Raw genomic sequence first — 55,227 nt, 5'->3', positions numbered from 1 at the left:
TTACGATGGTTTCTGCCAGCTCTGAGGGCTTTCCGGCATCGGGGTGTCGATAGTCTTTGACTTCAACCAAGAAGGCTACTTTTTCAGGTGACAACACCAGAATGTCGACTGCTTGCAGGTTGTTGCGCAATGTCATGAAGTGACGCCTGTAAAAGGACCACTCATCAAATTTGCTGGCTTGCCACGTGTCTGGGAAGGTGAATATCAGGCCATCGACATCGAGCGCCGCCATGCTCAATCCTCCAGCGCTAAATAACGATCTGACTGCTGAAGACTTTCCTCAAGAGCGGTGATGTCACCAATGTCGTACAGACTGGGCCCTTGTTGAACGGTGATGCCGTTGTCGGTGGCTTGAAGACCAAAGAAGGCGGTGTCGAGTTTTTTCTGTGCCAGCAAGATTTCCAGTTCGCGCAGCAGAAACAGGCTGTGAGTGGCGATGAATACCTGGATGCCGCTGTTGCTCAGTTCAACGATGGTCTTGGCCACTTGTTTGATCAGGTGAGGATTAAGGTTGGCCTCGGGCTCATCCCAGAATAAGTAGCCTTGATCCAACAAAGCGCCGGTGCTGATCAGGCGTGCGAGCATGCCCAGTTTGCGCAAGCCTTCTGCAACCAATGGCATTTCCATCAAGCCGTTGGCGTTGCGCAGGTAAAAGCGCCCGCTTTTATCGAGTTCGATGCTGCCTTGCATAGCGTCTTCGAGTGGAGCCAGTAGCTCACGAATACGCTGTAATTTTGGCCCTTTACGCATCAGCCCGCCGAGCAGGCGGCAGGTGTCGCGCCATGTCTCTTCAAATTCCAGGTAGTGGTTTTCATACACGGCCAAGAAGTTTGGATAGATGGTAAGCAGTTCGCGTGTAGGCAAATAGGCTGGGGCTGTTTTCAGCCATTGCTCGGGCAACTGCTCGATGCCAACTTCGGTTTTGCTGTTGGTTGCAAAGCCAAATGCCAAGTCGTAAGCCGAGTCAGTAAAGGTGAGTTTGATATCGCAGCGCCCGCGGCCAGGTCTGCGCCTAACCAATCGACCCAGGGTCTCAGGGCGAAAAACGCCTATTAATTTATCAGCGAGACTTTTCTGCAGGATGGTTTTTGTCGGTTGGGAAGATGCCAAGTGGGGCTTACTGCCTTCTTCCCAGCATGTCGCGAGGCCCGAGTAAGCCAGCTTCAGCAGATGCGTTTTGCCTGCACCGTTTTCACCAACAATCACGTTGAGTTGTTTGCCGAAGCGTAGGTTCGCTTCTTCAAATACCGTGAATTCTTTGATGTCTAGCTGCTTAAGCATAATTTCCCCGAGATAAAAACCCGCGCTACATCGTGATGTTGCTTAGATACAGGCCGTACCGACAACATAACCGCCGCCAACCAAGACTTAAACCCCAGAAACAAAAAAGGCCCACCTTGCGGTGAGCCTTTTTCGGTATTGCGTATGGTGCCGGCACCAAGAGTCGAACTCGGGACCTACTGATTACAAGTCCAAGGCTGGGGGCACTATACATTGGGAAAACCCTTAAAAACCATAGATTTGGAAGATATTTAGGAAATATTACCGGCATATTTGTGGCCGGTGTGGACGTGATGTGGACGTTCTCTGTGCAAGGTTTTAGCATTCCTTCGCACAAGCTTGCACAGTGTGAAAAGGGCGCTCCTTCCTTGAACCCACCGGCCTGCATGATCTGCGGTACTGTTCGCACCCGCTTGCGGATTGCACAAAAAAAACACGCGAACTCCGTCGGCGGGAGGGGGATAAGTGCTTTTTCGGCAAGTTTTTTTCCCCGGCGATTTTTTTTCACGATTGGCCCCATTTGGTCAAATCCATCTCAGTGAACCCGTGTGCCTAGCTGATCTACCATTTCCGAGGGGCAAAAAAAAACCGCCTTATTAGGGGCAGTTTTTCCGCAAGCTCAGTTAGTGGCTTGCTTTTCTCACCGGGTGCTTCAATGTTTTGTGAGCTTATGCCCGATAGCTGCTGCCTGCAAACCGAAGCGGATCAACAGTAAACAGGTGGGCTTGCAGGTTAGGCTCGATAAAAGTAACCAAGCCCTTCCAGGGCACCACCTGATCCATTTCGATCAAGAAGCGCTCTCGGCGGGTCTTCTTACGTTTGCCGGCATATTCGGCGTCGGCGAAGGACATCTGTTTCATCGGGGCTCAACCGTTCAGTTTGTGCGAGGTGGGTATTTCACCAAATCTTGAAGTCTTTTTCAGAGTTCCCCTAACACAGCACTGACTGTAAGTCCTACAAAGTAAAAGGGGTGCACACATGCCCCCTTTTTAAAACTATCGGCAAAAGCAGCGTGACTACTGCTTAAGCGTCGCAGATACACTTTCCGATCTAAACCTTACTGCATTAAGACGCTCAGCCAAGCCATTTGTTTTTTGCATAAAATATTTCTCAATATACTTATAGGTGATGCCGCAGATAACAATCAAAACTGGCGTTACCAATAGTATAGTCAACCAATGCTGAATAGGCGTGAATTTGCTTGCAGTAGAGAATCCAATTACAAACTTGAAAACTATAAACAAAATAATACCATGGAGCAAATATATGCTATACGCCATTTCACCCATTGCTCTAGAAATCTTATTTGAGAGCAACCCAAAGATTGTATTTCCACCTGCAATCAAGCAAAAAACCACCACCAGCATCCAAGTTGGTTTTGTCTTGGTATATAGATAAGGATACCTAACAACTATATACACTACCAAAACCAAGATAAGCCAAGATGCGAGCTTGCCACGTGCGAACGCCGAGAACCTGTCCATCCGAACCAAAACAGACGCTAGCATTCCACCTAAAAATAACCAGTAATACTGTTCTTGCAAGTAATACTCTCCAAAAGCAGTAACCGCAAGAACACTTAAAATTATCAAGATTTTTGATACCTTGCTACCAACAAAAAAGGCTAGCAATGGAAGTGAAACATAAAAAAACCATTCATAAGGCAATGACCATGAGACACCAGCATTTACTATAATTGTCCTGACTAAACCATTTATATCAGGCGAACCAAATATAGTGAACCCAAGCCATTTAGCGACATTGGCGACTGTATCCCACAAAGGTTCAGAAGCATGGTCGCGAGTCACGATATAAATCACAGACAAAAATAGCGCCATTGAAAACAAATACATTGGCACGAGTCTTAGCACCCTCGAGGCGTAAAGACGTACCCAATCAATTCGCTGATGCCTTGAATCAAGTATTTTTGAAAAAAATAAAAACCCTGTAATCATAAAGAAAAGAGCGACTCCTCCTTGACCAAAGTGAACAAAGAGCCGAGACTCCGGAACCGACCATACTTCAGTCCTCAGATATTGATACCAAATAAATGAGTGGTGTAAAAATACAATTACTGCCAAGTACCCTCTTAGTCCATCAATTGCAATGAATCGGCCTATCTCAGCTGGAGGCACTAAGCTTTTGGAGATAAGACGAGTTGAAGCGAGCGCGACCAGGACAACGGCCAACGCCGCCAATGGGCTGATTATTTCCACCGACGTTCTAACCTATTAAGTAGAAAAGGGGCTAAATGATATCTATTTAATAGCTATCATGGCAGCTTTGTATTACACATTCCTTATGAGGGATTAATTATCATAAGGTAATCGGTTGCAGTTTCTCGCCCAAACGGCGGGCTGTATCGGCTTTTTCCGTGAACCCTACGGCATCTGCTGGACTGGGCGCGGGTTCTGGCAAGTGCGAATGCGCAGCCATCTGGATGTTCATCTGCTGCACCAGGTCGAGCAAATCACACACCACCTGAAACAGATTCACACTCTCCGACCCGATCCAGTTTTTCGGGGCAACCAGCCGCTGACTAACCCCCGCCACGCTCTTGCGCAGCCCTTCAATCCGTTCCTGCATGTCGCCGCCCACGGTGGCGTTGTGCTTCTGCCCCACGACCAGGTTCAAGTCCCGCCCGGTCGCTTGGTGCAGATCATCCACAGCCGCCAGACTCGCAGACCCGCCCGACAGCAGCTTGAGCGCGCCCAGGGCTTCTATTTTCTTGATCCCGCCCACGGACTCAGTTGAGTGGTCATCCACTGTCCTGGTGTGGTTCTGGAAGGCCTCAGTGTTATCCAGCGCCTCCACCTCGCGCTCGATCGCCTTGTCCTTAATCTTGCCATCGGTTTGGCGCAGCCAGTTGCCATCGGCATCGATCCGTTGCTGGCACGCTTCGCTGTGTTGCCAGACTTGATCCCCTTTCGGGACTTTGGGCATGCTCAGGCCGTGCGGGAGGATGCTTTGGATGTAGGGCTTGTGTGGCAGGCCGTAGGCGAAGCACACGACGACTTGGGTGCCTTCTTCAGGAAAGGCATAAATCCCCATTTCTTCGCCGCCTGTGGGCAACGGCAGCGGCACTCCGGCCAGCATGGGCAGGTCTGGATCCGGCTCGCCATCGGGCAACAGCACTTGAATATCCACGGCGTAGCGCGGGCGGAAGTCGTCGCAGATTCCGGCGCCGCTGGGGGCATCGGCCACGGCCACAACCCGGGCAAAGCGCGGCAGGTGGTAACCGCCTGAGAGTTCGGGGAATTGTCGTTTTACGCTACGGCGGATTGCGTCGTCCATCGGATGGCCATTTGGTTGTCGACGAGGGCCACACTGGTGATGCGCTCGCCTTGGTTGATTGTTGCACCTGGTCTTAACCCAGGAAGGGCCGCGATCAGTGCGCTTTGATTGCCCCGGTAGCCGTCGAACAGCTCGGCAGGCAGTTGTAGCGGCGCTCGCACGCCAAAGAAGCTGTCGGCCCAACTGCCCACAAACACTTCGCCGTCGCCTTGCTGCTGCCAGATGAAGTCGGGGATGTTGAACACGTGGGCCATGCTGTCCAGCGCTTGATAACCCGCCGCGAGGCTGTAGAAAAACGGGGCTTTTACACTGGCGTACGCTTGTGCCGGCACACGAAAGCGCAGGCCGGTGTGTTGGCTGATTTCGGTCAGTACGGCGCGCAGATCCACGTGACGCAGGTTCAGCGGCAGCGGTTTGGCCAGAATGGCGGCCATCTCGCGGCAGAACAGCACCTGCTGCACGCTGTTGGCGGCGGTGCAGCGCTCGACGTAGCCAATGAAGTGGCGTTGCAGCGTGCTCTCGTTGTAGCCGATGTCGAGTGTGACAAGCCCCCTCACGGGGGCAGCGGCTTGAATGGTGAACGTGGCCCGGCCCGGGCTTTTCAAGTCCAGCCGCACCTCGTCTTTGACCAGGGCAACAGGCTCGCCGTTGATGCTGAGGATCTTGTGCAGTTTCATGTGCCACTCACCCCGCCCAACCAGCCATCGACCTTTTTCAACGTGGCTTCAAAGCCTGTCAGTGGTTGCTCGCCTTCGGCCGAATCGGCGCCGGTATTGCCGCCACCTCCCACCGTAGCGCCCGGGCCGGATTGCGCCTTGACCCCATTGGCCGCGCGCCGCCCTTCGACTTTCTGCGGGTTGGAGACTTTTTCGCTGAGGGTGAACTGAATCCGCCAGGCACTGAGGGTGTCGTCTTCCCGGGCGCTGACGCCTTCGGAAAATTCCACCTGACGGATGCCGAATGCGCTCGCGGTGTCATTCACGACCCGATAGGTTTTGAGTTGGCCACCGCCTTCGGTGGCCTCGGCCATGCGCATCAGGTCACGCAGTTGCACCTGGTCAACGTAGGGAATCATCATCGAAGCGGTCAGGGTCTTGGGTTTAAAACCCTTGTGCGCGGTTTCGGTGTTGCTGGTCTGGCCCGACATGTCAGCGGCTTCAATGCGCATATTCGCGGTGATCTTCAGGTTTTTGCCGCGTACCTGTTCGCCATCGAGTAGCAGCGTCATAGGCCCACCAGTTCGCGCACAAAGCTCAAGCCCTGTTCCGACCCCACCAGCAACACACCGGCACACAGCACCCACTCATGCCCCGGGGCTTCTACCTTCAACAGATCCCGGCGCAAGTCGCTGGCTGTGCCCGGGCCGATCATCCGCGCGCGCAGGCTGCTGTCGGCATGGCCACCGGCGAGCAAGGCTTTAAGGTCGTTCAGTTGTTGGTCGCGTCCTTGCTGCTGCGCCACCTTGCGTTTGGCCAATGCCACCAGATCGCTCATCGGTGAGCTGTCAGCCGCGTAGCTCTCCAACACCGCCAGTTGGCCGGACATGGATTGTTTGGCGGCCTTGAGCAACGTGCAGCGCTCCAGCGGCAAACCCTGCCAGCGCGGCAATGTCCCGGCGCTGGGCAATTCCCACTTTTCGGTTTCCAGTTTCGACAGGTGCCGCGCCCGGCGTTCGGCGCGCACCAGATCAGGCATCGGCAGCAACGCATTGAACCGGGACAAGCTTTCGGCCAACTGATCGAGACGAGTCGCCAGAAACATCAAGCACAACGCGTACTGCGGCCCATCCGGGCGGCTGGCATCACTGACATCCACCAGTTTGTTGGCCAACTGCTGCACCAGGTTCGGCGCTGACAGAAAGCGCTGGTAGCCCGTGCCTTGGCCCACGCCACTTTGAAACGGCGTCACTACCAGACAGGCCGGGGCTTCCCCCATCTGTTGGCTCAGCGCCGATCGGCCCGCCTCGATCGCGCCTTGGGCCGCAGCACCCACCGGCCCCGGGTTGGTACTGGTCATGCCATCCAGCCCACTCAAGCGCAGCGCGGTGCTGACCAACTCGCCGCTGGCCAGATCCTTGGCCGTGCTCAGTTGACCCATCCATTGGGTGGCTTGCTCGGGCCAGCGCAGGGTTACGGGTGCCCACGTCATGCTGTTGCCGCCTTGACCTGACCGTTTTCAAGCCAGTCCGGTTCGACAGGTCGCTTGCTTGAATCCGGGAAGTTCGAGGCTTCTGTCCAGTCGCGCAGGGCCAGACGAAAACCCTGCAACTCGCGGTACTGATCAGCGGACAGTGAGGTGGGACGCTCTGCCTCCAGTTCGTCACGATGGCGAACCACCAGCGCGTCCGTGGTCAGCAGTACACTGTCACGCCATTGGCGTTCACGCGAAATCAACACCTCTTGGCTCAAGGGGGCCCGGGCTTTGCTGACAGGAAAGCCTTTGGCGTCGGGTTGAATGATTTCCCCCGCCGATTGCGCTTCAAGCAGTGAGGCATAGCGCTCCTTGCTGATCACCACCAATTCGGACACGGCGGGCAACGAACATGAAGGATTAGGTACTTCGATCATGGGCGCGTAAGCCGTTGGATCAATCACCTCAATCATCGGCGCCTTGTTTTTAGGGCCAGTCCATTGCGGGTCTGCTATCCGTTGAACAGGTGCAATCCAGTCAGGATCGCTGACGATAATCGTGCGCGGGCCATGTACCTCATCCAGATAAAACCCACCACTTTGAGGATGGTAATAAGTCGTCATCTTCAATACCCCGTCGCTTCAATAATCACGGTCAGCGCACCACTTTGTGTGATGTTGCCCCACTCATCCACGCGCAAGCTGCACCCGGCTCGGCCCTCGTTAAAGTAAGCAGCCGACACGCAGGTTGGGGATGCAGCGGTCTGGCGGAAGGTCAAAGAAACCGAATCACACCCCCAAGGGAATGCAATTGGCCACGCCACGGAGCCAACCCATGAGCCTTGCAGATCTCCGATCGCCACACTCACCCGTTGCCGGATTTGCCCGGTATCACCACATCGCCACCAGCCTGGCACCCCTTGTACCGTGGTATTTCGGGGTAACTGCGCGCTGGATACCAACGGCACCAATTCGCCAGTCGAGCTCTGCCTCATATAGGGCAAGTCCGGGTTGTTACTGACCAGACCGGCATCATCAATCCAGTCTCGGTTGATCTTGTTGGCCAAGCGCTGATCGGTCTGAGCAATGGTGTAGGCATCGGTGATGCCGTGCTGAGCAAGGGTTGGCGGCAAATCCGTTAATTCACCAAACGCATGCTTGTGGCTGGCCAACGCCATGATGATTACGGCGTTGGTTTTGGCATCGCGAAAGTAAGGCGCGCTCGGGTTCCCGTTCGCAAGCCCAGCGTCCAGAATCCCGTCACTGGCTACTCTTTGGGCCAACAGCGCATCGGTTCGCACCATGGTGTAAGCATCCGTGATGCCGAATCCGCCCAGCGTTGTAGGTTTTCCGCCAAGGTCTGCGAAGGTGTGCCCATGGTCTGCACGTGCCAGTTTGATAAGGCCATTGCTCACCTCTGAGCGCATATAGGGATAGCGCTCATCACCCGAAACAAGACCGACATAGCTAATGCCGTCGCGAAACACCCGCAAATTCAGCAACTCGTCAGTCTTTGTTTTGGTGTAGGCATCGGTGATGCCGTAGCCGCCAAGGGTGGTCGGTTTATCGCCCAGATCCGAATACTTGTGGCCATGATCGCCACGGGCCAGGTGCAACAGTTCGCCGCTTGCCTCGACCCGTACATACGGATAACGCGTGTCACCCGCGACCAACCCCACTGCCGTGATGAAGTCGCGGTCAGGTTTGCCATTGATATTCTTTTGCAGCTGTTCGCCCAGGGCTGACAGGGCTTTGGTAAAGACATTGCGCACCACATTCACAGCTTTGGTGGTCGCCAGAATCAAGCTGCTGTTGCTGTTGTCGTCGTCACTGATGGCATTGGGGATCTGGTCTAGACCGACATCCCCTTTCGTGGTCGCCCGTGCCCGCAAGCCTGAATAGTCACCCGTACGTGCCGCAAAGTGCTTCACCAGCTCAGTATTGATCGGCTCAACAGCGCGCAGATCCTGAGTGACACTTGAACTCACCAGATCCGCCAACGGCACCAGGTAATGCCGCGCACCGCTGCTGTCGCTGTAATCCGCCTTGTCAGCGCCGAACACCACCGTAAACGTGCTCACCACATCACTCAGTTCGCGTTGCAGCACCACATCCAGCCAGACTTTATTCGGTACCGAGGGCACCGCCACCGGCTTGGCGGCAGGTAAATGCAGGCGAACACCTTCGACATAGGCCAGCCCCGGCTTGAGTTGATAACCCGCCCCGACCTTTTCCAGTTGCAGGCCCGTACCGAAGAAGCACGCACGCCCGAACATATCGCGATTGCTCAAACGCTCACGCTCATCGATGCCGTTCAGGCGCACCGTAAAATCGTGCTGCCAGGTACTGGCGTCAATGGTGATGCCGGTCAGCGCTTGGGCACCGTCAAACACCACCAGAAAGTTGCGGGTCACGTTGTTGCCCAATTGCAGCGGCGGAATGTTGCGGCGCTTTTGCTGCACCGGCACGTACGCCACGGCCAGCAACACATTCTCCGCCGTTTCAAGGCCGATCCAGTTCCAGTCGAAGTCCCCGATATCGCTGCCCATCATCAAGCTGTAAACCACCTGATTGGGGTTCACAAAGCCTTTCTGGGTCACGTCGTAGGTGGCCACAATCTGACCCGCCGGTGGCTTGGGCGCGGCACGGTTAACCGCGCTATTGGGATCCAGCCCGGGCACGTTGGCCAACACAAAGCGGCTGACGATCAGGGATTGTTGTGCGCCGACTTTCTGCGCGATCAGGCTTTCGCCTGCAAGGGTAATGCTGGCACCCACGGGAGGCTCCTACAGGCTGGCAACCAGCGTTTGCTGGTCGTCGTTAAAGTCCACCGCGACGATGCGCAGCGATACAGGGGTAATGGTCACGAAGTCATAACGGCGGCAGGTGCGCCCGTACTGCTGGATCAGCACCCGCATCAGTTCCGGGTTTTGCGACAGTTGCGAGTCAGAGAGGCGCAGCAGCACCACGTCCCAGTCCCGATCGGGCAAGCGCTCGTCGATCTCGACGTAACCCACGCCCAAGCGTTGCAGGATGCGTTTGAGGCCCGCCGTGCTGCCCGCGTCCACGGCATTGATAAAGGCGAACTTGACCCGAAGCCGGTACAGGCTTTCGGGTTCGTCCTTGAAGCGGCTAATGTCGCGCTGCCAGGCCAGCAGATCGAGCACGGTCAGGTGGCAGGTCTCGGCGTCCATTTGCAGCAATGGCCACTGCAACCAACCCTCCACGGTGTCCCACCAGGACTGGCCTGCGGCCTTGAGTTTGGTCAGCTGTGGACCATCGAGCCAGAACGGCAAATTGAGCTTGATCACGAGATGGCCACCTCCAGACTGCTGATCCGGGGGATGCTCAATTGCGAGACAATGTCGGCGTTATCAAAGTGCAGCGACTCGATACCGGGAAACTGTTGGTGCAGTTCTTCACCCAGTCGGCTGAATGAAAAACGTGACTGCGGGTAGGTCAGGGTCGGCTGAAAATCGGTGGTCGTGCTTTCACGGAAGGCGGCGCGGATAAACAACGTCACGTCGGCGCGCAAACTGTCGCGCCGCTCACTGCCGATCAGCGCCCGGGGCCACAAGGTCAGGCGCAGGGCGTGCTGGGTTTCAGGCATAACCATCACCACCAGGTCATCGCCGTGACCATGGTTGCCCTGGTCACGGATATGCGCGTTGATTTGCTCCAGATAAGTGTCGGCCGGCACGTCGGCATCGAACAGCACATAAGCATTGGCACTGCCCGGGCCACGCGGCGCGCCGTGCAAGAAATACACGCCGTCCGGACGCACGCCCGGGAACGCTGAAATCATCGCCCGATACACCGCGTCGGTGTGCCACTGGTTGACCGCCGAGAACTGATTGCGCACGCGCAAACGCAACTGATCGTCGGGTTCCGGATCCGCCCCGGGAGCCATCAACCAGCCGTCGGCATTCACCACCTGGGCAATCCCGGCCAGCGGCACCGGCAGGATCGCGTAGTAACCCGGTGCCAGGTTGTACCCACTGCCCTCTTCCAGTGCTTCCACCGGTATTTCCAGCTGCAGCAGGCCGTCGGCAAAGGTGGCCGGGGTGGTAGTGACCATCTGATAGATATGGCCGTTGATCGCCGCCGACTGCACCACGATGCCTGCAGGCAACTCCAGCGTGCCACCGGCGGCAATGCGGGTGAACAGGATCACGCCACGGGCTTTGGTCGCGCCCTTGCGCTCGACGTTGACCGCCCAGGCCAACGAGTCCAGCCACGCTTTGCCTGCGGTTTTCACAAAGAAATTGGGCAGCACGGTGTCACTGATAAAACTGATCAGCCACAGCACCGGCTGGGTCACCAGTGCCGTAATCAACCGCCAGAACGGCGAATAAGCACTGGTGTTGCTCAGCTTGCTGCCTTGCGCCGCCACCTCACGTTCCCATGCCTTGCGCAGCCCGGCCTCGGTGGTCGGGATCCCGGCGTCAGTCAGGGCCTGCTTAAAATCTACCTCGCTCACACATACACCTCGATCGCGCCGAATTTCAGGGTTTTAGCGGTGACCAGGTACTTCCCGCTGTCATAGGTTTGGATCAGGGCCGTACCGGGTACCAGGCGCACGTCGGCCTCCACCAGCAGCTCCAGTTGTTGAATGCAGTCGCGCTGACGCAGGCGGCTGCGTTCGGCCACCAACGTCACCAGCAAGCCGCTTTCGCGGATCATGTGCGCAATGTCCTGGGCAATACTGGCGCGGTCATCAATGAGCAACGGCTGACGCGACGGATCCAGCGACAGGTCGTTGTCCACAATCAGCAGATCGATGTAGTCACTCATCCGCCCACCGCCATGCTCATCATGTTTTCAAGCTCCAGCGGGTTCATGGGTTTGGTGTTGGTGATGTTCAGGTTCTCCACATGGGTGCCCTTGTTCTGGGTCTGGTTGTTGTTCTGGATGCTGCTCAACAGCCCGCCCTTGGGCACGGCGTTGGGCCGCGACGGCGACAGGCTGCCCAGTGAACTGTTGAGGCGTTCCTGACTTTGTTCAGACTTGGCCTGCGGCGGTGCCGCCATCACCAGCGCCGGGGCTTGGCGTGGCGGTTGCAGAACCTCAATTTGGGGGATCTTGGGTGCCGAGATGCTGGGCACGTCTATTTGCGGCATCTTGGGTGTCGGAATCTGTATCGCTGGCAGTGAGGGCGGAACCCGCGTTGGCGCAGCTGGAATGGCACGAGGGCCGGGTAACGCCGGTTGACTGGCGGCCATGACCAGCGGCGCCGGTTGCTGCACCCGGTTCAAGGGGGTCTGCATCTGCTTCAACATGCTGGGGGCGGCTGGAGGCTGTTGCGCCATCACCAACGGCGGCGCGGGCTGTGCCTGCATCTTCTGCATGGCCAAGTCCGGCACTTTCGGCGCCGCTGGCAGCTCGCCAAACGCGGCATCGATCTGCACGCCCGGGATCTTGTTCAGCATCTCGATCAGGCCATTAATGGCGTTCTTGAAAATGTTGATAATCCCGTCCCACGCGGCCTTGGCCATGCCCGACCAGCCATCCATGGAACTGAACCAGTCACTCAAGCCCTGGAGCTGGTCACTGACCCACTGGAACGCCTCGCTGTTGAGGAGCGCGCTGGTCCACTCATCCCAGTAGTAAACAGCCGCCGCCACCGCCGCGATCAGCGCAACCACGCCGACCACGATCCACACGATCGGGTTGGCCAGCAGTGCCGCGTTGACCAGCCAGATCGCCCCTTGCCACAGCAGCATGGCGCCGCGTACCAGGCCCATCCACGCAACCATGGCCATCATGCTCAACACGAAAGTGGTGGCTATGACCCCGTGCATCAGGAACATGGCAATGCTGCGAAAGCCCGTCCAGGTGAGGATCTTCCAGACCGTCACCAAGCCCAGCCACACCATCTTGCTGATACCCACCACCAACGTCAGTGCCGACATCACTGCCGTAATACCAAGGACGGTCAGCGCGGTAATGCTCACCACGCGGGTGATGTTGGGGAACAGTTGCGACCAGCGCGTCAGGGTCTGGGCCACGCCGGTCAGCTTGGCCATCAACGGTGCAAGGATCGGCAGCAATGCCTGACCAAAAGCAATGCGCAACGCCTGCACAGCGGCGCCGAACTGCTGCCACGGATCGACCATGGCCCGGGCCATCTTGTCCGCGCTTTCCAAGCCGCGCACATTGCCCAACTGCTCCATGCCGTTGCGCAAACGCCCGGTGTCCTTGGCCAGCGCACCAATCACCCGTGCCCCTTCACCGCCAAACGCCTCGGTCAATTTCGTACCCGCAGCGGCGGTGGTCAGGTCGCCCAACTTGCCCTGCAGCTTGTCCAGGATGTCGAGCATCGGCAGCAACTTGCCGTTCTGGTCGGTGAACTTCATCCCCAGTTTTTCCGAGCCAGCGCCGATGTTTTCAAACAGCGCCTTGTACATGCCCCCGGCGTCGCCGCCTTCCATGGTGCTGCTCAGCGTACCGATCACCGCGAACTGCTCGGCCAGGTCGACACCCGCCGTGGTCGCGATCGCGCCGACTTCCTTGAACGCATCCTTGAGCTGGGCGCCGTCGGTGCGGAACAACTGCACCGCCAACGCGGTTTGCCCGCCCATCTTCTCGACCCACTGGCTTTTACCCATGGCGTCGGCCTGATCTTTGAACAAGTTGTACATCGTGCCGACGTAAGCGCCCATGGTGTCGGCGTCGGTCTTGGTGGCCTTGGCCAACAGGTTGCTGGTGTTGGTAAAGGTGGCCAGCTGGCTGCCACTCAGGCCCTTGATCGCGCCTTCAATGCTGTACGCCGAGGCCACAAAATCACGGGCGTTTTCACCGTAGGCCACCGAAAATTCCAGCGACTTGCGGTTCAGCGCATCCAGCGCGTCTTCGGCCACGCCCAGCGAACGGACTTCGCCCAGGGCGCGGTTCATTTCCAGCGCCGGTTCCAGTGACTGACTGATCGCAACGCCCGCACCCACCATGCCCGCAAGCCCAAGGCCCATGGTCTTGATGTTGTTTTGCCCCTGCTCGGCCAAGTCCGAAAAGCTGGTCTTGACCCGGCCCAAGGGCGCGGTGATCTTGTCGGTCAGGCTCAAGATAAAAGCCAACCGGGCGCTGCGATCTGCCATCTGAATTTATCCGTTCAATGCGTAGGCAATGCCATTGGCCACGGCGATTTCCATCCTTCGCCAGTGCTCATCCTCCAGCCACTTGGCCGTCCCCATCACCTCGGCAGTGGGTTCGGCACCGGGCAGCCAGCGGTTGGCCAAGGCCACCAACTGGCCCAAGCCGTTTTCGCTTAGTCGTTCGGCGTGCTCGAGGGCTTTTTTACGGCGATCTCAACGTCCGGGCTGTATTCCTCCAGCAACGTGCCGGCCAGTTGCATGACCAACACCGGGTTGGCCAGCAGCGGTTTCAAGGTGGCGCGCTGTTCCTGTTTAACCGTGCTAACCAGCAGGTTGTTGGCCGGGGCCACCTTGTTGGTTTGGGTCAAGGCATTGAAGTACTTGGTCACGTCCTGCGGGGTCAGGTCGAAAGTGAATTCGGCTTCGCCTACTTCCAGGGTGATTTCGCGACGTTCAGACATAGGTGTTTTCCGTTCAGGTTTAAAAGTGGGTGATTGGGGTTAGCGCAGGCAGATCCGGCGCACGTGGTCTTGCAGCCCCAGGATCATTTCTTTACTCAGGGCGAGCTGATCGCGGAGGGCGAAATAATCCGGTCGAGCGTCTGTTGCGAGTTCGGCGGTGCCTGCATCAGCCACGCGGCCGGTGCGGGCTTGTTCGGGGTCGGCGACACGGCACACGGCGTTGACACGCAGCCGCTGACGGCCAGTGCCAACAGCACGCTGCAACTCGCTGTTTTCAAAAAGTGCATGGTTCAATGCCTCTGTTCGGGTGCGGTCAATGTCGTCACGGTCAGCCAGCATTTCGCCGCTGATCCGGGCCGCTTCGCGCAGGCCGGTGACTTCGGTTTGAGCGGTGGCCAACGCCTGTCGGGCGTCGTTGCGCTCATCCATGAGGCGGTCAAACAGCAAACACATCGCCGCGCCCGCCAACAGCCAGAGCAAGGTCGAACTGATGCCGTTCACAGGCTCGCCTCGCACAGCTTCACTTCCGCCAAACGGCGCGCATGCAAGCCCGGGACAAACACCTTGCGGCCCTGGGTGTCAGTCACATAGGCCCACACGGGTGTTTTGCCGTCCGCCGCCCAAGCCAAGGCTTCACAGCCCTCGGCCATGCGCCCGGCGTTGATCAAGCCCACCGCTCGACTGGCGCAGGTGCTGGGCATACCGACGTTATGGCCATGGCTGCTCAGCGCATCGAAAGTGTCCTGGGCAACCCGCTGGTTGGTCAGGCAGTCGGCAAGGGCGAGCTGGCCCTTTTCAATCACCAGTTGCTCAACCTCGGCGCATCGGGCCGCTGACCAGTAATCACCCACCACAACGGGGTAAGGGCTGGTATGGCGGGTAATCCCCTTGCACACCGTGGGCAGGCCACGGGCCAACTTGTCGGCATACACCAGGTGCTGACCCTCACCTTCCCACTTGCCCAGAAAGGCAATCAAAGCAGCGCTGGTCAAGGCAATCGCGCCGGTGGCGATCTTGTGGCGCAGGGTCATAACTTATCCTTCCAGTCACGCAGCATCTGGCGGTACTTGGGGGCCAGCAGTACGATTTGCAGCACCATATAAAGGGCGGTCAGCATGTAGGCCACCGCCGACCAGTCGACAGCGCCGGTCGCGCCGGTTGCTGCCACACCGATGGCCGGTGACGCCTTTACAATGGCCATCGCGGTGTCCTGAGCGGCCTGATTAGTGCTCATCGGCGGCCCTCTTTCTCAAACAGTGACTGGCATGGCACACAACGCAGCATCCCGCCCAGCGCCTGTCGAGCGGCGGGAATCGCGTTGTCACAGTCCAGACACTCAGTGCGGCTTGGCCCGGTCGGGCGCGCAGTGGCCAGCTGGGCGGCAATCGCCTGATCGCGCTGACGTTGCTCCAGCGCCTGGGCGCGATCGAACGGGCAGACCATCAGCTCAGCCCCTCAGTCTCAGCAGCGGCCAGATACGGCACGCCGTTGATGCGGATAAAGTCCGGGCTGGTGACGTCAAACGGCACCTTGTGTTTGGATTTCTCCCCGCCTTTGGGGTCGATGCTCAACAGGCTGGACACCTTCAACTTGCAGCCAAAGGCCTCAATGCGCAGCTCTTCATCGCCGGTCTTGGCGAAGAACACCGTGTCGAAGGGTTCCAACTGACGAAAGCTGCCCGCCGTGCGGGCCGCATCCATCAACAGGCCGAAGTTGTAGCTGTCCAGCTCAAACTCACCGCTGGCCGACACATCGCCATCCACGTGGCCATTGGGCACGCCACGGGTCTGCGCCACAGCGCTGTTGTCGGTGACATCGAGGGTGCAGCTCTCCACGTGAACCAGCAGGTCGCCTAGGTTCACGTCAAAATTCTTGCCGCCAATACGTGACATAAAGGGTTACTCCGTGGCGTCGTTGGAAAGATCCAGGGCGATGTTGGCCGTGATGTCTTTCGGGCAGTTGTGGGGTTTGAGCTTGATGTAGGCCTCAACGGCGGTTTTGCTCTTCCAGACCAGCACGATGTCGCCGTCTTTCGGGGTCTCGATTTCGCCCGGGAACACCTGACCGGCAAACGTCACGGACTTGGCCATGGCACGCAGCGGCGCCATCAGCGAATTGATGTTCACCGCCATGCTGTTGGGCGTGCTGTTCAGGCGGCGATCACCCACGCGGCGGATCAACAACGGGCGCACCTGACGTGCCGCCTTGTCAGCCAGACGCAAATGCTCGATCACCTGAAAGTCACTCGCCGGGGTGTCCAGCAGATTGCCGTCACCCCAGTACACGCCGGGATAATCCGGGTACGTCTGCGAGACCGAGAACCGCGCCTTGTCAAGCTCGGCGCGGATCGCGGACGGAAGCGGCACGCCTTCGGCATCCACCGGCACCGGCCCAAGGCCCAGCACCGCACCGCTGGCCACCCGCATCGGGGTATCCGCAATGCTCACCGCCGCATTGGCCAAACGACCGGCCAACACGCCCAAATCGTTACCGTGCAACTGCGGTACCACCAACACACGGGGCGCGGCCACGTCCGCTGTAATGGCTTTCTGTTCGGTCAAATACTGCGACCACGGCTGCAATGCGCTAATGCCCGCACTGCACGCCATCACAAACGAGCGACGGCCATACACGTTGTTCAACGCCACCGCGGCATCGTTCATTTGCGACAGCTCGACACCATCCATCACCGGCGTGGTGATCACCACTGCCTCGACTGAAAAGCCCTGTTGCTGGGCCTTCTCCAGCGCAGTCGTCCACTCACCGTCAGCACTGACAGGCGCTGCCAGACAGGCCCAGCGGTCGCCACCATTCAAGCGTGCAGCGGTGATCTGGGTTTTCAAATCACTGGCCGGAATGCCCAGCTCGTTGTCCAGGTCACTGTCGGTATTAAGGGCCAACAACTTGCCCACGTTCTTGGTCGAGGGGCCAATAAAGAGGAAATAACGCTCGATCGCGGTCACTTCCCCCTGACCCAAATTAAGGTTGTTAACGCTGACTTTGCCGAGTGCCATGTGGTGCCTCGTTAGCGGGGTGAATTAAGGATTTGTTCAAACACCTGGTTAACCAGGTCACGGGTTTCATTGCCGCTGCTGACGCCGAGGAACTGACGTTTGGGCAGGGTGATGTCCCAGCTTTGCGCGCCCGAGGACTCGGCTCTTTCATCATTCAAAATGCGGATCAACAGACCGGCCTTGGCGTAATTCACGTGTTCCTGAATCCATGCCACCGAAGGTCGGGTTAAGGTTTTTTTGCCCTTCTGACGGGTACGAAAGCCCAAACGGCGCAAGCGCTTGGCCTGCTTGTCCGTGCAGGCGATACCGGGCGGGACTGTGTTCCAGCGGCGCATCTGCGCGGCGGTACGGCGCTCGCTGACCCCGTTGTGCTGCTGCGAAGCGACCCAACGGGTCAGGGCATTTTTCCAGCCCAGTTCGGCCTCATTCGGACTGACACGGGTGACTTGCAGCAGCTTGGCCAACCCGGCTTCCATCTTCTTCTTGCCCTTGGACGACCCTTTGCGCTCAGCGAACGGCGAACCGTCCAGGTTCTTCTGCTCACGCACCCGCTTGCGGCTCATCGAGCGCACGCGCTTAGTCACGTTATTCAACAGACGGCGGCGCAACTGCGGCGGCAGATCCAGCAATGCCAGCTGCGCGTCCACGTTGAGCAAACCCCGAATATCGAGGTCGAGCGGACTAGCGGCCATGACTGCCCACCTCGCCTTCTTCCGCGATCCACAGATCAAACGGGATAAATGACCAGGTCTGACCGAACGCCTCGATTTCGCCGTCCGGGTCTTCGGCCAGGTACTGCGGCTCGACGAACTCCACGGTGATTTCCACATCGGCCAGATCGCTGTCCAGCATGTCGATAGCGAAGGTCGGCTGCGGTAGCTCATGACGACTGCGGCCCTTGTCATGGGTTTCCAGCCAACTGCCCAGCAGCGCCATTAACCGCCCGGGGTGATCCGCGAAACGCTCCAGCACAATCGTCGCGCTGTAACGCATATCGGCCATGTGCATGCCGCCCACGTCGGGCTTCCAGATCATGTCCAGACTGACCTGATTGGCCCAGCTATCGAGCTGCTCGGGCATGACCAGATTGCGTTCAATCAAGTACGTGGTCAGGGCGACGAGCTTATTCACAGCAACACCGCCGTAATCCGCCCACGGCCTTGCAGCGAGCGCACAGCCTGCTGACTGAAAGACAAAAAGGTTTCGGCGCGCTCCGGGGCTTCCTTGCCGGTGTTTTCAGCGCTGTCACGGCGGGTCACAGTGGCGAACTGGGTCAACAGACTGGCTTTGGCGCGGGAGTACACGGCGCGCTTGTACGTTTCTACGTGAAAAGTGCGCTCGGGCAGCACCCTAGGGTCAGCAGATTTCACACAGATCACGCCTGCGGACTGCCATCGGGATTTACAACGGGCCAAGTCCGCGTTGACCTCGAACATAGCCGTGGTCAAATCAACGACCAGCATGTCGCCCAGGTACTCACCCGGCAGGCGATAGCCTTTCTGGAACTCGCTCACCGACAAGTCGGGCCAAAAGCCGTCATTGTCGATCTGCTGTTCCACCAACGTGGTGGGTTTGCCTGAAAAGCTCATTGCTGGGCGCTCAAATAGGGCGGGAGAACTGTTTCAGGGAGGCAGGCCATAAATGGCTAACTCTCATCCACAGTTTCCCGCTGGGGGGGGTAGTCGGTTATTCGGTGGCCGATGCGGCCGCTTCTTTCTGTTCTTTTTCCAGTGCCTTGCGCACACCAGACAGGCGCGTCCCTACGCCGATTTCCGGGTACAACTCCGCCGCACGCTCAAAGTGATAAGCGGCTTTGGCCCACTCTTTGGTGTCGATGGCCAGAATCCCAATCAGCTTGTGGTAACGCGCCGGGATGCGTTCATACAGTGTCCATTCGCCATCGACCCACGGCAGTAGATCCGAGAGGTAAGGCTCCGGGCTGCGACCAGCTTTGTATTCGGCCTCGGCCCACTCGATGAACTCGTCACCCACAAAGGTCGGAATGTCGCGCTTGAATCGCGCAGGCATGACCTGGCACTGGCTCATGGCAAAACGAGCCAGGCCCAGGCCCTCTTCAAACTGTGCTGTGTCGAACAGCCACACCATCACTTGCATCAGCACCGGATTGGCGTGGTTAAGGCCGCTGTCGATGTAACGGGTGACGTAGTCCTGGTATTTGGGCAGCAGCTCATCACGCTTGAGCTTTTGGCGTTCCTCACGGCTGTTGATCGCGCTCACGCGCTCCAGATCAACTGCCAGTGCAGCTTCCATCAGCTTGAGGTGCTTTTGCGCATTGGCCGGGCTGGCCAGCGCTGTGGTTGAGCTGTATGGCGTGGGCTTCGCCTCGACCGTTGGGCCTTGTGCGAGAACACGTCGCTTGTGGGCCAAGGCGAGACTCATTCCGCTGCCTCAGTGGTTTCGTCTACCGCTAGGGTTTCGTTTTTAGCCAGCACATCGATTGCGGCGCGTTTAGGCGTGACGTCTTTAACGGGCGGCAGGATCTCGACGTTTTCAGCAGCGGCGAACTTCTCCAACTGCTCGATCACGTAACCCTCGTTGCGTCCGTTGTAATCCTCTACGCGAGAGCGCTTCGGGTTCTCAAGGACGTGACGGCGCCAACTGCTGTCCTGGAAGTAAATCGACAGGTTGTCCCAACTGGTGACCAGCACGCCTGTAGAGGGAAAGTGAGGGACGACGAAGGAGGGCAAACCGCCGTAGGTCGCGATCACCTGGGCGCCTTCGATGCGCTCTTTCTCCGTGGGGGTGCTGCCTTGCTTGGCATACAGCTTGCCCTTGTCGCTGGCCAACAAGTCGCTGCCAATGATTGCAATCAGGTCGCCCGCATCACGGAACACCGGATCAATCATTTGCTTAACGTCATGCACCAGGGCGTCCAGGTTCTCGTAGTCACCGCCAAAGCCGAGGCGGATTTTGCCGCCGTCTTCGCCTTCCTGAAGCACCTGCGCCGGGATCTGCTCGCGGGCGATTTGCAGCCAACCCTTGTTCACGTCCTGGAGCATTGGGAATGCGCCAATATCGGTTTGCAGGGCGGCGTGGGTGCCGTGAAAACCGATCATGATCCGGTCGAGGGCAATTTGACGTTGCACAGCAGCCGTGTAGCGGTCGGCAAAGTCCGGGAACTTGGCCCAGCTGTCGATTTTCGCAAAGGACAACGCCACGTCGGATTCGGTGTGGAACAGCTCGTAACCGATGTCAGACAGGTCGCTGAAGTCTTTGGCTTCACGGTCGGTGGTTTTGGTGTTGGTACGGCTGGACACCGGGCCACTGACGCCCATCATCACCTTTTGGCCTTTGATTTCAGTCACTGGCACGACGTTGATTCGCTCAAGAAAGTCCGCTTTCTCGGTGATTCGATCGTTTAGTTCCTGGGCCACGCTGGGTTCAACGGCGAACTGACGGGAAACATCATTGACGTTGTACGCTTCGCCCAAATCATCTTGCAGCAGCGCAAATTGATCCTGGCCGTGAGCACTAAGAGACTGGGCCATTTACACCGCTCTCCGCTTGTTGCTGCGGGTGTTTACGCCAGTGGTGCGCGCAACCGGGCGTGTTTGGGCCGTGTTCAAAAGCTTGGTGAACTTTTTGTCCATTTCTTCAAGACGCTTTTCCAGCGCGCTTTGGCCCTTGCGGCGGCGGGACATTTCGCGGTCTTTGTCCGCGTCATCCAGAATCGTCTCGACGGAGTCCTGCACATCATCAATCAGGGTCTGATCGACCTCTTCTGTGACGGCTGGAACCAGTGTTTGGAGACCGGCAGCCACAATCAATAGCTGCTCGATGAGGGCTTGTGCAGCCTTGGCTGTTGCTTCATCCATTGGGATTTTGCTCTCGGTGGGGGTTGGGGTTTCGTCGGGCTTTGACTCAACGCCGAAGTGCTTTAAAAGCCCTTTGAACACGGCGGCCAACTTGGTGAACTCGCCGTTTGGCTCTTCCTCGACCAAATCGCCCAACGCCACAGACGCGGCGTAGTACGAGGCCTTATTGGTCTTGCAGGAAAAGTAGAGTTCTTGGGTGCCCAGGCTAGCTGGTTCATCCGTCACGGCAAGTCCGGTCAAATAGGCTTTGCCACTACCGGCGAAGTTCGGAGTGATTTCGATGCTGGTAAACAGCTTCTGGCCCAAGTCATTGAGGCGCAGCAGTTGATCGTTGGGTTTTAACTGGGCTTCAAGGGCGATTTGGCCCGGCTCCAGATCCTCAGCGTCTTCCAGCAAGCGCACCGAAAACACAGTGCCGTGGGAGCCATGCCAGCGTTCGTGTTCACACCAAATAACAGCGGTGTACCGCGACGACTTGTAGGTCTCGGCGATGTCGCGCAGTTCCTGGGGAAGGATTTCGCGACCGTCAGCGGTGGTGCCGCTGGTGGCGACACGTTTCCAAACTGAAACAAGGGAACGGGGCATGGTGCTAACTGCGCTCAATCGGTGAGTTGAGCCGCCACGATAGGGAGCCAAAGCCGCTCAAACAAACGATTGGTTTCCGATCTTCTCCTATATTCACGATCTAGGAGGAACGCGGAAATTAACACCGCGTTCGACGCGTTTTCGCCGCTTAGACTGCGGCCCATGTTCTATTCAAAAGAAATTAAAGAAGCCGCCAAACGCCTGTTTCTGCGCCGCTGTAAGGCGAAGGAAATTCAAGCGCAACTCAACCTGCCCAACATTCGGATCGTCTATTACTGGATCCGCCAGGGCGGGTGGGAAGACATGCTGTCGGATGAGGAGCCGCTGACCGCAGTTGGCCGTCGTATCACCCTGATCCTCGACAAGCAGACCACGCTGACAAAGGGGGATCTGGACGAACTCGACCGCCTGACCACTGTGCGCGAGCGCCTGTTAAAGCAAAGCGCAAAGCCGGTACCGGCCCCGACCGGAGAGCAACCGGCAGACGCTGGCCAGCCCCGGGAAGGTCGACGCCGCGATCGGGGCGAGCGCGCAGACAAAAGCGGCAGCAAACGTGAAAAAAAGATTAAGAACGATGTCAGCGGCCTGACCGAAGTGGACTTTCTGGATAAGTTCATCGGCAGCATGTACGGCTACCAAAAAGAGCTGTTCGCCGCCAAACAGAATCCATTGTATTGCCGCATCCGCAACATCCTCAAAAGCCGCCAAGTAGGCCTGACCTACTACTTCGCGGGTGAAGCGTTTATGGACGCCGTGCTCACCGGCGACAACCAGATATTTCTTTCGGCCAGTCGTGCCCAGTCCGAGATTTTCCGTAGCTACATCATCCAATTTGCCCAGCAGTGGTTTGGTCTGGAGCTGACCGGCAACCCGATTCAGTTGAGCAACGGTGCCGAACTGCGTTTTCTGAGCACCAACAGCAGCACCGCCCAGGGCCACCACGGCCATGTGTACGTGGATGAGTATTTTTGGATTCGCGACTTCGAAAAATTGAACACCGTGGCCAGTGCCATGGCCACCCATAAAAAATGGCGTAAGACCTACTTTTCAACGCCCAGCGCGGTAACCCATCAAGCCTATCCGTTCTGGTCTGGTGAAGGGTTTCGCAACAGCAAGCGCGGTAAAAAACTCGCGGCGGACTGGCCGAAAGATACGGCAATCGCCCAGGGCGTACTGTGTCCGGATGGACAGTGGCGCAAGATCATTACTATTGACGACGCCATCGCCGGTGGCTGCAACTTGTTCGACTTGGCCCAGTTGCAACTGGAGTACGACGAGGACAAGTTTGAGCAACTGTTCCGTTGCAAATTCATCGACAGCACCATGGGCGCTTTCACCCTGGCCGATCTGGAGCGTTGTTATTCCGACCTGGCCCTGTGGACAGATTACGATCCGGACGACGCCAGACCCTACGGCAACAGCCCAGTGTGGCTGGGCTATGATCCAAGCCGCACCCGCGACGATGCCACCTGTGTGGTGATCGCCCCACCGCTAGAGCCCGGCGCCAAGTTCCGCATTCTGGAAAAACACAGTTGGCGAGGGCATTCGTTCACGTATCAAGCGGCTCAAATCAAAAAGCTCACTGAACGCTTCAACGTCCAGCACATCGGTATCGATACCACCGGCATTGGATACGGGGTGTTTGACCTGGTGCGCGACTTCTATCCGCGTGCGACCTCAATCCACTACAGCCTTGAAACCAAAAACAGTTTGGTACTCAAAGCCCAGGACACGATCCAAGGCAGCCGCATCGAATGGGATGCAGGCTGGACGGACATCGCTCAGGCGTTCTTGACCATCAAGCGCGGCACCACCACCAGCGGGCAAGTCACCTACAGCGCATCACGCACAGACGCCACCGGCCACGCCGACGTGGCTTGGGCGGTCATGCACGCCCTACAAAACGAACCCCTCAACACCAACAAGCAGCGACGCAGTCGCTACGCACTCAGCGGATCGAACAGCAATGGCCCGGCAAAAAAAGCAGCAGCAACCCAAAGCACAACAAGGGCGCACGCGAGCGTTTTCGTTCGGGGCACCGGAACAGGTACTCACCGAGAACATCGGGCAATACCTCGGCATATTCGCCAGCCAGGACGGGCGCCTGTACACGCCGCCAGTGTCGCGCCAAGGTCTGGCCAAGCTGCTACGCGCCAACGCACATCACGGCGCCATTCCCGGATTCAAGCGCAACCTGCTGCTGCGTGAATTCATCCCGTCAGACGGCGTCAGCGTCCACACCATGCGCTGTGCAGGCCTGGACTTCATGGTGTTTGGCGAAGCCTATCTGCTCAAGCAATACAACATGTTCGGGGAAGTTCTGGAGCTGGAGCATCTGCCCACGATCAACATGCGGGTAAAAGTTGAAGGCGGGTACGTGATGCTGTTGCCGGACGGCAAAGAGGATGAGTTTGACCAGGACGAAATAGTCCATATCAAAGACTACGACGTAGAACAGAATATCTACGGGGTGCCTGACTATCTGGGCGGTCTGCAAGCCTTGCTGCTGAACGAAGCCGCGACCTTGTTTCGTCGTCGCTACTACAGCAACGGCGCCCACGCGGGCTACATCTTCTATACCAACGACCCCAACTTGACCGAAGAAGACGAAGAAGAACTGCGCGCCCAAATCACCGCGAGCAAGGGTGTGGGTAACTTTCGCTCGATGTTCGTCAACATTCCGGGCGGCTCCAAAGAGGCGATTCAAATCATCCCCGTGGGCGACTTCCAAGCCAAAGACGAACTGGAAAAGGTCAAGAACATCACCCGCAATGACGTGATCGCCGCTTGGCGAATGAACCCGGCACTGGCGGGCATCATCCCGGAAAACAGCGGCGGCTTCGGTGATATTGAAAAGATCGATCGTGTCTATACCAGTAACGAGATACGGCCCATTTGCCAGCTGTTTAGCCAGGTCAATGATGTGTTGAGGGAGGATCGGTGGATTGGGTGGAGGGAAGAGCCGAACGCAGAGGTAACTACATGATGCAGTGGTGTTACCGAAGAGACGCCACGATATTTTGTGTAAAATAGTTCCTTACTAAGAACTTTATGGCGGAGGTAGTTATGCGGGTGGAGTGCAAAGAGTGTGGGAGCAAAGGACGTATTACATCCCGTGAGAATGTCTCGGCCCTTTTTGCTGACCTCTATTGCCAGTGTGGCTCGGCCCATTGTGGCCACACTTGGGTTTCTCAGCTAACTTTTTCACACACACTCAATCCCTCAGCGCAATCGGTCGACAAATTACTTTTCGACCGTTTGCGCAGAATGCCAGCAGAGCAGCAACAAGAACTTTTCGATCAGCTCGGTGTACCAGCTCGGTAGTTCTTTAATTTATTCTCAATGCTGCTTAACGCCTTAATACTTTCACTACCAAATTCGAGTAGCCCAATTCTAGCTCGTGCGGATAATGGATCTTCTGCGGTTGCGGCCGTTATTAGAAATACAAATTTATTTCCGAGAGTTTCAATATCTTCAATCACTTCAGTAAGTTTAGACTCTACGTTGTTCACTTAAAACTCCATGTTGTACTCTCTTGATGTGGAGAAGTTTAGGTGTTGATATTTTACGGAGTCAAGCCTTTTGTTGCTGGTGTTTTGGTTGTGGGAATGCAAGCATTAAAACTTTGATTTGATATATACATTGGTATTAGTGTAGTTGGCCTTAATGTGTATAAATGATTATAAATTTGTTTTTTAAGTAAACAAAAAAGACGCCGAAGCGTCTTTATTATCCAGGTTTTCAATCGTCTATCTTTATTGCTTCGTACTCACTTGTTGCTCTAATGATTCGATACGCTTCAATAACTGAGCGATGATTTTGTCTTGCTCAATATGAAGCTTATCTAAGATTACAGAGCGCTGGATGCGTACTATTATTTCCCCGTTCATGCTGCGTTGGTTGGTGCGAGCGATATTTGCGATTTCGGGACGTAGTCCTTCTGGTAAACGGAGAACGAATTTATCTTGTTCGCGAGAATCACGCATTGGCCACCTCCGCTAATTCAACATCGTCAAAGCCTGGTGCTTCGACGTCGGCGGCGATAACACGAATTCCACACCAGCCGTATGGGTCATTTTCAATACTTCCGCCCCAGCCTTCTTCATCGTGTAAGTCTTTCGTCCATATTGGGCCGGGGCATCCAAAGTGACTTCGTATTCCATTGTCGATACTGAAAGTTGAACCACCTTCACTGAGCATCATATTTATGATGGTCTGACCAAAATATCGAATCACTGCTCTTACAGGGTCACCGTTTTCAGTAAGCAGGCGGTCTTTTGAACCTGACCAGAATTTGTTAAGCATGGTGGCAACTTCTGGTGTCAGTCGTGTGTGGTTAACCTCCAGTGTCACTTCGTAATCTTTCCAAACTTATTTCACGATGTAGCGTTTGATCGTTGTTTGATCCGCAATAATGTTGTTCATTAGTTCGCTCCAACGACAATGCTCTTAGCCAACAGCTGCGCAACTACAGCAGCATCACGTTCTGATAAGTCGCCCAAGGTTTGAGCCATCTCGGCAAGGCTTTCGAGACGCTGACGGGCGTCCGGGGTTTTGTGAACGATATAGCCAATCAGCGCAGCGCCGATCATGGCCGTGGCCAGCAGTGGGCGAGGGTGCTTAAAGATCCGGCTGTTTGGTTTCGGTGCTGTGGTAGCCTTACTGTCGCTGCTGCTTAGGTGCTGTGCTTGCATGGTGTTGCTCCTCTTGCGGTGGTTGGTGTCGAGGAGCTGTCACTCCTCGGCACCGTTTCTTAGGCCTGCTGCAATAGCGTGGCTGTGAATATCGGCTGCATCTCGCAGCGCACTTCAAACAACCCAAGATCACTTCCCTCGACATCAGCCAGGTGTATGGCCGTTATGAGGGTTGGGCTGTCTTCCGGGTGATCCTTCCAATGCATTGCGGCAGCCAGTTCAGCCAACTGTTCGGCTGTGCTGTTTTCAACGAGTTGAACTGGCATATGTAAGCTGCCGGGTAGGGTGTTCGCGCAGTAGCGGATTCTCATCGTGCGGACTCTCCAGGTGCTTCTAAGAAAAAGAAAAATGCGTGTCCCCATACGTTCGGTGGAACAACCGGAACAAGCGCGGTTCAACAGGCTGTAGCCCTTGACCCCTGTGGGTTTGGCTGGCCCAGCACCTTGAAATACTGAGGCGGAACATCCCGGAACAAGATTTCTGGCTAAAACCCTGCAGCCCTTGAGCGGTAAGGGCTTGCGAGTTGTTCCGCCTGAATGGCTTGCCGGAACAACTTCGGAACAGCTGTTGAAAGAATGTTCCGGTGTGTTCCTCTGTGTTCCGGGAGTGGCTGCTATGTGATGCGGCTTATCTATCTGTTTTTTATAGCTTTTTTTTAAGTTATAGATAGTGTTCCGGTTGTTCCGGTAAGGCAGTGGCCACACACGCATTTCAGCAAAAAGCCCTATACCTGTGCCTATACGAGATTCCTTCTCACAAACTTTCATCACTCCTTACCGGCCTTGCGGAAGATCCAGCAATTGAGCGGTCGCTTCTCAATGACCGATCGAACTTTGCGTATCTCGACGAAGGTGTGGGAGCTGCTTTGCGGCAATGCTCGATGCAGCTGTGTCGCGTGAATCACTTCCTGGCCAGCCAATCGACAGGCGTTGTGGAAGTGCTCGATGTTGATGGCGATCATTGTTCTGTCGGGGCTGTGATTCAGGGTTTCCCGTGTTTCATCGCGCGAGCCTTCACCATCGGTGTAGGTGACCACCTTTTCATTCAGGTAGTGATAGATCTGCCAGAACCTGGCAGCCGTGGGGTTCTCACTGCTCACGCGCTGCTGACGCTCGATAGCGCGGCTTTCAACATGCTTGAATAGCTTCTCCATAAGTTGGTCAGACCAGCCCAGGAAAAGCATTTGGGTGGCTTTGGCTGCAGCCATGACCTGGGCATGGCAATGCACTATTCGCTGATGCTGAATGACGGTGTTTGCTTGTAGCCGCTGTTCGTAATGATCGAAGGCTTCAAAGTAACGTGCCAGCCACTGCTTTTCTTGGCCCAAGCATCGACGCAAGTAGCCAGACAGATCCTCTACCGATAGTGCGTAGAGGCGATCGGAAACTACTTTGCGTGCAGGTGTGTGCCCTGCACGTGTGGCGTGCATATGGACGATCCGCGTCAGAATGGCTTCGGATCCATCGACACTGGCGTTCTGAGAGATAAGCAGCGCTGCCAGGAAAATCAGACTGTCAGTGTCATTGCTCGATGACTTCACGCCCACAGTACGAAGTGTGGCGTTATGGTCATAAAGAGATTTCCAGTTCTCCCAGTTGTACTGGCTGACTGTGGTGCGGCCTTGAGCATCGACAATCTGGCTATCGGACTCAATCAGCACCACCGGCAGGTTGCTCACCTGAGATAACGCCCGGGTCAAACCAATAGCACTGGCACCAGTTGAGTTGGGTTTCATCCCTTCGTAATTTGGGCGACCAACCAGCCGCCACAAGAAACGCAGCAAGCTGGACTTACCCGCACCGGCATCGCCTGTCAGTTCAAAAAACAACCACGAATGCTGCTTCGATCTGATTTGCTGAGTGAACAAGGACGCCGTCCACCACGCCAGTGATGCCAACCCATTCATATCGTTGACTTCAAGAAAGTCAGCAAACCAGTCCGGTTCGTCATCTTTCCCGCGTATGAGTGCCAGGCTGCTCAGCGATGTTTTCAGTCCGCTTTTACCAACCTCCAGATACCCATGACTGTTGGCCATGTACTCGCGACCATTGTTAAACCCAAAAGTCTGATAGCAATAGGTCTTGCTGGATGCGTCATAGCCTACAAAGGGCAGGGCGCGCACAGTTAGGGCGTTCTCCAGCCATTTGCTGCGCAGCATGGATAGCACCTTCTCCCCACCTTCGAAATTTCCACCTGGGGTGCGCTCCAGGAGTGATTTGGAAAAACTGCGAGGGTCACCAATCGAATTGGGAGCCAGAGGTTCTTTGCAATTTTGAGCTGGGTTCGGGAAGTTGAATTGGAAGAAAAACTGTTGGTCACCGCTCAACGCATCCCGCTGGATGTATTCGAAGTGAGGAATGCAGTTAGCCACCTGTTTGATGTCGCAATACTTGTCGAAAATCTCTTCCCGGGATTTCGGAGTGGTTCCCTCGTCTGAATCTTTGTTCAGCTCTCGGTTGAGCTCATCGCTGTTCACCTTGGCTGTGAATAGACGCTCCCCAAATTCCAGCAAAAAGAAGCTCAGAGGCTTTTTCAGGTGCAGCAAGAACGCTTTTTTCGACGGGTTTGGAGCAACGAACAAGCGGCCTTGATAGCTGGCCTCTGTCATAAATACGTCGTCCAGCTGGCCATCGCGGTACACGTCGTCCCAGTCGCGGTTTTTGCCAGCAAGCGCAACCCACGCGATTTCATCCATCGCTTGCAACTGGCGGCGATACTTGGGGATAACCAGGTGCCCGGCCTTGTCGTCGTCCAGGGCAATGATCCAGCGGACTTTTAAGCCTTTGTGAGCCTCGACCACATCCCATGGAAAGTTGTTGGCCGAGATTGAGGCGATCACCTTGTAACCGGCGAGGTGCAAAGCGATCGCGTGAAAGATCCCCTCTACGATGTAGACGCTATCGCCCTTGTCGATGGTCATGCCTTTGGGCATCCAGCCATCGGACTTGTAGCTCATTTTGTATTTGATACCGGCCTTGTCGCCGCCGTTGGCCACCACCATGGTCGCGTCGATAATCCGTTCCCAGTAGCCGTTGCACAGAGGGAAGCGAACAGTGTCGGCCCATTGACCATCCGCCATCTGGCGTCGGCCTTGCTCATACCAGCCTTGAATCTTGCCGATGTCAAAGCCGCGGTTGCGCTGCAGGTAAGCATCTGCGGTGGCGTTCGGGTTTGATTCCGATCGCGGGAAACGCTCGCTGAGATTTTCAAACAGGTAGCTGTAGCGCTCGCGGGTTTTTTCCTCGTGTTGGCATTGGTTGAGGCGGTTGCACTTGAGCTGATAAGGCTTGTCGCGGGCGATGTACAGGGTGCGCTCGCCACAGCTTGGGCAGATCCCTTTTTGCAGGTACTTAGGGCTGCGGATGTCTTTGAAGTCCAGCTCATGGTCTTTTTCCAGAGCGTCGATCACTTCCAGACGGTAGATGTCTTCAAATTGCATACCCGGCCCCTTACTCGTTGCCGGCTTTGAGATTCGGCTTGATGCCACGCACACGCTCGGCCTGTTCGGCTGCTTCCATTGCGAGGTGAACCATGTTCACCAGGACTGCGGATTTTGAGCCTGGCTGCTTTGGGCGGATCAAGAAGTGCCCGAGGTCAATCTCATTTCTGATGGCTGAATCGGACTGACCTGAACGTCTGACTAACTCGCTGACAGTCACGTATGGCGTGTCGATGGTTATCTGCATTCTGCTACCCTCTGACGAATATTTGGGATAAAAGTTCCAAGAACGGAACCATATTGGTTCCAAGAGTGGAACTTGTCAAGAGGGTGTGAGCATGGACATAACAGCAAAAATGAAAGCTATTCGCGCAAAGGAAGGGCTCACCCAGACTGAATTTTGCGAACTGGTAGAGATCAGTATCAGCAGTTGGAAAAAGTACGATGCCGCAATAACGGATATGGGATTGGCGCCCTTTCTTAAGGTCGCCAACCATCCGCGTTTTAAGAAGTACGCGTTATGGCTGGTCACTGGTGAAGTCGCGCCCGAGTCCGGTCAGATAAGCCCGGTGTAATCATGTCGATCAAGAAACTTGATGACGGGCGCTATGAGGTTGATTGCCGTCCAGAGGGGCGTGGTGGCCCGCGCATACGAAAGAAATTCCGTACCAAGAATGAGGCTCTGGTCTATCAAAATCGGATCATGGGTGATGGTGCGCGTGGGGAGTTTGAGAAACGACAGAAGCGAGACGAGCGCCGATTAACTGAGTTGGTAGCGCTGTGGTTCAACTCGCACGGTTGTACATTGAAACGTGGCGAGGAACGACAGCGAGCGCTTAACGCAATGGTGGAACGTATGGGCAATCCCTGTGCCGCCGACTTTACGACGATGCATTTCACGAAGTACCGCACGGAGCGACTGGCGGGTAAGTTCGCCAGGGAAACAATTGGAAGCGGGCGTAAACAGGGTGGCGAAGCCAAAGCAGTCAGCGCCAATACGCTCAACCATGAACTGGCTTACTTGCGGGCTGTGTTTAACGAGCTAGAGCGTTTGGGAGAATGGAAGGGCGAAAACCCTTTGGGGAAAATCCGGGGGTTGAAGTTCGACGAAACCGAGATGGCCTACCTAACGCGTGACCAGATCGGGCCGTTGTTAGCTGACCTTGATAGCCGTTCGCCTGCTGCCGGAGTAGTGGCTCGTATTTGCTTGGCCACCGGTGCGCGCTGGTCTGAAGCACAAGGCCTGACAGCTCGCCATGTGCGTGATTGCCTGATTCATTACACCCGCACCAAATCGTCGAAGAATCGTGCTGTACCGATCACAGAAGCGCTACAGAAACAGATCAAGGCGGCTATGCCCTTTGGAGATTGCTACAAAAAGTTTGGGGAGTCGGTCGAGGCGGTAGGGCTGGAGCTACCAGCGGGGCAGTTGACCCACGTACTACGCCACACGTTCGCCAGTCATTACATGATGAACGGCGGAGACATCCTGACTTTGCAACGAGTCCTTGGCCATGCCTCTCTGACAATGACCATGAGATACGCGCATTTCAGTCCTGGCCACCTGGCAGAAGTGGTCAAGCTCAACCCTTTAGCGTAGGGGTGTGGACACTCTGTGGACGTTGCGACGGAATGAAACGAGACAGGGCATATGCCCAGAAACGACAAAGCCCCGCATTGCGGGGCTTTGAATATGGTGCCGGCACCAAGAGTCGAACTCGGGACCTACTGATTACAAGTCAGTTGCTCTACCAACTGAGCTATACCGGCGTTATGGGCGAGGAGTATACGCGGATGGCGTGGCTTGTAAACCCCTGATTACAGACTATTTTCACGATTCTTTTTGCCGCTGGGGTGTGGCGGGGTGGCGTTCGCTGAAGTACTGGCGCAGAAACTCGACGGTGACGCGGATTTTGGCGGAGTTGGCGAGGGGGGCGGTGTAGACGGCCCAGATGTTGGCTTGCTGTCGGTAGTCCTGGAGGATGTGGACCAATTTGCCGCTTTGCAGGCTTTCGCGTACGTCCCAGTGGGAGCGCAGCAGGATGCCTCGGCCATCTATCGCCCATTGGTGGACGACTTCGCCGTGGTTGGCGGACAGGGCGCCGGTGACTTTGACGCTTTCTTCGCCTTCCGGGCCTTGCAGGCGCCACAGGCCGAACGGGTGGTCGCGCTCTTTGATCACCAAGCATTCGTGGCCCGCCAGTTCGGCCAGGGTGCGCGGTTCGCCGTGGCGTTGCAGGTACTCGGGGCTAGCACAGAGCACGCGGGCGTTGTTGGCCAGCAGTTTGGCGATGAGGTTGGGGGCGATGTTGTCGCCAATGCGGATGTCGAGGTCGAAGCCTTCTTCTATCAGGTCTACCAGGCGGTCGAACATGTCGAAGCGAATGTCCAGGGCCGGGTAGCGCTGGGACAGTTCGGAGAGCGCGGGGCCGACGTGGCGGCGGCCCAGGCCGAAGCTGCTGATGATTTGCAACTGGCCGCGCGGTTCTTGATGCAGGGCCGAGACTTCGTCGCTCATCTGTTCGACCGCATCAAATATATGCAGCGCCCAGCGGTAGACGCGCTCGCCGTCATCGGTCACGGCCACGCGCCGGGTGGTGCGGTGCAGCAGGCGCACGCCGATGTTGTGCTCCAGCAACTGGATGCGCTTGCTGACATACGCCGGCGACACGCCCAGTTCGCTGGCGGCGGCGGCAAAGCTGGAGCGGCGGGCCACGATCACGAACACGCGCAGGTCTTCGAGATTGGGCAGATTATTCACGAACCGTGTCTTATCCATCTTCACTTCGCCTGATTATCTTTCTTTTGGCGCTTTATACCATGGGCCCACTGTCCATTTTCAAGAGTGCCCCCCATGAGCAAGACATTCAAAATTGCCGCCATCGCCGGTGACGGTATTGGTAACGAAGTACTGCCAGAAGGCCTGCGCGTTGTGGAGGCGGCGGCTAAAAAGTGGAACCTTGATCTGTCGATCGAGATCATCGAGTGGGCCAGTTGCGACTATTACGAGCGCCACGGGCAGATGATGCCGGACGACTGGTTTGAGACGCTCAAAGGCTTTGACGCGATCTACTTCGGCGCTGTGGGCTGGCCGGACAAGGTGCCGGATCACATCTCGCTGTGGGGTTCGCTGCTCAAGTTCCGCCGCGACTTTGACCAGTACGTCAACATCCGCCCTGTGCGTCTGTTCCCGGGTGTGCCGTGCCCGTTGGCAGGCCGTGAGCCGGGCGATATCGACTTTGTGGTGATCCGTGAAAACACCGAAGGCGAATATTCCTCGGTGGGCGGGCGCATGTTTGAAGGCACCGAAAACGAATTTGTCCTGCAAGAGTCGGTATTCACCCGACGAGGTGTGGACCGCATTCTGAAGTACGCCTTCGAGGTTGCCAAAGAGCGTCCACGCAAGCACGTGACCTCGGCGACCAAGTCCAACGGCATCTCCATCAGCATGCCGTACTGGGACGAGCGCACCGAAGCCATGGCGGCCAACTACCCGCAGGTGACGTGGGACAAACAACACATCGACATTCTGTGTGCACGCTTCGTGCTGCAACCCAACCGTTTTGACGTGGTGGTGGCGTCCAACCTGTTTGGCGACATTCTGTCCGACCTCGGGCCAGCCTGCGCCGGCACCATCGGCATCGCACCGTCGGCCAACCTCAACCCCGAGCGTAATTTCCCGTCGCTGTTCGAGCCGGTTCACGGCTCGGCGCCGGATATCTACGGGCAAAACATTTCCAACCCGATTGCGATGATCTGGTCGGGCGCGCTGATGCTGGAATTTTTGGGCAAAGGCGATGAGCGTTATCAGGCGGCACACGATGGCATTTTGCGCGCCATCGAGGACGTGATTGCCAGTGGTCCGAAAACCCCGGATCTGGGTGGCAAGGCCTCGACTCAAGAAGTCGGTGCAGCTATCGCCGCCGCCCTGGCGTGAGTTGACTAAACGGCGTTGATCAGCGCCGCGAAATAGACGCTTCACAAGCCTGCGAAACCCCCGGAATACGGGGACTTTCGCGGGCTCTTTGGCGTGTTGAAACAGCCGTTTTAGACGTGTGAAATTTCAACAATTCCAGTTGCAAAAGCTTAAATCTCGGGGCATATTGTTAACCGAAAGGTATGAGTTAACCAACAGTTAACGCTCAGGGTTAAACGATATGGAAGGAGTCCCTAACAGCTGTAAACGCTGATCTAGAGCCACGCAGTAAGAGAAAAACTCTCTATCTGGAGACTTAAATGTCCAATAACAATAAAAAAGATGTCTTTTTGATATCAACTAGCCTGATTGCTGTACTGATTACCGTTGTAGGTCTTGCCGTTTATCCGCAACAAGCCGAAGTCACCGCCAATATGCTGTTTGAGCTGTCGTCTCGGACGTTTGGCACTTCGGTGCAAGTGTTTGTGTTCTGCTGCGCCCTGGTGGTGCTGTACATCGCGTTCAGCAAGTACGGCAACGTTCGCCTGGGCAACGGTAAAGCTGAATACCCGACCGTGACGTGGGTGTTCATGTTCATCTGCGCCGGTATGGGCTCGTCGACGCTTTACTGGGGAGTGATGGAGTGGGCGTATTACTACCAGACGCCTGGTCTGAACATTGCCGCAGGCTCGCGTGAAGCGCTGGATTACAGCGTCAGCTACTCGTTCTTCCATTGGGGTATCAGTGCCTGGTCGCTGTATGCCTTGTCGTCGTTGGCGATGGCTTATCACTTCCACGTGCGTAAGAAGAGCGGCCTGAGCCTGTCTTCGATCGTCGAGGCAGTGACCGGCTTCAAAGCGCACGGCCCAGTGGGTCGGCTCGTTGACCTGGTGTTCCTGCTGACCATGTTCGGCGCCTTGACCGTATCGCTGGTGCTCACCGCGTCCACCTTGACCCGTGGCCTGTCGGCACTCACCGGCATGCCGGACACCTTCGTCACGCAGTTGTCAGTTATTGGTGTGGTGGCGGTGGTGTTCTCGCTCAGCTCCTACATCGGTATTGCCAGTGGCATGCAGCGTCTGTCGAAGATGGTGTGCATAGGTGCGCTGGTGTTTGCGGCCGTGGTACTGGTCGTGGGCCCAACGCAGTTCATCATCAACAACACGGCCAACTCCATTGGCCTGATGATGCAGAACTACGTGCACATGAGCCTGTTTACCGACCCGCAAGGTGACGGTGCCTTCACCCGCAACTGGACGGTTTTCTACTGGTTGTGGTGGGTGTCCTACGCGCCGGGTGTCGCGATGTTTGTGACCCGTGTGTCCAAGGGCCGCAAGATGAAAGAAGTGGTCGCGGCGATGTTGATGGGCGGCAGTTTTGGCTGCTGGTTCTTCTTCGGCACGCTCGAAAGCTACAGCATGCATCAGTTCATCACCGGCGCTATCGACGTGCCGCGCATCCTCACGGAGCAGGGCGGTGAAACCGCCGTCGAGATGTTGCTGAACGCCTTGCCGTTCGGTCAGATCTTCCTCGGGGTTTACCTGTTCATCATGGCGGTGTTCTGTGCCTCGCACATGGACGCAGCGGCCTACGCCGTGGCGGCCACCAGCACCCGCAACATGCAGGAAGGCCAGGACCCATCGCCGACGCACCGTCTGTTCTGGTGCATCGCCTTGACCCTGATCCCGCTGGCGATGTTGTTTGCCAAGGTGTCGCTGTCGACCATGAAAACCGCGGTGGTGCTGACGGCGATCCCGTTCCTGGTGATCCTGATGACCAAGATCTACGGCTTCCTTACCTGGATGTTCAAGGACTACGGCGCGATGCCCGCATACTTGATCGAGGAAGAGTCGGTGGAGCGCGAGCAGAACCTGGATTACGTCGCCCCGTTTGAGCAGGTGACGCCAGCACCGGGTGTTGTTCCCAAAGCCAAGGCGGTACCCGCAGCCTTGAGTTAAGTATTGCTGACTGAACCACGCGCAGGCTCCGGCACCACGGTGCCGGGACCTGAGCGATTTTTTTTGCGTGTCGTGTTAACCATGGGTTTCTTGTTATTCATGAGTTACACAAAAACAACCCGAAACAGGGTGTCGAGCACAACCCTCTTAAGCGCTTGAGAGAGAAAAAGAATGAACACAATCGTGAAATTGCCTGCTGACTTCTGCACCAATGCTGACGTAGCACACACCATTCCGGCGTCGTACTACACCAACCAGGACGTGTTCGAGGTCGAAAAAGAGAAGATTTTCGCCAACACCTGGATCTGTGTCGGCCACCGCAGCGAAGTGGCCAACAGCAACGACTACATCACCCGTGAAGTCATCGGCGAAAGCATCATCGTCGTTCGCGGTCGTGACAACGTGCTGCGTGCGTTCTACAACGTATGCCCGCACCGTGGTCACCAATTGCTCAGCGGCAGCGGCAAAGCCAAAAACGTGATCACCTGCCCGTACCACGCCTGGACCTTCAAGCTCGACGGCGAACTGGCTCACGCGCGCAACTGCGACAACGTGGTCAACTTCGATAAAGAAAACTCCAGCCTGGTGTCGCTGCGCGTCGAGGAATACGCAGGTTTCATCTACATCAACATGAACAACGAAGCGGGCACCGTTGAAGAACAACTGCCGGGCCTTCAAGCGCGCCTGCGCGAAGCTTGCCCGGTGGTCGATGACCTGCACCTGGCGGCGCGTTTTGTCAGCGACACCCCGGCCAACTGGAAGTCCATCGTCGACAACTACCTGGAGTGCTACCACTGCGCCCCGGCTCACCCGGGCTTCGCCGATTCGGTGAGCGTGGACGAGTACTGGCACACCCTGCATGGCAACTGGTCGTTGCAGTTTGGCCACGCCAAGTCGTCAGAGAAGTCCTTCAAGTTTGACGAGTCGATCAAAGACCCGTCCTTCAGCGGCTTCTGGGCCTGGCCGTGCACCATGTTCAACGCGCCACCCGGTGGCAACTTCATGACCGTGATCTACGAGTTCCCGGTCAGTGCGGGCGTGACCATGCAGCACTACGACATCTACTTCCTCAACAAAGAGATCACCCCTGAACAGCAATCGCTGATCGAGTGGTACCGCGACGTGTTCCGTCCAGAAGACCTGCGTCTGGTCGAAAGCGTGCAACGCGGCCTGCAATCGCGCGGCTATCGAGGCCAAGGCCGGATCATGGCTGACCGTCAGCGCAGCGGCATGAGCGAACACGGCATCGCGCACTTCCACAACCTGATCGCCGTGGCCCACCTGGACGACTGATCTGCCGGGCGCCGCAGCCACGCTGCGGCGCCCTGGCCCTATTTAGAGGAGTGTCCTGCGTGCAGCTCAAAGACCCCCAATTGTTTCGTCAACAGGCGTTTATTGATGGCGCCTGGGCAGATGCCGACAGCCGTCAAACGGTCGACGTGACCAACCCGGCCCAAGGCCAACTGCTGGGCAATGTGCCGTTGATGGGCGGCGCCGAAGCGATCCGCGCCATCCAGGCCGCCGACGCAGCCTTGCCAGCCTGGCGTGAACGCACGGCCAAAGACCGCGCGCAGATCCTGCGTCGCTGGTTTGAACTGATCCTGCAACACGAAGACGATCTGGCCCGGATCATGACCCTGGAACAGGGCAAACCACTGCACGAAGCGGTGGGTGAAATCCGTTACGCGGCCTCGTTTATCGAGTGGTTTGCCGAGGAAGGCAAACGTGTTTATGGCGACGTGATCCCTTCGCCGTCCGGCGACAAACGCCTGATTGTGGTCAAGCAAGGCATCGGCGTGTGCGCCGCGATCACGCCGTGGAACTTCCCCGCCGCGATGATCACCCGCAAGGTCGCACCTGCGCTGGCGGCCGGGTGCACCATCGTGGTCAAACCGGCCAACGAAACGCCGTTTTCGGCGCTGGCCCTGGCGGAACTGGCGCAGCGTGCAGGCATCCCGGCGGGCGTGTTGAACATCGTCACCGGCGACGCTCCGGCCATTGGCGCGCAACTCACCGGCCACCCGCTGGTGCGCAAATTCAGCTTCACCGGCTCGACCCCTATCGGCCGTTTGCTGATGAGCCAGTGCGCGGAAACCATCAAAAAAGTCTCGCTGGAACTGGGCGGCAACGCGCCGTTTATCGTGTTTGCCGACGCCGACATTGATGCCGCCGTCGAAGGCGCCATCGCGGCCAAATACCGCAACGCGGGCCAGACCTGCGTCTGCGTTAACCGCTTCTACGTGCACGACGCGGTGTATGACCAGTTCGCCAGTAAGTTCGCCGCCAAAGTAGCCGAACTGAAGGTCGGCCATGGCAACGCGGCAGACACCCAGATCGGCCCGCTGATCACCGTTAAAGCGGTGGACAAGGTCCGCGCCCTGATCGACGACGCCGTCAGCAAAGGCGCGACCTTGCTGCTGGGCGGCCAGGTGCATGCGCTGGGTGAACAGTTCTTCGAACCGACCGTGCTGGGTGACATCAAGAAAGGCATGTTGCTGCTGGACGAAGAAATCTTCGGCCCGGTTGCGCCGCTGGTGCGCTTCCACTCCGACGCCGAAGTGCTGGCCCTGGCCAACGACACGCTGTACGGCCTTGCGGCGTACTTCTACAGCCGCGATATCGGCCACGTGTGGCACATCGCCGAGCAACTGGAATACGGCATGGTCGGTATCAACACCGGGCTGATCTCCAACGAAGTGGCGCCGTTTGGCGGGGTCAAGCAATCCGGCCTGGGGCGCGAAGGTTCCAAGTACGGGATCGACGATTACCTGCAACTGAAATACCTGTGCCTGGCGGTCTGAGCCCTCAGCACCGGGTTTTAAATCAGGCGGCACGCGCGTGCCGCCCTTTACCGCAGTAGAGGTTTTGCGATGGCCAACTCTTATCAAATGCTTGCCGCCCGTGTGATCGGTGTAGAGCAGGTAACGCCGCTGATCAAACGTTTTACCCTGGTACGCCAGGACGGCCAGCCGCTGCCCGACTTCACCGGCGGTAGCCACATCATCGTGCAGATGAAAGACGCCGACGGCCGTCAGCACAGCAACGCCTATTCGTTGATGAGCGACCCGCGCCAGACCGCCAGCTACCAGATTGGTGTGCGTCTTGAAGAGCAATCCAAAGGCGGCTCGGCCTTTATGCACCAACAGGTCGAGGTCGGCACCGAGCTGATGATTTCGACCCCCAACAACCTGTTCGCCATCGACCCGAAGGCGGGCAAACACATCCTCATCGCGGGCGGGATCGGCATTACCCCGTTCCTCTCGCAAGTGCACGAACTGCGTGACGCGGGCGCCGATTACCAACTGCACTACGCCTTCCGCAGCCCGGAACACGGCGCGTTTCACGACGAACTCAGCGCAGGCCCGCATGCCGAGCGCACGCGCACCTACGCCGACAGCCTGGGCCAATCGCTGAATCTGGCCGAGCTGATGGGCAATCTGGACAGCGACGCGCACGTGTATGTGTGCGGCCCTAAACCGCTGATCGATGCGGTGATCGCCACCGGCAAACAACTGGGCCTGGCTGACGAACGCGTGCATTGGGAACAGTTCGCCGCCGCGCCAATCACCGGCGGTGCGTTCACCCTGGTGCTGGCCAAATCCGGTCAGGAACTGCGCGTCGAAGAGGGCATGAGCATCCTCAAGGCCATTGAAAAAGCCAATGTCGACGTCGAATGCCTGTGCCGCGAAGGCGTGTGCGGCACCTGCGAGACGCGCATCCTTGAGGGGCAAGCCGAGCACAACGACCAATACCTGAGCGACGACGAAAAAGCCGCCCAGCAAACCATGATGATTTGCGTGTCGCGGGCCCGTGGCGAACGCCTGGTACTGGACTTATAAGCCTCACTTCCGTGATCGGGTCGAGGGCCGCAGGCGTGTGTGTATAATCGCAGCGCCCTGCGCCTCACGTGATCACGGATATGTCATGACCGAAGATAGCTTTGCCTTTCGTCTGAAGGAGCTGCTCGAACACCACAAAATGACCCTGCAAGCGGTCGGTACGGCCTTGGGTATTTCCCGCACGGCGGTGCACAAGTGGACCCGTGGTGGCGAAATCGACTACAGCAATTTGCGCAAACTGGCGGACCTGCTCAAGGTCAACTGGGTGTGGCTGCGCTATGGCGAACAGGCGGTGCAAGACCTTCAGGGCACCACATCGGTTGAACTGCCGATGACCGATGTGCGGCGCAAGTACATCGCCGACATCATGGAAAGCGAAGCGCGCATGACCCTGGCCCAGGAAAACGCCGGGATCGTGACCTGGGAATGGAACCTCATCACCGACGAGGTGTTCTATTCGGCCAACGTCGAGCGGGTCTACGGCTGGCAGGTCAACCGCAACGAAGACTTCTGGCCGCACGTACTGCCCGAAGACGAAGTGGTGATGAACGAGCTGTACCGCGAATGCTTCGCCAACAACACCCCGTACGAATACGACTTCCGCATCTTCCGCCCGGATGGCGAGATGCGCTGGATCTCATCGCGGGCCATGCCGCTAAACGACAGCGCCGGGCGTCCGGTAAAAATGATCGGCATCAGCATGGACAACACCGCGCGCAAAACTGCCGAGCAATCGCTGCGCAAAAGCGAAGAAGCCTTTCGGGCCTTGTTTGAACTGGCGTGCGGCGCCATGGCTTACGTCGACCTTGATGGCCGCTGGCGGCGGGTTAACGACAGCTTGTGCCAGCTGTTGGGTTACAGCGAACAAGAGCTGCGGGCGCTGACCTTTCAGGCCATCACCCACCCCGATGACCTGCAAATCAACCTTGAGCAGTTGCAGCGCCTGCTGGATGGCGAAATCAGCAACTACGACCTTGAAAAACGCCTGCTGTGCAAAGACGGCCATTACATCTGGGCCCACGTGCGCACCTCATTGCAGCGCAACTCCCAGGACGACAGCCCCGAGCACTTGATCAGCGTGATCGACGACATCACCCAGGAACGCGCCGAACGCCAAGCGCTGCTGGACCGCATTGCTGAGCTTGAAAACAATACATAACCCGTGGGAGCGGGCTTGCTCGCGATTGGACCGACAAGGTTTTACTGATAGACCGAGTCGCCGGCATCGCGAGCAAGCCCGCTCCCACAAGGTGTGGTTTTGGTCATGTGCCGAGCAAATCCCAGCTCAAACAGCGTCCCGCTGTCGTCGCTTTGCACGCGCACTTCGCCGCCATGCAGTTGCATGATCGACCCCACAATCGCCAAGCCTAGCCCGCCTGAATCCCCAGGCTGCGAGCGCGAAGGGTCGACCCGGTAAAAACGATCGAAGACTTTGCCCACATGCTGCGGCTCGATGGCGGGGCCGATGTTGTGCACGCCGATCCAGCAATACTCGGCGTCTTCACGCTGCACCAGCCTGATCACCGAATCGGGCTCGGCATGCCGCACGGCATTGGCCAGCAGGTTACTCAAGGCCCGCTGCAACAGATGCAGGTCTGCGGTCAGCGTCCCGCTGAGCGAATTGCCCAAGCGCACGCCACGGTCTTCAGCCAGCGCGTCAAAGTAATCACACAGCTCGTCGCCCACCGCGCGCAGGTCCACGTTTTGCAGGTGCACAGGCCGTTGCCCGTGCTCGGCGCGGGCCAGGAACATCAGGTTCTCGGCCATGCGGTTCAGGCGTTCGTATTCTTCGATGTTGGACGCCAACACCTCCTGATACTCCGCCGGGCTGCGCGTCTGGTTCAGGGCCAGGCTGTTGCTGCCCAGCAGGTTGTGCAGCGGCGTGCGGATTTCATGGGCCAGATCCGCCGAGAACTGCGACAGCCGCGCAAAGTTGTCCTCAAGGCGCGCGAGCATGGCGTTGAGCGCCAGCACCGGCTCTTTCAATTCTGTGGGTACATGGTCGACCGGCATGCGTTGGTCAAGGCTGCGCGGGTTAATGCCGCGCATGGCCTGGGCCAGTTCGCGCAGCGGTTTCAGGCCACGGCGCAACAGCAGCAAGCCCAGGCCAAACGCGAGCAGGGCGCCCAGCCCGACCGCCATGTACAGACGCAGCCGGTAACTGGCGAGCATCTGCTCACGCTCTTGCAGATGCATGCCCACGGTCACGTTCAAGCGCTCGTCCGCCGGGCCGTCGGCCACGCCGCTCAGCAAGTCGAGGTTGCCCACCGTCTGGATGTCGCTGCGCTGTGGCATGCGCTCCTGAGGGAGGGGCTGCACAGGCGGCAGCGCTTGCTGATGCGGGTTGATCGTGATCACCGGGCGGCCGTCGCTGTGGGTCACCAGCAACAGGCTGTCACGGTTGCCCAGCATGTTTTGATACAGCCGGGGGCGCTCTTGCAGGGCTTCGAGGCTGTCGCTGTCATGCAGCAGGGCGCGCATGCGCTCAAGGCGACCGAGCAGCGCCATGTCATCGCGAAAGCTCAGTTCCGAGGCCAGTGACCGGTACAGGAACACACCGATTACGCTGAGCACCAGCGCGCACGTCAGCGCAATGGCCAAGGCCAGCCGCCAGGCGATGGACCTATTCATCGGGCGCTTCCAGCTGATAGCCGACGCCGCGCACGGTGTGGATAAGTTTTGGCATGTACGGGTCGTCGACCTTGGCGCGCAACCGGCGCACGGCGACCTCGACCATGTTGGTGTCGCTGTCGAAGTTCAGGTTCCACACCTGCGAGGCAATCAAGGTGCGCGACAACACTTCGCCCTGACGGCTGGCCAGCAACTGCAACAGCGCGAACTCCTTGTTGGTCAGGTTGATGCGCTGACCGCCCCGGCTGACGCGGCGGCGCAGTACGTCGATCTCAAGGTCGGCAATGCTGTACGACTCGGCTTCACGCATCGGGCCACGACGCAGCAGTGTGCGCACCCGGGCCAGCAGTTCGGCAAAGGCAAACGGCTTGAGCAGGTAGTCGTCTGCGCCCAGTTCAAGGCCGCGCACGCGGTCTTCGATGGCGTCTTTGGCGGTTAAAAACAGCACCGGCGTGGCGCCGCGCTGGCGAATCAACTGCAGCAGTTGCCAGCCATTAAGCCCCGGTAGCATCACGTCCAGAATGACCAGGTCGTATTCCTGCTGCTCAATCAGGTAGCGCCCGTCCAGCCCGTTCAAGGCCACATCCACGACAAAACCTGACTCCTTAAGGCCCTTGGCCAGGAACTCAGCTGTCTTGGCTTCGTCTTCCACCACTAACAAGCGCATCGCACACCTCGATCAATCGTCTGAACAGGCTAGGCGTGTTCGCCGTTATTGCCTATTACAAACTTGTAATCCAACTGACGGGGTTCTGACGGGGGTCGCTGGTTAAGGTGGCGCCATTCGAACAGGAGCTTGTCGATGAAGCTGAAAAATGTGCTGTTGTGGGCTGCCTTGTGTACCGCTGGCGCCGCCCAGGCCGCGCCGGATTTGCCGCGCCATGCCGACCTCGATCTGGCCACGGCCCAGCAACTGGCTGCTGCTGCGCTCAAACACTGCAACGGGGCGCTGAACGTGCTGGACCGCGGTGGCAACGTGTTGCTGGCGCTGCGCCCCGAGAACGTCGGGCCGCACAACCTGCTGGCCAGCCAGCGTAAGGCCTACACCGCGCTGTCGAGCAAAACGCCGACCCGGCTGTTTGCCGAACGTGCACGCAACAACCCGGAGGCCGCCAACCTCAACTCCATCCCTGAACTGCTGCTGTTAGGCGGTGGCGTGCCGCTGTTTGCCGGCACTGAACTGGTCGGCGCCATGGGCGTGGCCGGGGCGGGTGGCGCCGAGCAGGACGAAGCCTGCGCGGTGAGCGCTGCTCAACAGATCGGTTTGACCACACAACGCAATTAACCCGGAGGATCACACATGAAACGGTTGAAAATCACTTTGGCGGCCTTGGGCCTGAGCGCTGTTTCGAGCGTCGCATGGGCGGCGGGCAACCCGCTGAGCGTGCACGTACTGAACCTGGAGAACGGCTTACCTTCACCGGGCGTTCACGTCACCCTGGAGCAGCAGGTGGGCCAGAACTGGCAGATGCTGAGCCAGGGTGTGACTAACGATCAAGGTCGCATTGGCGAATTGTTCCCGGCCCAGCAGACGCTTAAAGCGGGCGAATACCGCGTGGTGTTCAAAACCGGCGAGTACTTCAAAAAGGCCGGGCGTGACACCTTCTTCCCGGAGATCCCGGTGATCTTCGAAGTGAAAAACGCCGACCAGCATTACCACATTCCACTGCTGCTCAGCCCTTACGGCTTCTCGACGTATCGCGGCTCGTAGGCCACACGCAGTTAGTGTGGGAGCGGGCTTGCTCGCGATGGCATCACCGCGGTTGATCTGAAAAACCGCATTGCCTTCATCGCGAGCAAGCCCGCTCCCACAAGAAATGTGCATAACCCCAAGTTATTCACAGCGCTGCGCAATCACCATCACATTGCGCGGCGTCAGGCTGCTGTCGCAAAACTCGCCCACGTGCACGTCATAGCCGTGCTCTTGCAGGTACAACGCCCGGTCCAGCACCAGCCACAGTTCCAGCGGGCGACGGAACAGGCCGCGTACCAGCTCCAGATTGCGCACGTGCGCCAACCGCTCCCAGCCCGCCGCTTCAAGCGCTGCCCAGTCTTCTGTCCCGGTTGTGGATAAGTTTTTCAACGCCGCGAGGTCTTCGCAGTATTGGGCAAACGGCTTATTCAACCAGGCGCTGGGCAGCGAGGGTGTGGATAAGTATTCATCGCACTGACGCAATTGGCGTTGCAGCCCATCAAACCCCAAACGCCGTGCCATCGACTCATCGCGCTGGCGCCGCACGCGGCTGCCGGCGGTCACGGTTTCGCTCATCGGCAAGCTCAGGTCTTCCAGCGATAACTGCAAAGCCGAGGCCTTGGCGGTTGTGGATAACGCCGTGTAGTGCGGCGCACTGATGCGGTTGTAGCAGCACGGCGAAAGGGCAAGTTGTGCACAGCCCGCCGCGCTGGCCAGTTGCAGCAGGCGCACGTGCAAATCACCACAAGCATGCAGGGCCACGGGGGTCATGCCGGGGTGCAGTTCAAGTGCCGCCATCACGTCCTGTTGCACATGCCGGGCATTGAGCCGATGCCGCTGGCTGAGCGCCAAACCGGCCTCGACCAGCGCTGGGTCGTATTCCAGGCACGTCAGTTGCTGTTCGGCGGTTATCAAGCGGCGGCCCAAATGGCCTTTGCCTGAGCACCAGTCCAGCCAATGCGTGGGGGTCTGCTTAAAGGTCAGGCTTTGCGCAAAGGCTTCGATTTGCTGCCATTTGCGCCCCGGTACATCCACCTGCAAGCGCGGCGCGGCTGGCGCCAGGGCCTGAACGGGTAAACGCTCAAGGCGGCTCAATGCAAGGGCGGTGGCTGCCAGTGTCGGGAACGGGGCGGGGGCGTTGAGTTGATGAGGCAGGTTGTGGCTGGCTTCAGCGTCGTGCAACGAGCGCTGGCGCAACCACCGGGACAATTCAGGATGGTGGGCTTCCCACGGCATATTCAGCTTGGTGAATGGCCGTGGGCGCCACAGCGACTGGTGCTCACGTAAAAACGCGTCCAGCGCCTCAAAGCGGGCGAGCAGTTGCTCGCCCTCAAGGTTAACGGCCTTGGCAGGCATCGACGCGCAACCAGCGCTCCAGCAGTTTGAAGCCCTGGATCAGCACGAACGACATGACCAGGTAGATCACCCCGGCGATCAGGAACATGTCCACCGTCTGGTAGTTGCGGGCGATGATGGTGCGGGTCATGCCGGTCAGTTCCAGCAAGGTCACGGTACTCGCCAGCGAACTGGCCTTGAGCATCAGGATCACCTCGTTGCTGTACGCCGGCAGGCCGATGCGTGCAGCACGCGGCAGCACGATGTGCAGCAGGGTTTTGCCGCGTGACATGCCCAGCGCACGGGCCGCTTCGATTTCACCCGGCGGAATGGCCTGAATAGCGCCCCGCAAAATTTCTGCGATATAAGCGGCCGTGTGCAGGGTCATGGTCAGCACCGCACACCAGAACGGGTCGCGCAGGTAAGGCCACAACACGCTTTCACGCACCGCTTCAAATTGCCCCAGCCCGTAATACACCAGAAACAGCTGGATCAGCAGCGGTGTGCCGCGAAAGAAAAAGATATAGCCGTAAGGCAGCGAGCGCACGTACCACAGCTTGGAGGAGCGGGCGATGCCAAGCGGAATGGCCACGACCAAACCGGCGATGACCGACAGTGCAGTCAGCTCCAGCGTCAGGGTCGCGCCCTGAATCAGCTTGGGCAGCCACTTGATGAAGAGTTCCCACACCAGCATTACGTTCTCCTCACGAAGCCGCGTGCGGCGCGTTTCTCAAGCACGTGCAGGGTGCCCATGGCCAAGATGGTCAGGCCCAGGTACATCACGGCAGCCACCATGTAGAAGGTGAAGGGGTGTTTGGCGAAGGTCACCGCGTTTTGCGCCTGACGCATGATTTCTTCCAGGCCGATGACCGAGACCAGCGCGGTGTCTTTCATCAGGATCATGAACAGGTTGCCCAGGCCGGGCAGGGCGATACGCCACATTTGTGGCAGCACCAGCTTGGTGAAAATGCGCGGTTTGCTCAGGCCCAGAGCCAGGCCCGCTTCGCGATGGCCTTTGGGGATGGCCAGAATGGCGCCACGAAACACTTCGGTCGCGTACGCGCCAAAGCACAGGCCTAACGCGATAACACCGGCCGCAAAGGCGCTGAGGGTGAGGTCGGGCATGCCGATCAGTTCGCCGAGGCCGCGCACTGCGTTCACGCTGCCGAAGTAAATCAGCAACACCCAGAGCAGTTCCGGCACGCCGCGAACCAGCGTTGAATAAGTGCCGCCGAGCCATTTAAGCGGCTTGTACGGCGAAGTTTTGGCCAATGCACCGAGCAGGCCGAGCACCAGGCCCAGACACAGCGCAGTGAGTGCCAGTTTGACGGTCATCAGTGCGCCAGCGGCAAGCGCCGGGCCGAATCCGTATAAATCGATAGTCATGGGTTAGGCAGGCTTTGCTAGGGACCGGCGCTGCGCAAGGCAGCACCGGTCAGGCAGGTCAGTAGATGCTGAACGGGAAGTACTTGTCGTTGATCTTCTTGTAGGTGCCGTCTTCAACGATTTCCTTGAGGGCGAGGTTCAGCTTGGCGCGCAGTTCGTTGTCGCCTTTGCGCAGAGCAATGCCGACCTTGTCGTCTTCGTTGACCGGCTCACCCTTGAACTCATAAGGCTGGCCTGCCTCGCTTTTGAGCCAGTCGTAGTTGGCGTATTTGTCAGCCAGCAATGCATCGACACGGCCCGAGGTCAGGTCAAGGTAGGCGTTTTCCTGGGTGTCATACAAAGAAATCTTCGCATCTGAACCCACTTTTTCATCGAGCCAGGTTGCGGCCTGGGTAGAACGCTGGGTGCCTAGTGCTTTGCCCTTGAGTGAAGCGATGTCGGTTTTGAAATCAACTTTTTTTGGAGCAATGAACTGTTGTTTGTTGGAGTAGTACGGGTCGGTGAAATCGACTGCTTGCTTGCGCTCGTCAGTGATCGACAGTGACGACACGATGAAATCGAACTTTTTGGCATTCAGCGCCGGGATGATGCCGTCCCAATCGGACGTGACGATCTCGCACTCGGCTTTCATCTTCGCGCACAGGGCCATGGCAATATCCGGGTCAAAACCGACCACCTCGCCACTGGCGTTCTTGTTATTGAACGGAGGGTAAGCGCCCTCAATACCGACTTTGTACTTATCAACAGCCAAGGCATTAGCACTGAACACCAAAGTGGCGGCAGCAGCCAGGAGAAGTTTTTTATAGTTCTGCATTCGTATTGCTCCGTTAGCGATTGCTGGACATGAATTGTTTGCAGCGCGCTGAGACCGGGTTATCAAACACCTGGTCAGGCGATCCTTGCTCTTCGATCAGGCCTTGGTGCAAAAACACGACTTCGCTGGACACCTGACGGGCAAAGCCCATTTCGTGGGTGACCATGAGCATAGTGCGACCTTCTTCGGCGAGCGCGCGGATCACACTAAGTACTTCCTGGACCATTTCCGGGTCAAGGGCTGATGTGGGCTCATCGAACAGGATCACTTTAGGTTGCATGGCCAGCGTGCGGGCGATGGCGGCACGTTGCTGCTGGCCACCGGACAGTTCCGACGGGTAGGCATGGCGTTTATCAGCAATCCCCACCTTGGCCAGCAGCGCTTCGGCCACTTCGATGGCTTCGGCCTTGCTCTGGCCCAGCACGCGGCGTGGCGCCTCGATGATGTTGTCGAGGATGGTCATGTGCGGCCACAGGTTAAAGTTTTGAAACACAAAACCCAGTTCACTGCGCATGCGGTTGATTTGTTTGCCATCGGCAGCAACCAGCTCGCCCGATTTGGCTTTTTTGAGTTTGAGCTCTTCACCGGCAACGAGGATCTGGCCCTCGTGCGGGTTTTCCAACAGGTTGATACAGCGCAGCAGAGTGGACTTGCCGGAACCGGAAGAACCCAGGATCGAGATCACGTCGCCGTCGCGTGCGGTCAGCGAGATACCTTTAAGTACCTCAAGCTCGCCGTAGCGTTTATGCAAATTGCGGATTTCAAGCGCGGGCGTGGCCAAAGCCATGTGCGGTCCTCATTGTGTTCGGGTGCGATCCTGCTATTGGGCGGCCTTCCTGGCGAGGGCCAAGCTAGCATAGGGTCGCCAAGGCAACCAGCCGCACCACCAGCCCAAAAGGCACGAGTGTGGTCGTTTGTCGCATCGCGATAGAAGACTGTCGCGCCGACAACAACCAAGCCCCGTATTTTGCCGTTCGGCCAGAGAGGTGTCGCGTAAAAAAGGTCGCGATGTTGCCAGTTTTGGCCCTGTGTTGGAAGCACGAACCTACTAAAGGTCAAAGATGCGCACCGGTTTAGGGCCAGATGGGTAGATTTGCTTTTTTTTGGTGCGCGAGTTTCCCTGTAACTGAGTGTTACGGTAACAAATAGGCAAAAAGCCATTACGCTCAACAGGTTACAAACACATCGCAAATGCCTTACAGGCCGCACAAACCGTGCATCTGTCACATTTTGGCTCATTTATTGCGTAAATAATTCTAAACGCCCCGTTGGTTACTTTTTACGAGAAGGTAATCAAGCGCGGCGCTCGGAATGGCTTTCACTGCAAAGGTAGTCCCAATGAGCAATACACAAACCTCTAACGGCCTGGAGCAAGGGCTCAAGCCACGGCATGTGACCATGCTGTCTATCGCGGGGGTCATCGGTGCCGGCTTGTTCGTCGGCTCCGGACACGCGATTGCCCAGGCGGGCCCTGCCGTGCTGCTGGCCTACGCCGCAGCAGGCACGTTAGTGGTGTTGGTGATGCGCATGCTGGCCGAAATGGCCGTCGCCTCGCCGGACACCGGTTCATTCTCCACCTACGCCGACCGTGCCATCGGGCACTGGGCCGGTTTCACCATCGGCTGGCTGTACTGGTGGTTCTGGGTGTTGGTTATCCCGCTGGAAGCGGTGGCGGCCGGCACCATCCTGCATGCCTGGTTCCCGGGCGTGGAGATCTGGGTGTTTACCCTGGTCATCACCTTGTTGCTGACCATCACCAACCTGTTCAGCGTCAAGAACTACGGCGAGTTCGAGTTCTGGTTTGCGCTGGTCAAAGTGCTGGCGATCGTGGGCTTCATTGGCTTGGGCCTTGCGGCCATCTTCGGCCTGCTGCCTACCAGCGGCGTCAGCGGTGTGTCGCACCTGGTCGACACCATCGGCTTTATGCCTAACGGCATGGGCGCTGTATTGGCCGCCATGCTGACCACCATGTTCTCGTTCATGGGTACCGAAATCGTCACCATCGCGGCGGCGGAATCCAAAGACCCGAGCAAGCAAATCACCAAGGCCACCAACTCGGTGATCTGGCGGATTGGCTTGTTCTACCTGGTGTCGATCTTCATCGTTGTGGCCCTGGTGCCATGGAACGACCCAAGCCTGGCCAGCGTTGGCTCTTATCAGACTGCGCTGGTCAGCATGGGCATCCCGAATGCCAAGCTGATCGTTGATATCGTGGTTCTGATCGCGGTCACCAGCTGCCTGAACTCAGCGCTCTACACCGCTTCGCGCATGCTCTTCTCCCTGAGCAAACGCGGTGACGCACCGGCCGCGGCCAAGCGCACCAACGCCAGCGGCACGCCTTACTGGGCTGTCATGATGTCCACCGGCGCAGCTTTCGTGGCCGTGTTTGCCAACTACGTGGCGCCTGCTGCGGTGTTTGAATTCCTGCTCGCCAGCTCCGGCGCCATCGCGCTGCTGGTGTACCTGGTGATCGCGGTATCGCAACTGCGCATGCGCAAAAAGCGCACCGAAAAGGGCGAGAAAATCGAGTTCAAAATGTGGCTGTTCCCGGGCCTGACCTGGGCGGTGATCGTGTTTATTGTGGCCATTTTGACCATCATGCTGTTTCAGCCAGAGCATCAGGCTGAAATCATGGCCACCGGCCTGTTGAGCATTTTGGTGGTGGCGGCGGGTCTGTTGGTCACACGTCGTCGCAGTGCAGAGAAAGCGGGGGCATCGGTACTTAACTGAGGCCAGGACGGCCCTCAACGTTGAGTCCAGCAAAAGGCCGCCATCGTTCGCGATGGCGGCCTTTTTTGTGGGCGTTACAACCGTGGGCGATCAGCTGATTTTAGGCACCGTAAAGCGGAACTCGCTGCCTTCGCCCGGCGTACTCTCGGCCAGCAACTGGCCACCGTGGGCCTTGATGATGCCCTGTGAGATGTACAGCCCAAGGCCAGTGCCCGAAGCGTTGCCTTCTTTGGCCGTCCAGTAACGGTCGAAGATATGCGGCAGTTGTTCGGCGGGGATGCCTTTGCCGGAGTCACGCACGCTGAACACGATGTCATCGCCGTTGGACATGGCCGCCACCACGATTTTGCCGTCGGCCGGGGTGAACTTGATCGCGTTGCTGATCAGGTTGGACAGCACCTGGAACAAGCGCTCAGGGTCGGCGTGAATCTGCAGGTCGGGCTCGGCGTGAAAGGTCAGCTCTACCTGCTTTTCGCTCGCCAGCGGCATCAGCAGCGACAGGGCCTCTTCAAAAATCTGCGTCACGTCCAGAGACTGCGCCGAGATCGTGTAGCGGCCCGCTTCGATCTTGGAGGTGTCGAGCAAGTCTTCCAGCAAGATGTTCATGCGGCTGCTGGCCTGCTGCATGGTGTCGATGGCCGTGGTGATGCGTCTGGACGCGTGCGAGCCGTCGCTGCTGAAGGTCTTTTGCATCATCCCGCAGAGCATCGAAATGATCGTCATGGGGTTGCGCAAGTCGTGGGACACCACAGCCACCAACTCGTCCCGTGCCCGCACCGCCTGCTGCTCGCGACGCACCTGGCGGGCCAGGTCGTTTTCCAGCGCCGAGCGCCTCAAGTCATTGGCGGCGAACAGGTCACCGTGGCTCCATTTGGTCGAAATGCCGTCCATCTCGACTTTCCACAGCTCGAACGAAGTCCGCGGGCTCAGGCGCAAACCGGTCTCGCTCGACTCCAGATTGAGCGGCTTTCTCGGGTCGCCGCTCCAGGGAATGCTCTCTTTGACCTCGGTGCGAAACCACAGCACGCCATTGTCCACGGGCTTGGGCAGGCTCATGGCCAACAGGCCGCTGGCAATGTCCTTGTACGCCGCCGCAGGTGCGAACAGCGCTGACAAGTTATGGGTGGAGAACACGGGCGCATCGTTTTGCTTGAACCACTGGTACAGCTCACGAATCTGCTCGGGCTTGGGGCATTGGCCATAGCGGTGCAGTACGTTGTCTTCAAGAATGGCCACGCCGCTGGCCTGCGTCAGGTCCATGAGCAAGGCGTGTTCTTGCGCCAGGCCGTCGAAGACGTTTTCCGGACCTTGCACCATTGCGCTGTTGAGGCGCACCAAGGCGTCCATTTTGGCTTCACGCTGGCGGCTGATCTCCAGGGTCTGCAAGGCGCTGATTTGCAGCGACAGCACCTGGCCGATGGTCTGGCAGGCCATGCGCAGCTCGTGCGGCACATGCAGCGGCGTGCGGTGGCCGCAACTGATCAGGCCCCACAAGCGGTCGCCATCCATGAGTGAGATGCTCATGGACGACAACACGCCCATGTTCTTCATGTACTGGCAGTGAATCGGCGACACACTGCGCAACGTCGCCCCGCTGAGGTCCAGCGGCTGCTGCGTGTCGGGGCGCAGCCGGGGCACCAGCTCAACCGGCGTGTAGTCGGCATTCGGGATAATGCGCAACCAGTGCGTGCGGTACAGCTCGCGCGCCTGTTCCGGAATGTCCGAGGCCGGAAAGAACATGCCCTTGAACAGCTCCATCGACGGCGACGAGGCCTCGGCAATCACCTGGCCGTGGCCCTCTTCCTGGAAGCGATAAATCAGCACCCGGTCATACCCGGTCAGTGCCTGGATCTCCTTGACGCAAATGTCGTACAGCGCAGGCAGCGTCTTGGCGGCTTGCAGGCTTTGCAGCACGCGGCTCAGGTTGCGGATCTTGGCCATGGTGCCCACCAGCTCAGCCTGATCGGGCTTAAGTTCAAGCTCCAGAATCAGCAGGCCGTTGTCTCTGTGCAGCAGACCTTCGTAGGCAATGCCTTGCAGAGTCAGCTCCAGGGGCGGCACATCGACCTGCCCGGCGAACTGCGCCGCTTGCTCGACGATGGTCGACGCGTGCGGGCCGGTCAGGGTCGCCAGTGGCTGATCCAACAGCGCAGCCGGTGCCAGGCCGAACAGGTTTTCGACGTTGGCGCTGATCTGCTGGATGTGCAGGTCCGGCTCGGACAGGGTCAGCAACAGGCCGTGGGGCTGAATGGCGCCCGGAAAGCGAATCGGCTCGTCGGCGCAATTGGCCAACAGGGTTTCAAAGGTTTGCGTATCGAGTGGGGTCATAACAACACCTCCTGGCGTTCGAGCCAGCGCTCGAAACAGCTAAAAGTGGAACAGGCAGCGTTGACGGCTTCATCGCATCCTTGGGCGTCCAGCGGAACGCTGCTCAGAAAATCCAGAAAAGACTTCCACTGGCGGCCAGTGGCTTCGCCATACACGTAAAGAAAAGCGCACCCGTTGTGGGCGTCCAGGCCCAGGTGTTCAGCGATTCGTTTACGCAACACATTGCCGCCCAAAGTTGCCCCTTCAAGCACATACAACACCCCGAGTACGCTGCCTTGGCTGTTCATGGCCGGCAGGGTAGGGCACTGTGCCAGGGTGCCAGGGTTGATGTTCAAGGCCTGGAGGTCTTGCTCCAGAGCGGGGGTCTTGAGCCTGGCGTGCAGATCAAAGCCCGGCGGGATCCATGCACTGTGTGAGAGTGCGTCTTCTATCGCCTGATAAAACCCGTAATAGGCTGCCAGTAAACGTGTGTAGAGCCCCGTATCAAGGCTGTCCGAGAAAAACGGCAAGCGCTTCTCCAGGGCGACATGCAGGGTGTGAGTACCAGAACGTAACTCGGCCAAAACCGAAGGCAGTGATGGGGTAAGCGTGTCATGTGGCATGCGGTGTTACGGGGCTCTCTGTGTGCGCTTATGAATAGGCGCTCATGTCTGTTTGAATGCGCCGTGTGTAAAAAGTGCAATTATTTAGCTAGCAGGTTAGCAGTTGGTTTTTTGTAGGAAGCGTCTTAACTGCACACAGGAACGTTTTTTTTGTCGACAGAGAGGTACTCATGCTCGAACTACGCCCCAGTTGCGAATGTTGTGATTTCGACCTGCCGCCAGACTCCGCTCAAGCACGGATTTGCTCGTTCGAATGCACGTTTTGTGCGGCGTGCGTTGAACAGAAACTGGGAGGCATCTGCCCTAACTGTGAAGGCGAGCTGTTGCCGCGCCCGCGCCGTCCCGCGAGCAAACTCGCAAACAACCCGCCGTCGACGGCACGGGTATACAAGCCCGACGGGTGTTTTGCCCGGTGAGGTTTAAGCGCCAGAGGCCTCGATCAGCGCTTGCTCGCGGTCGGTTTCAAAAAGTTCGTTAGCAACACTCTTAAAGTGGGAGCGGGCTTGCTCGCGATGGTCTTCGGAGCGCCTCATCCAGTCGCAAAAGACGCGTCATCGTTAACGATCATCGCGAGCAAGCCCGCTCCCACAGAGGTAGAAATCGCTTAAGTGAACAGTGTTGCGCTAAGTGTGGGCATGCCCAAAAACTCCAGCAGTACCGGGTCGCGCACAAATTCGCGTGGGCTTTTATTCAACGCGTAACAGGGTGCGGTAATGGGTCCAGCTCAATTCGGTACGCACTGCGTTCCAAATTGGAAATCCTTGATAGAAGCCGCGCATGTGACGCAAGTTGCGTTCGTCAAAGCCTTTGCCAAACCCGAGTGTCAGGGCCTTTTGCCGTGCCTGGCGAATCAGTTCACCCAAAGAACCCAGCAAGGGCGCTAAATCGGAGTCGCAAGGGACAGGTAGCGGAGGATTCATTGTTATTGCCGCGCATTGACCTAAAGAGCCAATGAGGATGTCACTGCCAATTCGTATTAGCTGCTGGTTTTTTGTGGGATATCTCTCTGATTTGACGGTGAAAATATTGGATTGGCGACACTCTGTAGGAGCGAGCTTGTCTCGCGATCTTTTGATCTTGGGATTCGCTCGCAGAGGCAAGGCAGGTGTTTACGCGTCAGGGATCAGCGAGTCGACCGTCGCTTTGGCCGCGCGCAGGGCGTGGCACAGCAGGAAGGCTTGATGGGCGTCGATCAGGGCGGTGCCGGTGGCTACGGCGTCCAGTGAGTGAGCGGCGGCAGACAGCAGTTCTGAGGCGCTGTGCAACGCATCGGCAGCGGGGATGTCGGGCGTGACGCTGAATAGCAAATGGTCGGGACCGGTTTCATGGAAAGCGAGGGCGGTGGTGTGGGATTGGGTCATGTATTTCTCCAACTTTTTGAGTAAGAGCTGACACGATCCTTCCTACGGGATTGGGTGGCAGCCATGTGCGGGGTAGGAATTCCGGGAAAGTTGGCACCCGGCCAGACCGAAGTCTGCCCGCACACAGCTGCCATAGAGCGTTATCTCAGGCATAAAAAAACGCCGGAGATACAGTCTTGGGCGCTACGCGCCAACTTTTATCGGGTTCCTACACCCGGCCACGGGATTGACCGCGACGCAGCGGACTCTAACGTTCACACCCGCTATTGGCAATAGGCCCAAAAGCCCCTCACCCCAACCCTCTCCCGGAGGGAGAAGGAGCTTTACCGAGTTGTTTTCAGATTCAGTGCAGTACCGTCAGCGTGCAGAAAGCCTTCAGCATCCCCCAATCAGTTCCTTCTCCCTCCGGGAGAGGGCTAGGGTGAGGGCGCTTTAAAGGAACGCACCCGCCCCGGCATCCCCGCCGCCAATTCCCCTTGTCGCAACCATTGCAACGCAATCGGCCACAACGTGGACTGAAAACGGCTATGAAAAAACGCGAAATGCCCAATGGCCGCCTCGCCGATTTCTTGGGGGTCTATGCGCAAGTGCGTACGCGGGCTGGCGCTGAAATGGCTTAGTAGGCGCTCAGTAGCTGCCACTGTGCCAAAGGGATCGTCGCTAAGGCTGATAGCGAGGGTGTTGGCCGTTACCGATGAAAAGGGCAGGGCAGCCCGTTTGCGTGCGCTGGGCAGCTGCTCGTAGCGCGTGCCCAGGCCGCACCAGTCGCCAACCACGCCTGCCGGGGTGTCTTCGAGCCAGCCCAGGCGT

The 55,227-nt window shown here is 57.8% G+C and carries 60 protein-coding genes, 1 tRNA gene and 3 pseudogenes (1 of these 64 only partly in view); 15 read left to right on the top strand and 49 right to left on the bottom strand.

The window, feature by feature from the left end:
• The 28 genes and pseudogenes from GHO41_RS06100 to GHO41_RS05965 form a co-directional block, all read right to left on the bottom strand.
• On the bottom strand, nt 1-232 hold the 5' portion of the coding sequence (locus GHO41_RS06100; protein ID WP_218580240.1) for a hypothetical protein. Its footprint begins 272 nt before the window's first position; 232 of the gene's 504 nt are visible here — the first part of the coding sequence; its start codon is at nt 230-232; its stop codon lies beyond the left edge, outside the window.
• 2 nt (nt 233-234) lie between these two features.
• Entirely contained in the window at nt 235-1,281 is a 1,047-nt protein-coding gene (locus GHO41_RS06095; RefSeq protein WP_048366830.1) for an ATP/GTP-binding protein, read from the bottom strand.
• A gap of 731 nt (nt 1,282-2,012) precedes the next feature.
• A pseudogene (locus GHO41_RS06090) lies at nt 2,013-2,141 on the bottom strand (IS5/IS1182 family transposase); the annotation flags it as partial.
• Nucleotides 2,142-2,297: 156 nt separating this feature from the next.
• The gene (locus tag GHO41_RS06085) at nt 2,298-3,497 is read right to left on the bottom strand and encodes an acyltransferase (protein WP_153433173.1); all 1,200 of its coding nucleotides are present in this window, start codon (nt 3,495-3,497) and stop codon (nt 2,298-2,300) included.
• Between the two features lie 100 nt (nt 3,498-3,597).
• Complete coding sequence (locus GHO41_RS06080) at nt 3,598-4,575, bottom strand: hypothetical protein (protein ID WP_153433172.1); 978 nt, start codon at nt 4,573-4,575, stop codon at nt 3,598-3,600.
• Entirely contained in the window at nt 4,548-5,252 is a 705-nt protein-coding gene (locus GHO41_RS06075; RefSeq protein WP_153433171.1) for a hypothetical protein, read from the bottom strand. Before GHO41_RS06075 ends, GHO41_RS06080 begins: the two co-directional genes overlap by 28 nt.
• On the bottom strand, nt 5,249-5,803 hold the full coding sequence (locus GHO41_RS06070; protein ID WP_153433170.1) for a DNA-binding protein: 555 nt from the start codon (nt 5,801-5,803) through the stop codon (nt 5,249-5,251). Before GHO41_RS06070 ends, GHO41_RS06075 begins: the two co-directional genes overlap by 4 nt.
• On the bottom strand, nt 5,800-6,723 hold the full coding sequence (locus tag GHO41_RS06065; RefSeq protein WP_153433169.1) for a hypothetical protein: 924 nt from the start codon (nt 6,721-6,723) through the stop codon (nt 5,800-5,802). The genes GHO41_RS06070 and GHO41_RS06065 overlap by 4 nt, the downstream gene beginning before the upstream one ends.
• Entirely contained in the window at nt 6,720-7,328 is a 609-nt protein-coding gene (locus tag GHO41_RS06060; protein ID WP_256678678.1) for a phage tail assembly chaperone, read from the bottom strand. The genes GHO41_RS06065 and GHO41_RS06060 overlap by 4 nt, the downstream gene beginning before the upstream one ends.
• 2 nt (nt 7,329-7,330) lie before the next feature.
• Nucleotides 7,331-9,481: a phage tail protein gene (locus GHO41_RS06055; RefSeq protein WP_371928851.1), complete on the bottom strand. Its 2,151-nt coding sequence runs from the start codon at nt 9,479-9,481 to the stop codon at nt 7,331-7,333.
• A gap of 9 nt (nt 9,482-9,490) precedes the next feature.
• Entirely contained in the window at nt 9,491-10,015 is a 525-nt protein-coding gene (locus GHO41_RS06050; protein ID WP_371928850.1) for a phage tail protein, read from the bottom strand.
• The gene (locus GHO41_RS06045) at nt 10,012-11,184 is read right to left on the bottom strand and encodes a baseplate J/gp47 family protein (RefSeq protein ID WP_371928849.1); all 1,173 of its coding nucleotides are present in this window, start codon (nt 11,182-11,184) and stop codon (nt 10,012-10,014) included. The genes GHO41_RS06050 and GHO41_RS06045 overlap by 4 nt, the downstream gene beginning before the upstream one ends.
• A complete protein-coding gene (locus tag GHO41_RS06040; protein WP_153433168.1) occupies nt 11,181-11,498 on the bottom strand; it encodes a DUF2590 family protein in 318 nt (105 codons plus the stop codon). The genes GHO41_RS06045 and GHO41_RS06040 overlap by 4 nt, the downstream gene beginning before the upstream one ends.
• The gene (locus GHO41_RS06035; protein ID WP_153433167.1) at nt 11,495-13,798 is read right to left on the bottom strand and encodes a phage tail tape measure protein; all 2,304 of its coding nucleotides are present in this window, start codon (nt 13,796-13,798) and stop codon (nt 11,495-11,497) included. The genes GHO41_RS06040 and GHO41_RS06035 overlap by 4 nt, the downstream gene beginning before the upstream one ends.
• 6 nt (nt 13,799-13,804) lie before the next feature.
• Nucleotides 13,805-13,948, bottom strand: a complete 144-nt coding sequence (locus GHO41_RS06030) for a hypothetical protein (RefSeq protein ID WP_371928855.1) — start codon at nt 13,946-13,948, stop codon at nt 13,805-13,807.
• Between the two features lie 20 nt (nt 13,949-13,968).
• Nucleotides 13,969-14,256: a putative phage tail assembly chaperone gene (locus GHO41_RS06025; RefSeq protein ID WP_153433166.1), complete on the bottom strand. Its 288-nt coding sequence runs from the start codon at nt 14,254-14,256 to the stop codon at nt 13,969-13,971.
• Between the two features lie 39 nt (nt 14,257-14,295).
• Nucleotides 14,296-14,757 (bottom strand): lysis system i-spanin subunit Rz, encoded by a 462-nt coding sequence (locus GHO41_RS06020; RefSeq protein ID WP_371928848.1) that lies wholly within the window; start codon nt 14,755-14,757, stop codon nt 14,296-14,298.
• Nucleotides 14,754-15,287: a lysozyme gene (locus GHO41_RS06015; RefSeq protein ID WP_153433165.1), complete on the bottom strand. Its 534-nt coding sequence runs from the start codon at nt 15,285-15,287 to the stop codon at nt 14,754-14,756. Before GHO41_RS06015 ends, GHO41_RS06020 begins: the two co-directional genes overlap by 4 nt.
• Nucleotides 15,284-15,490: a hypothetical protein gene (locus tag GHO41_RS06010; RefSeq protein ID WP_146386008.1), complete on the bottom strand. Its 207-nt coding sequence runs from the start codon at nt 15,488-15,490 to the stop codon at nt 15,284-15,286. Before GHO41_RS06010 ends, GHO41_RS06015 begins: the two co-directional genes overlap by 4 nt.
• Nucleotides 15,487-15,699 (bottom strand): TraR/DksA family transcriptional regulator, encoded by a 213-nt coding sequence (locus GHO41_RS06005; RefSeq protein ID WP_153433164.1) that lies wholly within the window; start codon nt 15,697-15,699, stop codon nt 15,487-15,489. The genes GHO41_RS06010 and GHO41_RS06005 overlap by 4 nt, the downstream gene beginning before the upstream one ends.
• Nucleotides 15,699-16,148, bottom strand: a complete 450-nt coding sequence (locus GHO41_RS06000; protein ID WP_146386012.1) for a phage protein — start codon at nt 16,146-16,148, stop codon at nt 15,699-15,701. The genes GHO41_RS06005 and GHO41_RS06000 overlap by 1 nt, the downstream gene beginning before the upstream one ends.
• Nucleotides 16,149-16,154: 6 nt before the next feature.
• Nucleotides 16,155-17,270 carry a DUF2586 domain-containing protein gene (locus GHO41_RS05995; RefSeq protein WP_153433163.1) on the bottom strand — a complete coding sequence of 372 codons (1,116 nt, stop codon included), beginning with the start codon at nt 17,268-17,270 and terminating at the stop codon, nt 16,155-16,157.
• A gap of 11 nt (nt 17,271-17,281) precedes the next feature.
• On the bottom strand, nt 17,282-17,962 hold the full coding sequence (locus tag GHO41_RS05990) for a virion morphogenesis protein (protein ID WP_153433162.1): 681 nt from the start codon (nt 17,960-17,962) through the stop codon (nt 17,282-17,284).
• Nucleotides 17,952-18,401, bottom strand: a complete 450-nt coding sequence (locus GHO41_RS05985) for a phage tail protein (protein ID WP_371928847.1) — start codon at nt 18,399-18,401, stop codon at nt 17,952-17,954. Before GHO41_RS05985 ends, GHO41_RS05990 begins: the two co-directional genes overlap by 11 nt.
• A complete protein-coding gene (locus GHO41_RS05980) occupies nt 18,398-18,859 on the bottom strand; it encodes a head completion/stabilization protein (protein WP_153433161.1) in 462 nt (153 codons plus the stop codon). The genes GHO41_RS05985 and GHO41_RS05980 overlap by 4 nt, the downstream gene beginning before the upstream one ends.
• Before the next feature lie 97 nt (nt 18,860-18,956).
• Nucleotides 18,957-19,670, bottom strand: a complete 714-nt coding sequence (gene gpM, locus GHO41_RS05975) for a phage terminase small subunit (RefSeq protein WP_153433160.1) — start codon at nt 19,668-19,670, stop codon at nt 18,957-18,959.
• Complete coding sequence (locus GHO41_RS05970) at nt 19,667-20,779, bottom strand: phage major capsid protein, P2 family (RefSeq protein ID WP_153433159.1); 1,113 nt, start codon at nt 20,777-20,779, stop codon at nt 19,667-19,669. The genes gpM and GHO41_RS05970 overlap by 4 nt, the downstream gene beginning before the upstream one ends.
• Nucleotides 20,780-21,691, bottom strand: coding sequence for a GPO family capsid scaffolding protein (locus GHO41_RS05965; RefSeq protein WP_153433158.1), 912 nt, complete (start codon nt 21,689-21,691; stop codon nt 20,780-20,782). It lies immediately after the preceding gene.
• A gap of 162 nt (nt 21,692-21,853) precedes the next feature.
• Between GHO41_RS05965 and GHO41_RS05960 the strand changes: the two genes are divergently transcribed.
• The 3 genes from GHO41_RS05960 to GHO41_RS05950 all read left to right on the top strand — a co-directional run bounded on the left by GHO41_RS05960 (nt 21,854) and on the right by GHO41_RS05950 (nt 25,015).
• On the top strand, nt 21,854-23,899 hold the full coding sequence (locus tag GHO41_RS05960; RefSeq protein ID WP_153433157.1) for a terminase large subunit domain-containing protein: 2,046 nt from the start codon (nt 21,854-21,856) through the stop codon (nt 23,897-23,899).
• Nucleotides 23,811-24,677, top strand: a complete 867-nt coding sequence (locus GHO41_RS05955; protein ID WP_178126475.1) for a phage portal protein — start codon at nt 23,811-23,813, stop codon at nt 24,675-24,677. The genes GHO41_RS05960 and GHO41_RS05955 overlap by 89 nt, the downstream gene beginning before the upstream one ends.
• A gap of 80 nt (nt 24,678-24,757) precedes the next feature.
• A complete protein-coding gene (locus tag GHO41_RS05950; RefSeq protein WP_153433155.1) occupies nt 24,758-25,015 on the top strand; it encodes an ogr/Delta-like zinc finger family protein in 258 nt (85 codons plus the stop codon).
• Here the strand turns inward: GHO41_RS05950 and GHO41_RS05945 are convergent.
• The 7 genes from GHO41_RS05945 to GHO41_RS05915 form a co-directional block, all read right to left on the bottom strand.
• On the bottom strand, nt 24,991-25,203 hold the full coding sequence (locus GHO41_RS05945; protein WP_153433154.1) for a hypothetical protein: 213 nt from the start codon (nt 25,201-25,203) through the stop codon (nt 24,991-24,993). The genes GHO41_RS05950 and GHO41_RS05945 overlap by 25 nt on opposite strands.
• Before the next feature lie 243 nt (nt 25,204-25,446).
• Nucleotides 25,447-25,677: an Arc family DNA-binding protein gene (locus GHO41_RS05940; protein ID WP_153357868.1), complete on the bottom strand. Its 231-nt coding sequence runs from the start codon at nt 25,675-25,677 to the stop codon at nt 25,447-25,449.
• Nucleotides 25,670-26,044, bottom strand: coding sequence for a DUF2528 family protein (locus tag GHO41_RS05935; RefSeq protein WP_371928845.1), 375 nt, complete (start codon nt 26,042-26,044; stop codon nt 25,670-25,672). Before GHO41_RS05935 ends, GHO41_RS05940 begins: the two co-directional genes overlap by 8 nt.
• Before the next feature lie 71 nt (nt 26,045-26,115).
• On the bottom strand, nt 26,116-26,385 hold the full coding sequence (locus GHO41_RS05930) for a hypothetical protein (RefSeq protein WP_153433153.1): 270 nt from the start codon (nt 26,383-26,385) through the stop codon (nt 26,116-26,118).
• Between the two features lie 59 nt (nt 26,386-26,444).
• Nucleotides 26,445-27,152, bottom strand: a complete 708-nt coding sequence (locus tag GHO41_RS05925; protein ID WP_153433152.1) for a hypothetical protein — start codon at nt 27,150-27,152, stop codon at nt 26,445-26,447.
• Nucleotides 27,152-29,824 carry a toprim domain-containing protein gene (locus tag GHO41_RS05920; RefSeq protein ID WP_153433151.1) on the bottom strand — a complete coding sequence of 891 codons (2,673 nt, stop codon included), beginning with the start codon at nt 29,822-29,824 and terminating at the stop codon, nt 27,152-27,154. The genes GHO41_RS05925 and GHO41_RS05920 overlap by 1 nt, the downstream gene beginning before the upstream one ends.
• Nucleotides 29,825-29,834: 10 nt before the next feature.
• Complete coding sequence (locus GHO41_RS05915; protein ID WP_153433150.1) at nt 29,835-30,071, bottom strand: hypothetical protein; 237 nt, start codon at nt 30,069-30,071, stop codon at nt 29,835-29,837.
• Nucleotides 30,072-30,162: 91 nt separating this feature from the next.
• Here GHO41_RS05915 and GHO41_RS05910 point away from each other — a divergent pair, with 91 nt between their 5' ends.
• Both GHO41_RS05910 and GHO41_RS05905 read left to right on the top strand, forming a co-directional pair.
• Complete coding sequence (locus GHO41_RS05910; protein ID WP_153433149.1) at nt 30,163-30,399, top strand: helix-turn-helix transcriptional regulator; 237 nt, start codon at nt 30,163-30,165, stop codon at nt 30,397-30,399.
• Between the two features lie 2 nt (nt 30,400-30,401).
• The gene (locus GHO41_RS05905) at nt 30,402-31,424 is read left to right on the top strand and encodes a tyrosine-type recombinase/integrase (RefSeq protein WP_178126474.1); all 1,023 of its coding nucleotides are present in this window, start codon (nt 30,402-30,404) and stop codon (nt 31,422-31,424) included.
• A gap of 94 nt (nt 31,425-31,518) precedes the next feature.
• Here GHO41_RS05905 and GHO41_RS05900 read toward each other — a convergent pair.
• A tRNA-Thr gene (locus GHO41_RS05900) sits at nt 31,519-31,594 on the bottom strand.
• A gap of 61 nt (nt 31,595-31,655) precedes the next feature.
• Nucleotides 31,656-32,603: a LysR substrate-binding domain-containing protein gene (locus tag GHO41_RS05895; RefSeq protein ID WP_153392314.1), complete on the bottom strand. Its 948-nt coding sequence runs from the start codon at nt 32,601-32,603 to the stop codon at nt 31,656-31,658.
• 75 nt (nt 32,604-32,678) lie between these two features.
• Between GHO41_RS05895 and GHO41_RS05890 the strand changes: the two genes are divergently transcribed.
• The 6 genes from GHO41_RS05890 to GHO41_RS05865 all read left to right on the top strand — a co-directional run bounded on the left by GHO41_RS05890 (nt 32,679) and on the right by GHO41_RS05865 (nt 40,696).
• Nucleotides 32,679-33,761, top strand: coding sequence for a tartrate dehydrogenase (locus tag GHO41_RS05890; protein WP_048388895.1), 1,083 nt, complete (start codon nt 32,679-32,681; stop codon nt 33,759-33,761).
• 299 nt (nt 33,762-34,060) lie between these two features.
• A complete protein-coding gene (locus tag GHO41_RS05885; protein WP_153433148.1) occupies nt 34,061-35,698 on the top strand; it encodes a BCCT family transporter in 1,638 nt (545 codons plus the stop codon).
• 171 nt (nt 35,699-35,869) lie between these two features.
• Nucleotides 35,870-36,991 carry an aromatic ring-hydroxylating dioxygenase subunit alpha gene (locus tag GHO41_RS05880; protein ID WP_048388897.1) on the top strand — a complete coding sequence of 374 codons (1,122 nt, stop codon included), beginning with the start codon at nt 35,870-35,872 and terminating at the stop codon, nt 36,989-36,991.
• Between the two features lie 59 nt (nt 36,992-37,050).
• Nucleotides 37,051-38,499 (top strand): NAD-dependent succinate-semialdehyde dehydrogenase, encoded by a 1,449-nt coding sequence (locus tag GHO41_RS05875; protein WP_088500275.1) that lies wholly within the window; start codon nt 37,051-37,053, stop codon nt 38,497-38,499.
• Nucleotides 38,500-38,568: 69 nt separating this feature from the next.
• Nucleotides 38,569-39,537 carry a PDR/VanB family oxidoreductase gene (locus GHO41_RS05870; protein WP_048366825.1) on the top strand — a complete coding sequence of 323 codons (969 nt, stop codon included), beginning with the start codon at nt 38,569-38,571 and terminating at the stop codon, nt 39,535-39,537.
• A gap of 85 nt (nt 39,538-39,622) precedes the next feature.
• Nucleotides 39,623-40,696, top strand: a complete 1,074-nt coding sequence (locus tag GHO41_RS05865; protein ID WP_123751010.1) for a PAS domain S-box protein — start codon at nt 39,623-39,625, stop codon at nt 40,694-40,696.
• Nucleotides 40,697-40,737: 41 nt separating this feature from the next.
• Here GHO41_RS05865 and GHO41_RS05860 read toward each other — a convergent pair whose 3' ends face one another.
• Together GHO41_RS05860 and GHO41_RS05855 are read right to left on the bottom strand one after the other, a co-directional pair.
• A complete protein-coding gene (locus GHO41_RS05860; protein ID WP_153433147.1) occupies nt 40,738-42,168 on the bottom strand; it encodes a heavy metal sensor histidine kinase in 1,431 nt (476 codons plus the stop codon).
• On the bottom strand, nt 42,161-42,835 hold the full coding sequence (locus tag GHO41_RS05855) for a heavy metal response regulator transcription factor (protein WP_048366822.1): 675 nt from the start codon (nt 42,833-42,835) through the stop codon (nt 42,161-42,163). Before GHO41_RS05855 ends, GHO41_RS05860 begins: the two co-directional genes overlap by 8 nt.
• 135 nt (nt 42,836-42,970) lie before the next feature.
• Here GHO41_RS05855 and GHO41_RS05850 point away from each other — a divergent pair, with 135 nt between their 5' ends.
• The gene (locus tag GHO41_RS05850; protein ID WP_153330519.1) at nt 42,971-43,453 is read left to right on the top strand and encodes a heme-binding protein; all 483 of its coding nucleotides are present in this window, start codon (nt 42,971-42,973) and stop codon (nt 43,451-43,453) included.
• 15 nt (nt 43,454-43,468) lie between these two features.
• A complete protein-coding gene (gene uraH, locus GHO41_RS05845; RefSeq protein ID WP_153374477.1) occupies nt 43,469-43,879 on the top strand; it encodes a hydroxyisourate hydrolase in 411 nt (136 codons plus the stop codon).
• Nucleotides 43,880-44,002: 123 nt separating this feature from the next.
• On the opposite strand, the gene GHO41_RS05840 is transcribed toward uraH, so the two are convergent.
• Genes GHO41_RS05840 through GHO41_RS05820 form a run of 5 tightly spaced genes read right to left on the bottom strand, consistent with a single transcriptional unit; the run spans nt 44,003 to nt 48,183 of the window.
• Nucleotides 44,003-45,217: a methyltransferase gene (locus GHO41_RS05840; RefSeq protein WP_153433146.1), complete on the bottom strand. Its 1,215-nt coding sequence runs from the start codon at nt 45,215-45,217 to the stop codon at nt 44,003-44,005.
• Nucleotides 45,198-45,890: an ABC transporter permease gene (locus GHO41_RS05835; protein ID WP_371928844.1), complete on the bottom strand. Its 693-nt coding sequence runs from the start codon at nt 45,888-45,890 to the stop codon at nt 45,198-45,200. Before GHO41_RS05835 ends, GHO41_RS05840 begins: the two co-directional genes overlap by 20 nt.
• Nucleotides 45,890-46,582 (bottom strand): ABC transporter permease, encoded by a 693-nt coding sequence (locus GHO41_RS05830; RefSeq protein ID WP_123751016.1) that lies wholly within the window; start codon nt 46,580-46,582, stop codon nt 45,890-45,892. Before GHO41_RS05830 ends, GHO41_RS05835 begins: the two co-directional genes overlap by 1 nt.
• Nucleotides 46,583-46,640: 58 nt before the next feature.
• On the bottom strand, nt 46,641-47,396 hold the full coding sequence (locus tag GHO41_RS05825) for an ABC transporter substrate-binding protein (RefSeq protein WP_153433145.1): 756 nt from the start codon (nt 47,394-47,396) through the stop codon (nt 46,641-46,643).
• 13 nt (nt 47,397-47,409) lie between these two features.
• Complete coding sequence (locus GHO41_RS05820) at nt 47,410-48,183, bottom strand: ABC transporter ATP-binding protein (protein ID WP_048366815.1); 774 nt, start codon at nt 48,181-48,183, stop codon at nt 47,410-47,412.
• Between the two features lie 551 nt (nt 48,184-48,734).
• Here GHO41_RS05820 and gabP point away from each other — a divergent pair.
• Nucleotides 48,735-50,126, top strand: a complete 1,392-nt coding sequence (gene gabP, locus GHO41_RS05815) for a GABA permease (RefSeq protein ID WP_048366814.1) — start codon at nt 48,735-48,737, stop codon at nt 50,124-50,126.
• Nucleotides 50,127-50,216: 90 nt separating this feature from the next.
• Here gabP and GHO41_RS05810 read toward each other — a convergent pair whose 3' ends face one another.
• Together GHO41_RS05810 and GHO41_RS05805 are read right to left on the bottom strand one after the other, a co-directional pair.
• On the bottom strand, nt 50,217-52,454 hold the full coding sequence (locus tag GHO41_RS05810) for an ATP-binding protein (RefSeq protein WP_153433144.1): 2,238 nt from the start codon (nt 52,452-52,454) through the stop codon (nt 50,217-50,219).
• The gene (locus GHO41_RS05805; protein WP_153433143.1) at nt 52,451-53,056 is read right to left on the bottom strand and encodes a biliverdin-producing heme oxygenase; all 606 of its coding nucleotides are present in this window, start codon (nt 53,054-53,056) and stop codon (nt 52,451-52,453) included. The genes GHO41_RS05810 and GHO41_RS05805 overlap by 4 nt, the downstream gene beginning before the upstream one ends.
• 170 nt (nt 53,057-53,226) lie before the next feature.
• Here GHO41_RS05805 and GHO41_RS05800 point away from each other — a divergent pair, with 170 nt between their 5' ends.
• Nucleotides 53,227-53,472, top strand: coding sequence for a DUF1272 domain-containing protein (locus GHO41_RS05800; RefSeq protein ID WP_153433142.1), 246 nt, complete (start codon nt 53,227-53,229; stop codon nt 53,470-53,472).
• A gap of 215 nt (nt 53,473-53,687) precedes the next feature.
• Here GHO41_RS05800 and GHO41_RS05795 read toward each other — a convergent pair.
• The 3 genes and pseudogenes from GHO41_RS05795 to GHO41_RS29745 all read right to left on the bottom strand — a co-directional run.
• Nucleotides 53,688-53,976: pseudogene (locus GHO41_RS05795) on the bottom strand (DUF1016 N-terminal domain-containing protein); the annotation flags it as partial.
• 189 nt (nt 53,977-54,165) lie between these two features.
• Complete coding sequence (locus GHO41_RS05790) at nt 54,166-54,417, bottom strand: DUF3077 domain-containing protein (protein WP_153330526.1); 252 nt, start codon at nt 54,415-54,417, stop codon at nt 54,166-54,168.
• Between the two features lie 416 nt (nt 54,418-54,833).
• Nucleotides 54,834-55,227, bottom strand: a pseudogene (locus GHO41_RS29745) (alpha/beta hydrolase); the annotation flags it as partial.

Source organism: Pseudomonas sp. FSL R10-0399, from assembly GCF_009600165.1.
GTDB lineage: Bacteria > Pseudomonadota > Gammaproteobacteria > Pseudomonadales > Pseudomonadaceae > Aquipseudomonas > Aquipseudomonas helleri.
The sequence above is the reverse complement of the archived record's forward strand: the minus strand, read 5'-3'. Positions and strand labels throughout refer to the sequence as shown.

Excerpts from the sequence above, each read along its gene's own strand:
- GHO41_RS05950 (WP_153433155.1), top strand. The coding sequence starts at position 24,758 with ATGCGGGTGGAGTGCAAAGAGTGTGGGAGCAAAGGACGTATTACATCC.
- GHO41_RS06040 (WP_153433168.1), bottom strand. The coding sequence starts at position 11,498 with ATGAGTGACTACATCGATCTGCTGATTGTGGACAACGACCTGTCGCTG.
- GHO41_RS05885 (WP_153433148.1), top strand. The coding sequence starts at position 34,061 with ATGTCCAATAACAATAAAAAAGATGTCTTTTTGATATCAACTAGCCTG.
- GHO41_RS06075 (WP_153433171.1), bottom strand. The coding sequence starts at position 5,252 with ATGAAACTGCACAAGATCCTCAGCATCAACGGCGAGCCTGTTGCCCTG.
- GHO41_RS05990 (WP_153433162.1), bottom strand. The coding sequence starts at position 17,962 with ATGGCCGCTAGTCCGCTCGACCTCGATATTCGGGGTTTGCTCAACGTG.
- GHO41_RS05910 (WP_153433149.1), top strand. The coding sequence starts at position 30,163 with ATGGACATAACAGCAAAAATGAAAGCTATTCGCGCAAAGGAAGGGCTC.
- gabP (WP_048366814.1), top strand. The coding sequence starts at position 48,735 with ATGAGCAATACACAAACCTCTAACGGCCTGGAGCAAGGGCTCAAGCCA.
- GHO41_RS05970 (WP_153433159.1), bottom strand. The coding sequence starts at position 20,779 with ATGGCCCAGTCTCTTAGTGCTCACGGCCAGGATCAATTTGCGCTGCTG.
- GHO41_RS05960 (WP_153433157.1), top strand. The coding sequence starts at position 21,854 with ATGTTCTATTCAAAAGAAATTAAAGAAGCCGCCAAACGCCTGTTTCTG.
- GHO41_RS06010 (WP_146386008.1), bottom strand. The coding sequence starts at position 15,490 with ATGAGCACTAATCAGGCCGCTCAGGACACCGCGATGGCCATTGTAAAG.
- GHO41_RS06060 (WP_256678678.1), bottom strand. The coding sequence starts at position 7,328 with ATGACGACTTATTACCATCCTCAAAGTGGTGGGTTTTATCTGGATGAG.
- GHO41_RS05930 (WP_153433153.1), bottom strand. The coding sequence starts at position 26,385 with ATGCAAGCACAGCACCTAAGCAGCAGCGACAGTAAGGCTACCACAGCA.
- GHO41_RS05820 (WP_048366815.1), bottom strand. The coding sequence starts at position 48,183 with ATGGCTTTGGCCACGCCCGCGCTTGAAATCCGCAATTTGCATAAACGC.
- GHO41_RS05810 (WP_153433144.1), bottom strand. The coding sequence starts at position 52,454 with ATGACCCCACTCGATACGCAAACCTTTGAAACCCTGTTGGCCAATTGC.
- GHO41_RS05870 (WP_048366825.1), top strand. The coding sequence starts at position 38,569 with ATGGCCAACTCTTATCAAATGCTTGCCGCCCGTGTGATCGGTGTAGAG.
- GHO41_RS06065 (WP_153433169.1), bottom strand. The coding sequence starts at position 6,723 with ATGACGTGGGCACCCGTAACCCTGCGCTGGCCCGAGCAAGCCACCCAA.
- GHO41_RS05905 (WP_178126474.1), top strand. The coding sequence starts at position 30,402 with ATGTCGATCAAGAAACTTGATGACGGGCGCTATGAGGTTGATTGCCGT.
- GHO41_RS05925 (WP_153433152.1), bottom strand. The coding sequence starts at position 27,152 with ATGAAAGTTTGTGAGAAGGAATCTCGTATAGGCACAGGTATAGGGCTT.
- GHO41_RS05800 (WP_153433142.1), top strand. The coding sequence starts at position 53,227 with ATGCTCGAACTACGCCCCAGTTGCGAATGTTGTGATTTCGACCTGCCG.
- GHO41_RS05850 (WP_153330519.1), top strand. The coding sequence starts at position 42,971 with ATGAAGCTGAAAAATGTGCTGTTGTGGGCTGCCTTGTGTACCGCTGGC.
- GHO41_RS05855 (WP_048366822.1), bottom strand. The coding sequence starts at position 42,835 with ATGCGCTTGTTAGTGGTGGAAGACGAAGCCAAGACAGCTGAGTTCCTG.
- GHO41_RS05825 (WP_153433145.1), bottom strand. The coding sequence starts at position 47,396 with ATGCAGAACTATAAAAAACTTCTCCTGGCTGCTGCCGCCACTTTGGTG.
- GHO41_RS06070 (WP_153433170.1), bottom strand. The coding sequence starts at position 5,803 with ATGACGCTGCTACTCGATGGCGAACAGGTACGCGGCAAAAACCTGAAG.
- GHO41_RS05790 (WP_153330526.1), bottom strand. The coding sequence starts at position 54,417 with ATGACCCAATCCCACACCACCGCCCTCGCTTTCCATGAAACCGGTCCC.
- GHO41_RS06015 (WP_153433165.1), bottom strand. The coding sequence starts at position 15,287 with ATGACCCTGCGCCACAAGATCGCCACCGGCGCGATTGCCTTGACCAGC.
- uraH (WP_153374477.1), top strand. The coding sequence starts at position 43,469 with ATGAAACGGTTGAAAATCACTTTGGCGGCCTTGGGCCTGAGCGCTGTT.
- GHO41_RS05890 (WP_048388895.1), top strand. The coding sequence starts at position 32,679 with ATGAGCAAGACATTCAAAATTGCCGCCATCGCCGGTGACGGTATTGGT.
- GHO41_RS06080 (WP_153433172.1), bottom strand. The coding sequence starts at position 4,575 with ATGGACGACGCAATCCGCCGTAGCGTAAAACGACAATTCCCCGAACTC.
- GHO41_RS05840 (WP_153433146.1), bottom strand. The coding sequence starts at position 45,217 with ATGCCTGCCAAGGCCGTTAACCTTGAGGGCGAGCAACTGCTCGCCCGC.
- GHO41_RS05995 (WP_153433163.1), bottom strand. The coding sequence starts at position 17,270 with ATGGCACTCGGCAAAGTCAGCGTTAACAACCTTAATTTGGGTCAGGGG.
- GHO41_RS05920 (WP_153433151.1), bottom strand. The coding sequence starts at position 29,824 with ATGCAATTTGAAGACATCTACCGTCTGGAAGTGATCGACGCTCTGGAA.
- gpM (WP_153433160.1), bottom strand. The coding sequence starts at position 19,670 with ATGAGTCTCGCCTTGGCCCACAAGCGACGTGTTCTCGCACAAGGCCCA.
- GHO41_RS05805 (WP_153433143.1), bottom strand. The coding sequence starts at position 53,056 with ATGCCACATGACACGCTTACCCCATCACTGCCTTCGGTTTTGGCCGAG.
- GHO41_RS05915 (WP_153433150.1), bottom strand. The coding sequence starts at position 30,071 with ATGCAGATAACCATCGACACGCCATACGTGACTGTCAGCGAGTTAGTC.
- GHO41_RS06025 (WP_153433166.1), bottom strand. The coding sequence starts at position 14,256 with ATGTCTGAACGTCGCGAAATCACCCTGGAAGTAGGCGAAGCCGAATTC.
- GHO41_RS05830 (WP_123751016.1), bottom strand. The coding sequence starts at position 46,582 with ATGACTATCGATTTATACGGATTCGGCCCGGCGCTTGCCGCTGGCGCA.
- GHO41_RS06095 (WP_048366830.1), bottom strand. The coding sequence starts at position 1,281 with ATGCTTAAGCAGCTAGACATCAAAGAATTCACGGTATTTGAAGAAGCG.
- GHO41_RS05865 (WP_123751010.1), top strand. The coding sequence starts at position 39,623 with ATGACCGAAGATAGCTTTGCCTTTCGTCTGAAGGAGCTGCTCGAACAC.
- GHO41_RS06005 (WP_153433164.1), bottom strand. The coding sequence starts at position 15,699 with ATGGTCTGCCCGTTCGATCGCGCCCAGGCGCTGGAGCAACGTCAGCGC.
- GHO41_RS05965 (WP_153433158.1), bottom strand. The coding sequence starts at position 21,691 with ATGCCCCGTTCCCTTGTTTCAGTTTGGAAACGTGTCGCCACCAGCGGC.
- GHO41_RS06000 (WP_146386012.1), bottom strand. The coding sequence starts at position 16,148 with ATGTCACGTATTGGCGGCAAGAATTTTGACGTGAACCTAGGCGACCTG.
- GHO41_RS05980 (WP_153433161.1), bottom strand. The coding sequence starts at position 18,859 with ATGAGCTTTTCAGGCAAACCCACCACGTTGGTGGAACAGCAGATCGAC.
- GHO41_RS05880 (WP_048388897.1), top strand. The coding sequence starts at position 35,870 with ATGAACACAATCGTGAAATTGCCTGCTGACTTCTGCACCAATGCTGAC.
- GHO41_RS05940 (WP_153357868.1), bottom strand. The coding sequence starts at position 25,677 with ATGCGTGATTCTCGCGAACAAGATAAATTCGTTCTCCGTTTACCAGAA.
- GHO41_RS06035 (WP_153433167.1), bottom strand. The coding sequence starts at position 13,798 with ATGGCAGATCGCAGCGCCCGGTTGGCTTTTATCTTGAGCCTGACCGAC.
- GHO41_RS05895 (WP_153392314.1), bottom strand. The coding sequence starts at position 32,603 with ATGGATAAGACACGGTTCGTGAATAATCTGCCCAATCTCGAAGACCTG.
- GHO41_RS05860 (WP_153433147.1), bottom strand. The coding sequence starts at position 42,168 with ATGAATAGGTCCATCGCCTGGCGGCTGGCCTTGGCCATTGCGCTGACG.
- GHO41_RS05835 (WP_371928844.1), bottom strand. The coding sequence starts at position 45,890 with ATGCTGGTGTGGGAACTCTTCATCAAGTGGCTGCCCAAGCTGATTCAG.